The sequence below is a fragment of the Saccharothrix sp. NRRL B-16348 genome, from assembly GCF_001280085.1.
Taxonomy (GTDB): Bacteria; Actinomycetota; Actinomycetes; order Mycobacteriales; family Pseudonocardiaceae; genus Actinosynnema.
Genome location: NZ_LGED01000024.1, coordinates 54,685 through 110,075 on the forward strand (window position 1 = coordinate 54,685; position 55,391 = coordinate 110,075).

A 55,391-nucleotide genomic window follows, 5' to 3' on the forward strand; every position below is an offset into this window, starting at 1 on the left:
CTTGTCCGAGAGGGGTACTCGGAGTGCAGGTCCAGACCTCTTACATGACGAGGAAGCAGGTACGGGAAGGACGGGCGAGGGGGTCGCCATGAACGTTGCGAGGGAGCTGTCCGGCCGGGCGAAGTCGATGCTCCGCGCCGTTGCCGCTGGTCGGGCGGAGCTGTCGGGGGGACGCGAGCCCGACCTGTACGTGGACGGGCTGCCGTGCTGCGACCAGATGGTCACGCACGACCTGGTCCACGCGGGGCTGCTGCGGGCACGGCGGGCAGTGGGTCTGGACGAGCGCACGGGCGCGGAGCTGACGGAGGCGGGCCGAGCCGCCATCGCGTAACCCTCGAACAGGCGTTCGATATGGGTTATGCTGCACACGAGGCCGGCACGCAAGCGAGAGGAAGCGCTTGCGCGCCGGCCTCACCTACGTCAAGGACCAGGTCACCCCCGGTACGGACACCGTGCGACGCCGCAAGCCACCACGCACGGCCGAACCCACCGACCCATGAAGAGGGTCGCCCCCACGATCGGGGACCGATGCCGCGAACCCGACTACGAACGGGGGACGCCCTCGCGAACGTGACACCTACGAACGGGGGTCCGGGGGCAGCGCCCGCCGGGCGGGGTCTGGGGGTTGCACCCCCAGGAGAAATAAAGCGAGGACCCCTGCTTGCGCTTTCTGCAAGCAAGGGTCCTCGACGAGCGTGGCGGGTAGAGGATTCGAACCTCTGTAGCTTTCGCGACGGATTTACAGACCGTTCACCACAACGGCCCTGACCAGCGCATACGCGGCCCTGGACCTAGACGTGGACGTACCCTGAACGTAGAGGACACAAGCGGCTGGACCACTCTCATGCCCAGCGGAGTCGAGCCCGGACGAGCAGTGCAGTACGCCTCCACCTAACTTCGCCCACTGCGGACCATCAGGAGAACGCGTCAGGCGCTCCACGGGCTCCTCAGCGCCCTCTGTGCGACCCTCTGACGCGCCGGGCTCGCTACCCGACCACCCTGAAGGCCGCAGGACAGCGGATCGGTACGGCACGACGTTGCCCGACGCCGCTGGGCATGAGAGTGGTCCAGCCGCTTGTGTCCCTCAAACGGGACTACCGCGCGAGCGGCACGCACACCCTCACAGGGAGACCCCGGGACACGGGGAACAGCACTCTACCTGCACCTTTACTAAAACGTTATAAATCTTTATAGAGAGAGACCCATCCCATAGTTGTTGATCTAGAGGGACAGGCAGGGACAGGTGAGGGACACCCTGTCCCTGCTGTTTCCGCAGGTCAGACGGCCTAGAGGGACAGAGGGACAGGTGGGACAGCACCTGACCTGTCCACCTGTCCCGGCAGTCGACATGAGCACGACCAGTACCCGTCGCGACCTGCCGTTACGCGTCGGACGTCCCCGCCTGCCCACCGCGCAGCAAGGCCAGGATCTGATCAAGCTTCTCTCCGTGCTCCGTCTGCTTCTCCGCGATCTCGGTGAGCCGGTTGCCCTGCCGCTTCTGCGTCGCTTCGATGCTCGCAAGCATTTCGTAGATCGACTGAACGTCGTTGTCGAGCTGCCGCACCTTGCGCTCAATCTCCGCCGGACTCGCCATAGCGGAGCAGCCTAGCCCGCACCGGCACCCGACGCGCCGACCGAAGCCGCGAACACTGGCCAGCCCGGCAATGAGGGACAGGCAGGGACAGGTGAGGGACACCCTGTCCCTGCTGTTTCCGCAGGTCAGATAGCCTAGAGGGACAGAGGGACAGGTGGGACAGCACCTGACCTGTCCCAGCTGTCCAGGGGCCGCAGTGGCGGCTACTCGTACGGGATGAACGTTCGCCAGTCTGCCTGCCCCCTGAGCCTGGCGCTCGTGTCCAGGACGAGGTCGTGGCAGCCCTTACCTGCCTCGTTCAGCACCTCGTCCATGAACGCGTTCGCGCCCGCGATGTCGCCGTCGCGCAGGTAGCTCTCCACCTCGTTGACGCAGCGCGCGAGGTAGGCCCACATCTGGGACACCTGCTCCTCGGTCAGTGTGATCTGAAACCCCACTGAAGTCCTCCCGACTGAGGCAAACGATGCATCAGAGTCTAGCGAGGCTTACGAGTCGATCAGTGACAAGCGCGTCACCTGGGGTGTTTCGAGGCAATTAGTCCGTCAGAGTGACCCTGTGACACCTCGTCCGAAGCTCGTTCCGACGGGCGTCGCGGCTGCCGAGCTGGGCATCGACCGCGTGACGTTGGCGCGCTGGTGGCGTGCCGGCCTGGTCGAACCCGAGTTCGTGACGGCGGGCGGTCATGCCCGCTGGGACATGGAGAAGTTGCGTCGGAGCCTGCGCGAGCGCGCTCAGCGCGAAGAGGACTGACCTGACGTTGAAAGGCTGTCACGCCATACGGCCCACCAGGGCCGTTTGCATTTATCCGAATGACAGATAGACCGCCGTTGCGTCGTCGCTCTTCTTGTATCGCGGCCAGCGTCGCCCTTTCGGGTCACTGTCTTCTACGTCGCGCACGGCAGAAATCAGGCCTCTAGGGCCGGAAGACTCCAGAGTGTCCATGATACTTCTCCAACTCGCCACGTCGAACTCTTGCAGCCTGGCAGCGCCGTCTGATAGCAACGCTGCACGTTTCACCAGCACCTTCGACATGGAGCCGCTCAGCGCTTCTGCCGCAGCCTCCGGATTGGTGCCTGCCACCCAGTAGCCGCCGGGCGTATTACGGACAAGCCGTTGCGCCTCCACGAGGAGGCTAACATTCTTCTCGTGTTCCTCAGTATCCGTGTCCGAACTTATAGCGGCTTCATGCTGCGCTTGGTTCACCTGGGCTACACGATCATCACTGATTGCCTTAATCCCTTCCGTGCAGTCAAGCAGCAAAGTTGAGTCTGCCAAGACCAGCCAATCGAGGGATTCACCCCTTTCGCGCAGCGCGAGAACAGTAGCCGAAGGTGTCCCCGGATTTCCCAAGTCGCATGTAGATACGTGAATCCTTGCTGTCGCGTCGATGGACGCAGCCAAGGCAGAGCGCATATCCAAATCGTCGTCTGCCAGATTGGCCACTAGCGCCGATCCCATCCTCTCTACGAACCAGGGGACACCGTGCATACATCCAGTTCCCAGGCCTCCAGGTGCGGTCAAGCCGTCTAGGACCACGGCAATCCTGTTGGTCGCTGCGGCCCAATCCTCATTTGGCTTTGCCGAGCTTCCCGGGCGACTGTCCAGTTCTGCGCGCATGGAACCGCCGTCCTACTTGTAGATGGGAGCGACACGCTTAGAAGACAACACCCTTCGGGTGGCCGCATCAAACGTGCACTGAACTACCGTGGAGAATCGACCATCTTTTACTTCGCGGTAGAGTTCGGCGATATGGCCGTCAAGGAAGTGCACGACCCCTGCCGCTCCTACAGCATGAATGCCTGCGATATACAGAAAAGTTCCCCTGCCGTCAAGCCTGGGCAATTTGCCGACGTACGCGTAATCGGCGGGCGTGCCGTCATCCATTGGAGAGCGGTAAAATTTTTGCTGCACCCGGTCCAGCAAGTGCCACCCCTTACTGTCGCGGTCAAACCCGATATTGACATCAGATTCGAGAACTTGAGCAATTAGCGGCGATAGTCGAGGTCCACAAATTACTACCAGGTCATCCCGGTTAAGATTAATCATGCCGGGCGGTTGTACGACCTCGTAATCCGTTTCGAAGTCCAGCCCGCTGGCCAAGCTTCGAAACTCGTCGTAAGCTTGAAAGTCTTCCTGCGCTACAACCGGTCCGGGGTTATTGTTCTTGGCCTCAAGCTTCCCGCCTACAGCCACGATCAATTTTGAACCCGTGCCAAAGAATGCGCGTTCAATCTTAGGGCCGGTCTTCAATAGTTGCCCCACTCGCGAACGTGTCATGTCGAGGTGTTTGGCGATCTCGGTCTGCGACATGCCGAGCACGGACATCTCCTCTAGAGCTTCCTTGCGAAGTCTGGAGATCTCGGTTACTGCGGCCTGGAACCTGCCGACCAGGTCGCTCGCCTGTTGTGCGCGGCGTACGGGGTCCTGGATCTCACGTAGCTGCTTGACCTGCTCTTCCACGCCTCCACCTTCCTGTGCAAGGGGGCTTGCACCATCTTCGCAAGAGGGGGTTGACGAACGCAAGCAGGGCTGTCTAACGTGACCTCTGCAACCCCCCCTTGCGGGGCGCAAGGGGGTCTCTACAGCGGAGGCTTTCGATGGACACGACGAGCAACTACCCGGACGGCCTGACCTCTGCGGCCCTGGCGCTCCTGGACGCGCAGGTGTCGGTGGAGATCGCGTTGGGTGAGCCGACGTCGGGGCTATTGGACGGGTCGGCGCGGGAGCGTCGTAACCGGCGCATCCTGGCCCGTGCGCTGGCCGGGATCACCCCGAAGTACGGCAGCGTCAGCGTCGATCAGGCCGCGGCCGAGCTGGAGGACGCGGAGCGGATGGCGTGGCCGGTGGCGATCGCGACGGCGTTGCCGACGCCAGTGTTCGGCAAGAGCAAGGGCAAGGGTCGTAAGGCGCGTCGGAACGCCGCCCGCAACGCCGCGCGTCGTGCCGCTGCGACTGTGACGCGGGTGGCGTGATGGCCGACGTCAGCGTGGTCGAAGAGCGGTTGGATTCGGCGCACACCGATGTGGCGGCGCAGATCGTGCGGGGTGACGCGAAGGCGGGCATGTTGTTGCCGCTGTTCGGTGCCGCGTTGGCGGGGGTGGTGGCGTTGGCGACGCGGCCGGTGCCATTCGCGGCGGAGTTGTTGTTGTGGGTGGCGTCGGTTCCGGCGTTGGCGGCGGTGGTGTTGCTGCTCAACGTGGTGCGTCCGCGGTTCGGTCGTGACGACGACTACGGGTTCGTGTTCCTGTCCGGGTTCGCCGGGAGGCCGTCGGAGCTGTTGGCGGCGTTGGCGGAGCAGCCGGGGGAGATGGCGAAGGCCGTGGACACCGTGCGCCTGGCGCTGATCGCGGATTCTAAGTATCGACGGGTGCGTACCGCGGTGGACTGCCTGACTCTGGCGCTGTTGCTGGTCGCGGCGGCCCTGGTCTCGGTGGCGGTGGCGTGATGGGTCGCCGGTTTCCGTGGGTGTGGGTGGAGTCGGTGCCCTGGACCACGGGGTCGGTGCTCACGCGCGGCACGGTGGACGGATTACCGCTGCTGACCTGGGGTTGTGCCCCCCGCGACACGCTCGCCACCCGCCGGCAGCTGCGGGCGCGGGGGCTGCGCCCTGGTGGTGCTGATCCGGTCGCGGTGCTCTACGTACGCCACCGGGCCAGCGGGTGCCGCAACTTCGCGAGTCTTTACCTGGTCAGTGCCGCCAAGCCGGTGCGGCCGATGACCCCGGCCCGCCGGGCCGCGCTGGACAAGGCCAACCGCGCGCGTCGCTCCTACCGGTATGCCCGGTACCAGGCCGCCGCCTGAAGTCGTTGCGGCGCAACGAGACCAAGGGCCCGGCGTGGACACCGCCCGGCCGTGTAGATCCCGCCCCGGGTGTCAAACGCACAACATCAACTGTCGTTGCCAATCAAGGAGAACCGCATGAACACGAACTCATCCTCAACTACGCGAATCCCGATGGACTGGTGCACGCGATGCGGCCACAAGCTCGCCAAGCCGCAGAGGTCCTGCATGTGCCCGAGCTGCAACTGCGGTCTCACCCGCTGACTTCGCCCGGACCGGCGGCCTGATCCCGCCAAGAACCCGCCGCCGGTCCGGTCCCACATCCCGTGCTTCACCACGAGACAGGAACCCCAAGCATGTCGAACAACACCCACCGGCGCGACCTCGTGGACGTGCCCACCGGTGACCTGACCGCGTCCGGTCGCGTGCTGCGCCCCGCCGGTGGTGCCCGATGAACCGGACGCTTCCCGAGATCACCGCGGACTGCTTCCCCACGCCGCATCTGGCGTTGCGCGGCACCGCCGACGACGCCCAGGTGCGCGCCTTCGCCGCCGAGCAGGCCAGCGCGGCGCGGGCGGTGCTGCCCGCCGTCGCCTCCGCGCTGGCGCTGCCCAGCACCCGCCACGCCATCAAGATGCTCACGCTGGCCTACGACACGGTGGTCAGCTGGCGGCGCGCGGTGGCCGCCACCGCCGATGACGCCCGTTACGACGCTGCGGGTCGTCCGACCGCCTCGCGGTACGCGGTGACGATCGACGAGGGCGGATCGAACTGCGACCGGTTGGGCGAGGTGGGCAGGCTGCGGACCGGAGCCCGCTGGGACACCGCCACCGGCCGGTGGACCGGTGGCACCCACACCCCGGCCAGCCGGGTCCTGGCCGCCTACGGCCACGCCGCACGGCACCGGTTCGAGATGGAGATCCCGCACTCCCACGACGTGCTGATCAACAACGTCTGGCTGCCGGTCACCGGTCGGCGAATCCAGGGCAACATGCTGCTCCGCCGTGAGGCCGCACGGGAGCTTGCCGGGCGGTTGGCCGTACGACTCGCCCAGCGGCGCGGGGTCACCGAGGTGGAGACCACCGGGGACCTGCTCTACGCGGTCACCGCCAGTCCCGAACCGCGTCGGGTGATGTTCCGCGAAGCCATGCACGTGCTCGCCGCCGCGTACCGCGCGGACCGGTCGAAGCGGTGGTCCGCGTGGTGGTCGGCCGCCTACCTGCTCTACCAAGCGCCGACGTTCAAGAAGGGGTCCGACGCCTGCAACCGGGTGTTCCTCGCCGCCGTCGGAGCGGCCCTGCTCGACCAGGCCCCGGTGATTCCGCACGACCTCGACCTGCGGTGCATGGTCCTGGGGCAGAGCGCCGTCACCGTCGCCATGCCGCTGGTGTGCGAGGTGGCCGTATGAGCCTCCCGACGCCCTTACTGCTGTTGCTCATCGCGCTCGCCGTGGTGGCGGTGGTCGTGCTGTGGAAGCTGCTCATGGTCGCCGGGCTGATCGGCCTGGCCCAGTGGGCCGTGACCACCCAGACCGAAGACCCCACGGTCCTGCTGATCGCCTACGGCCTGCCCGCCCTGCTGGTGACCGTTCTGTGCCGCCGACGCGCGGCAGCCCGTACCGGTCACCGCGCCGGACTGTTCCCCCGTTCCGCCCGCCGACTGGAGGTGTCCCGATGAGCACATGGGCCGAGAACCGCCGTGCCGACAAGGCGATGCTGTTCGAGCAGCGCCGCGCCGACGAGGCCGCCCGCGCCGAGCGGGAGCGCGCCGACCGGATCACCGCCGCCAAGCTCGCCCAAGACGCCAAGGACGCCGCCCGCGACCGCCGCGCCAAGCTTGCCAAGACCGCCGCCGCGTGGATTTCCGCGCACACCATCGACCTGTTGTTCGTGCCGGTCATTCTCGTTCCGGCGCTGCTGGCCTGGTCCGCTATCGCCGGGTTCGGCCACGACCTGTACGGCGCACCGGGCTGGACCATGCCGCTCTACAGCGAAGCCGCGATGTGGGCGTTCGCGTTCGCCCTCGGAGCCGCCCGCCGCGCCGGACGGCCCGTGCGTCGACTGCTGATCGGATTGTGGTTCTCCGCCGCCGTGTCCGCCACCCTGGCGTTCCTGCACGGTGCCACCGCCGACGGCGGCAGCGTCACCGACGGCGTCGTCATGGCCATCGTCGCGGTCGGCGGAGTGGTGGTGCACCAACTCGTGGACACCGCCGCCACCGCGCCGCCAGTGAAGCCGCGGCCGACCCGTGAGCAGCGCGCCACGGCCCGGTTGCAGCGCCTGGCCGCGAAGCGGGTGCACGAGGTGCGCCGCGCCGCGCTGCGCCAGGCCGCCGCCGAGCTGGCCGCCGACGGCACCGCCACCCTCGTACACCGGCCCGGCCTGGTCGAGCTGCGCCGCCGCTTCGGCCGTACGCGACTGGTCCCCACGACCGTGGCCGGCCTGCCCGTCACCACCACCGGCGACGGCGTCGACAGCGTCGGCGACGCCCTGGCCGCCGAGATCGGCGAGTACCTGACCGCACTCCCGGCGCTGCCCGCACCAAGCACCGACACCGCCGCGTCGACCCCCGCCGACCGGCCCGACACCACCGCCACGCGCGACGGCGCGCACCGGTCGGGAAATGCGGAAACGCCCGCCGCGCCCGACGCCGCGAAGATCACGCGCTACATCGGCCGCACCCGCGCCGCCATCGACGGCGGCAGGTTGCCGGAACGGCCCTCGCAGACCGAGGTCCGCAAGTTCCTGCGCTGCCGCTCCGAGGACGCCGCCGCCGTGCACCGCGCCCTGTTCCCCACCCGTAACGACGGCCCCGACGACGGCGGCACCCGCCAGGAGGTGACGGCATGACCACCCCCCAGCACGAGCACGAGCGCGACGACGAGGACCGGGAGCGCACCAACGTGGTGCACCTGCCCGTGCGCCACGCCACCGCCACCCCGGACACCGACGAGGTGGAGCCGGACGGGGCAGTGGTCGGGGAGCTGCTGACCGACGAGGAGTCCGCCGAGCTGGACCGCCGCATGGCGGCCCAGAACGCGGCACGCACCGCCGCCGGTGCGGTGGTGGCCGTGGTGCGTCACGAGCGCACCCGCTCGGTTGTCCGTGCGGTGCGGCGCAACGCCGGGTACGCCGTCGCCGGTGCCCGCATCCGCCGCCAGGAGCGCCGCGCCCGCCGCAAGCACCTGGACCTCGAACAGGCCATCACCACCCTGCGCGTCAACGCCAAGTCCGCCGAGGACTTCCACGTCCTGCGGGAGCTTGAGGAGGTGTTGGAGCGGCGCCGGTCGGGTGCAGCCCAGCGCGGCCGGGAACGGCGCATCGAGATCCTGCGGTGGTCGGGCGGCGCGGTGCTGCTGCTGGCGTCGGGGCACGTGGTGTTCCTCGGGTTCTCCGCGGTGCAGACCGTGATCGGCGCGGCGTCGCTGACCGACCGGTGGAACGGCATGGTCGATTTCTGGGCCACGGTGGTGGAGCTGTCCCCGGCCGGTGGTTACTGGTGGGCCTGGGCTATCGCGGGCGCGGGAACCTGGGCCGCGCGCACCATCCCGGTTGGACGGGACCGTGGTGCGCTGCCGGTGTGGGCCGCCGACACGGGCCAGGCGACGCCCGCCGACGGGCGGGACATCGTGGTGGACGAGTCCGCGGTGCTCTCCGCGCTGCGCTACCTCGGTGGGCTGCCGCTGCTCAAGCAGGCGTTCAAGCAGGGCTGGGGAAGCAGCATCACGCCGACCTGGCTGCAACTGCCGCACCGCGACGGCAACGGCGTGCGGATGCAACTCGTGCTACCGCGCGGCGTGCCGGTGGAGGAAATCGTCAAGCGCAAGACCACCTTCGCCCACAACCTCTCCCGCCTGCCGGTGGAGGTGTGGCCCTCGGAGCCGAAGGACCGGGCCGGGGTGCTGGACCTGTGGGTGGCCGACCCCGGCGCGCTCTCCGGACCGGTGGACCCGTGGCCGCTGCTGGCCGAGGAGGGGGCGACGGACTACTTCGCCGCCCTGCCGGTCGGGGTGAACATCCGGGGCGAGGTGGTGCGGGCGCAGTTGTTCGAGAAGAACTACGCCGCCGCCGGGGTGATGGGGTCGGGCAAGTCGAGCATGTTCATCACGTTGGTGGCGGGCGCGGTGCTGGACCCGCTGGTGGACGTGGACGTGTTCGTCCTGGCGGAGAACTTCGACTACGAACCGCTCAAGCCGCGGCTGCGCACCCTGCGCACCGGCGCGGACCCCGGCACCGTCCGGGCCTGCCTGGACACCCTGCGCGCCCTCTACGCCGATCTCGACGTGCGCGGCAAGGCGCTGCGGGAGCACAAGGAACGCAAGGTCAACCGCAAGGTCGCCGAGAAGGACCACCGGCTGCGCCCCCGAGTGGTGGTCATCGACGAGTGCCAGGCGCTGTTCATGGACGACGAGCACGGAGAGGAGGCCATGGACGTGGTCACCAAGCTGATCAGCGCCGCCCGCAAGTACGCCGTCACCCTGATGTTCGCCACCCCCGAAGCCTCCACCGCGTCGCTGCCGCGCAAGGTCATGGCGGTCACCTCGTGCAAGGCGTGCTTCGCCATCGGCGACCAGCAGTCCAACGACGCCATCCTCGGCACCGGCAGCTACAAGGCCGGCATCTCCGCCGTGTCGTTGGAGCCGGCCACCGACGAGTCCCCCGGCGACGTGGGCACCGCCATGGTGCGCGGCATCATGGCCAAGCCCGGCCTGCTGCGCGGCTTCTACCTCACCGCCGAGGAACTCGCTGAGGTCACCGACCGCGCCATGGACCTGCGAGACGGTCACGTCCCCGCGACCACCGGCGACGACGACCAGCCGGAGGAAGTCGACTTCCTCACCGACCTGGCCCGCGTCCTGACCGGCCGCAAGCACCTGCGCACCGCGGAAGTGCTCAGCGCCCTGGCCGCCCTGCGTCCCGACCACTACGGCAAGTGGACCAGCAAGACCCTCGCCGCCGCCCTGGCCGAGGTCGGCGTGCCCATCGTCAAGCGCGACAGCGGACAGAGCGCCGTGGACACCAACGACGTCACCGAAGCAGTCACGATGCGTGACATCGAGAACGGCGCGGACACCGACGACGAGAGCTAGAACCCCACGCGGAAGCGCCAGGGAAGCAGCCGGGGGAGCAGCGAGACCCAGGGGAATTCCCCTGACTGCTCCCCGGCCACCTTCCCCGCTTCCACCAGCCAAGACCACCACCAGGGAAGACCCACACGGCAGGACCACGACCAGCCGAAACCCCGGAAACGCCGGTCCTGCTCCCCTGACGACTTCCTCCCCGCACCGCTCGACACCACCGCGCCGGCACCCCGTCACACCGCCCGCGCGTCGACCCCGCACGCACACACACCGTCACACACAGTCACAGGAGCGACCTCATGGCACAGCAGGTGATGCATCGCGGCAAGCGCAGTTGGTGGAACGGCGACGTCACGACCCTGTGCGGCCTGCTCATCCCCGACGACCGCGCCGCAAGCGTCTGGTTCCCCTCCCTGTCCGGCAACAAGCGCTGCCCGACCTGCGAATCCGTCCACCGGTCCGGCCAACGCCGCTGACCTCGTCAGGGCCGGTCGCACCGGGGACATGACCGACCCATGTCCCCGGCGCGACCGGCTCCCCGTCCTAAGGAGACAGACATGTCCCGTCGTGCCCGTCTGCTGTCCTCCGCGTTGGCGACCGCCGCCCTGGGTTGGCCTGTCTTCCCGCTTGTGCCCGGCGGCAAGACACCCGCCGTGCGCGACTGGGAGCAGCGCGCCACCACCGATCCGGATCGAATCCGCCGCTGCTGGGACAGCGGGCCCTACAACATCGGGTTGGCCACCGGTCGGGCCGGGCTGGTCGTGGTGGACCTGGACACCGCCAAGCCCGACAAGCCCGAACCGGACGGCTTCCGGCACGGCTCGGAAGTGCTCGCCCTCCTCGCCGACGACAGGGGCGAGGAACTGCCCACCGACACCCGCGCCGTGTCCACAGTGTCTGGTGGCCTGCACCTGTACTTCACCGCTCCGACCGATGCGGAGTACCGCAACACGATCCGCAGGGCCGGGCCGCTCATCGACAGCCGGGCGGGCGGCGGCTACGTCGTGGCGGTCGGGTCGGTCGTGAACGGCCGCGGCTACGAGCTGGCGCACGACGTGCCACCGGTGCCCTTGCCGGGGTGGTTGGCCACGCTGCTGCGCCCCGCGCCGCTGCCCGCCACACCGAGCGCGCCCGTGGCGCTGCGTGGCGCGGTCGGTGACCGACGTGGCCGGTACTTGCGTGCCGCCATCGCGGCCGAGGTTGCCCGCGTCGAAGGCGCACCGTCCGGTCAACGCAACTTCGCCCTCTACAGCGCCGCCGTCGCCCTCGGACAGCTCGTAGCCGGTGGTGCGCTGACCGAGGACGAAGTGCGCGACGTGCTCAGCCACGCCGCCGCCGGGCACATCGCGGTCAATGCCTACAGCCACCACACGGCGGAACAGACCATCACCAGCGGCTTGCGCAAGGGCGCGTCCCGGCCCCGGCAGGTGGCCGCATGAAAGCCCGGTTTCTTCTGGGTAGCCACCAACCCGGTTGGCTCTCCACAGCAGGGGTGCCGCTGTTCGTCTCCGACACCCGGCTACGCCGTTACAAGACGCTGCCCCGGGCAGCTGCCCCGTGGGCGCTGGACTCCGGCGGCTTCACCCAGCTTCAGCAGTGCGGACAGTGGACCGTGTCACCACGGGAGTATGTGGCCCGGGTACGGCGCTACCGCGACGAGATCGGACACATGGAGTGGTGCGCGCCGCAGGACTGGATGTGCGAACCGATCGTCATCTCCGGAGGCCGGGCCGGACGAATGTTCTTCGTCGGCACCGGACTGTCGGTGATCGAGCACCAACGGCGCACCGTGGACAACGCGGTGGAGCTGACGATGCTCGCCCCGGAACTGCCCTGGCGCAGGGTGGTGCAGGGCGAGACCGGCGACGACTACGAACGCTGTCACGACCTCTACGACCGCGCCGGAATCGACCTGACCCGTGAACCGCTCGTGGGACTCGGGTCGGTGTGCCGACGACAGGGCACCCGCGAAGCCCACGACATCATCCGACGTTTGCGCGCTCGCGGCATAACCCGCCTGCACGGCTTCGGAGTCAAAACCCTGGGTCTACGCCGTTACGGACACTTGCTCACCTCTGCGGACTCGCTGGCCTGGTCGGAAGACGCCCGCCGCAAGAAGCGCCCGGTGTGCGGCACCGTCCACCCCCGTGGTGGCAAGAACTGCGCCAACTGCCTGCCCTACGCCCTGCAATGGCGCACCCGCCTACTCACCGACACCCAGCCGCGTCCGCAGCTGCGGCTGTTCGACATCGGAGAAGCAGCATGACCACTACGCCGTCGGGCGAGCGCGACCCGTTCGCCGACGCCTGGACCGCAGACAAGCTCATGGCCGCTGACTTCCCCGACCCGAAGTGGGCCGTTCCCGGTGTGCTGTGCGAAGGGGTCACGCTGTTGGCGGGGCCGCCTAAGGTCGGCAAGTCGTGGATGTCGCTCGGGTTGGGGCTGTCCATCGCGTCCGGCAAGCCCGCGTTCGGCACGGTCGACACCGGTCCCGCCGCCCCCGTGCTCTACCTCGCGTTGGAGGACACCGCCCGCCGGCTCAAGACCCGTATGGGCAAGATGCTCGGCGACCAGCCCGCGCCGCACCTGCTGACCCTGGTCACCGAGTGCCCGCCACTCCCGCAAGGGGGAGACACGGCCATCGCCGGATGGCTGCGCGGCAACCCGGCCGCGCGCCTGGTGGTTATCGACGTGTTCGCCAAGGTCCGCGGCTCCGCTCCGGCCGGTGTCCAGCAGTACGACGCGGATTACCTGGCAGTTGGGCGGGCCAAGCGGATCGCGGACCACTTCGGCGTGGCGGTCGTGCTCGTCCACCACGTCCGCAAGGCCACGCACGAAGACTTCCTGGCCACCGTGTCCGGCACCAACGGCATCGCCGGTGCGGCCGATGCCGTGTTGGTGCTCGAACGCGGACGCAACAACGCCGACGGCGTTCTGCACATCACCGGCCGCGACGTGGAAGAGGCCGATCACGCGCTGAGTTTCAACCCGGACAATGGCGCGTGGACCATGCTAGAAGGTCCCGCCGTCGACCACACGGCAAGCGACACCCGGCGAACCATCCTGTTCTACCTGCGCGAAAACAGCGGCAGCACGCCCGCCCAAATCGCCACCGGAACCGGGTTGGACGCCGGAAACACGCGCAAGACCTGCCAGCGGATGCACGAAGCCGGCCAACTCACCCGCGATGGCACCGGCCGGTACTTCGCGCCGCTGCTGTGACTTCGGGTGGGACAGGTGGACAGGTCAGGTGCTGTCCCACCTGTCCCTCTGTCCCTCTACACCGCCTGACCTGCGGTAACAGCAGGGACAGGGTGCCCCTCCGCCTGTCCCTGCCTGTCCCTCTCGACCAGGTGGGACAGGTGGACACGCCAAGTGCTGTCCCACCTGTCCCTCTGTCCCTCCACGTCGTCTGACCTGCAGTAACAGCAGGGACAGGGTGCCCCTCCGCCTGTCCCTGCCTGTCCCTCTGTTCCAATGCGCGAAAGGGCTCCACATGAGCGCACGCACTTGGCTGACCGTCGAGGAATTTTGCGCCGAACTGAACATCGCCCGGTCCACGTTCAACGACTGGCGGGCAAAGGGACGCGCCCCGATCGTCCGCAAGCTCCCTAACGGCAAACTGCGACTGGAACGGGCAGACATCAAATCCTGGTACGACTCACTTGCTGAGGCTGCCTGATGAACACGTCCACACGGGTGCGAGTCTGGCAGATCGGCGCTCCGTATGTAGGTAAGCGCAAAACGACGTACAAGGTGCGGTGGACGGTGGACGGCAACCCGTTCACCGAACCGTGCTCGACCAAAGCGCTCGCTGACGCGTTCAGGTCCAAGCTGGTGTCGGCGACAACCGACGGTGTTCCTTTCGATGTCGAGTCGGGCCTTCCAGTCACGATGGTGCGCAAGGCGGAGGTTGCGCGGCGATCGTGGTTCGACTTCGCGTGCGGTTATGTGGACCGGATGTGGGACGAGTCGTCGCCAGGGCAGCGCAAGACGGTGGCGGACACCCTGACGCCCATCACGTTGGCTTTGGTCTCGCACGAACGCGGTGCGCCGTTGGAAGCAGCCATCAGGGCCGCGCTACGGGTGGCGTTCAACACCCGTCGACGCGGTCAGGGCCAATCGGAGGAAGTAGCGGCGGTGTTCGCGTGGCTTTCCCGGAACACGGTGTCGGTTGGCGACCTGGCGGACCCTGCGGTGTTCCGTGGCCTGTTGGCGAGGATCGAGAAGAAGCGGGACGGTTCGCGTGCCGCAGCGAACACCATCCGGTTGCGGAGAATCACGCTGGGAAGCGCACTGGACTACGCGGTGGAGAAGAAGTTGTTGGATACCAATCCGGCGAAGGAGGTGACCAGCAAGAGGCGTCGGAGCGTGGTTCACCAGGTGGACCGGCGATCGGTGGCCAACCCGGTCCAGTTCCGCACGGTACTGCGTGAGGTGGCGGGAATCGGACGAACGGGCGGCAAGCTGGTCGCGTTCTTCGGTGCGATCTACCACGCCGCTCTGCGCCCGGAGGAGGCGTTGAGCCTGCGTGACACCGATCTGGAACTACCGCCCCGAAGCTGGGATCGGAAGCGGCAACGGTGGACGGTGTCCGAGTGGGGCAGCATCCACCTCACCCGCGCGGCACCGGAGATGAGTGCGGCCTGGACCGACAGTGGCCGCCCGAACGAGGAACGGGGGTTGAAGCACCGCGAGCAAGGACAGGGCCGCACGGTGCCGCTTTCCCCCGAGTTGGCGTTGCTGCTGCACGAGCACTTGACCGCGTTCGGCACCGGGGCGGGCGGACAGCTGTTCGTAGCCGAACGCGGCGGGCGCATCGGCAGCTCCACCTACTGCCGCGTGTGGGAGGCAGCGCGCACCGCGGCTTTCACGGCCGAGGTCGCCAGGTCACCCCTGGCCAAGCGTCCGTATGACCTCCGTCACGCCTGTGTGTCGATGTGGCTCAACGCGGGCGTAGAAGCGCCGCGCGTCGCCGAGTGGGCTGGTCACAGCGTGGCCGTGCTCATGCGGGTTTACGCCAAGTGCATCGACGGTGGGGAGCTGACGGCCCGTGCGCGGGTCCTGGCCGCGCTGGGCGGCTGAAAACTTGGACGTGCCCTGGACGTAACCAGCCGTAGAGAGCCGGTCCCGCCCGGACACAGCCGTATGACACGAGAAAGCCCCCGTGACCTGTTGTTCCTGGTCACGGGGGCTTTCTGCTGGTGTGGCGGGTAGAGGATTCGAACCTCTGTAGCTTTCGCGACGGATTTACAGTCCGCTCCCATTGGCCGCTCGGGCAACCCGCCCCGCGCCCGGTGGTGCCGGGTGCGGTGGAGACAATACATAAGCCCGTGGGGGGATGCGCAACCGGGTTCCCCGGTAGGCTTCCGGGCGGTTCCAGACCCACCTACGCGGAGGTAACGAGCACGTGGCAGACCCGTCGTTCGACGTGGTGAGCAAGGTCGACCGCCAGGAAGTCGACAACGCGCTCAACCAGGCCGCCAAGGAGCTGAGCACCCGCTTCGACTTCCGCGGCACGGAGACCAAGGTGTCCTGGGCGGGTGAGGAGGCGATCACCTTCGAGTCCGAGACCGAGGAGCGGTGCCGGGCCGCGATCGACGTCTTCCAGGAGAAGCTGGTCAAGCGCGGCATCTCGATGAAGGCGTTCGAGATCGGCGACCCGGCACTGTCGGGCAAGGTGTTCAAGGTGACCGGCAACCTGGTCCAGGGCATCTCGAGCGAGAAGGCCAAGGAGATCGCGAAGAAGGTCCGCGACGAGGGCCCCAAGGGCGTGCAGGCGCAGATCCAGGGCGACCAGCTGCGCATCACGGGCAAGAAGAAGGACCACCTGCAGGACGTGATCGCCCTGCTCAAGAGCTCAGACTTCGGCATCGCCCTCCAGTTCACCAACTACCGATGAAGGGGATCGTCCTCGCGGGCGGTAGTGGCACGCGGCTGCACCCCATCACCCAAGCGGTGTCGAAGCAGTTGCTGCCGGTGTACGACAAGCCGATGGTGTACTACCCGCTGTCGGTGCTGATGCTGGCGGGCGTGCGCGAGGTGCTGCTCATCTCCACGCCGGTGGACCTGCCGCTGTTCCGCAGGCTCCTCGGTGACGGCTCGCAGTTCGGATTGAGCATCTCCTACGCGGAGCAGGCTCACCCGAACGGGTTGGCGGAGGCGTTCGTCATCGGCGCGGACTTCATCGGCGACGACGACGTGTCGCTGGTGCTCGGCGACAACATCTTCTACGGCCACGGCTTCTCCAAGGTCCTCCAGGAGAACGTCACCGGCCTGGACGGCTGCGTGCTGTTCGGCTACCCGGTGAAGGACCCGGAGCGGTACGGGGTCGGGGAGGTCGACGCGGACGGCAGGCTGATCAGCATCGAGGAGAAGCCCTCGCTGCCGAAGTCGAACAAGGCCATCACCGGCCTGTACTTCTACGACAACGGTGTCGTGGACATCGCCAAGTCGCTCGAGCCGTCGCCGCGCGGCGAGCTGGAGATCACCGACGTGAACCTCGCCTACCTGCGGGAAGGCCGGGCCAACCTGGTCGACCTCGGCCGGGGTTTCGCGTGGCTGGACACCGGCACGCACGACTCGATGCTGGAGGCGGGCCAGTTCGTGCAGGTGCTGGAGCACCGGCAGGGCGTGCGCATCGCGTGCCTGGAGGAGATCGCGCTCCGGATGGGGTTCATCAGCCCCGCGCAGTGCTACGCGCTCGGCGAGCGGCTGGCGAAGTCCGGCTACGGCCAGTACGTGATGAACGTCGCACTGGAAGCCCGCTAGGACCGGCGGGCCAGCTCCTCCAGCCGGCGCACGCGGTCCTCGATCGGCGGGTGGGTGGAGAACAGCCGGACCCGGTTCTCCCCCGCCCGGAACGGGCTCGCGATCATCAGGTGCGACTGCGCGACCACGGCGGGCTCCGGCGCCAACGGCGCGGCACGCGTGCCGACGTCGATCTTCCGCAACGCCGAGGCGAGCGCCAGCGGGTCGCCGGTCAGCTCAGCGCCGGACGCGTCGGCCTGGTACTCCCGGGACCGGCTGACGGCCAGCTGCACGATGGCCGCCGCGATCGGGCCGAGCACGGCGATGAGCAGCAACGCGAACGGGTTGGGCCGGTCCTCGTCGCCGTCGCCGCCGAAGACGCCCGCGAAGATGGCCAGGTTCGCCAGCGTGCTGACCGCGCCGGCCAGCGCGCCCGCCACGCACGAGATGAGGATGTCGCGGTTGTAGACGTGCGACAGCTCGTGCCCGAGCACGGCGCGCAGCTCGCGTTCGTCGAGCAGGTCGAGGATGCCGGTCGTGCAGCAGACGGCGGCGTTGCGGGGGTTGCGGCCGGTCGCGAAGGCGTTCGGCGCGACGGTGGGGCTGACGTAGAGGCGCGGCATGGGTCGGCGGGCGGCCATGGCCAGCTCGCGGACGATCCGGTACATCGCGGGCTGCTCCACCTCGGACACCGGCCGGGCGCGCATGGCGCGCAGCGCGAGCTTGTCCGAGTTGAAGTAGGCGTAGGCGTTCACGCCCAGCGCCAGCAGCAGGCCGATCAGCAGGGCGGTGCGCCCGAACAGCGAGCTGATCCCCACGATCAACCCGCTCATGGCAGCGAGCAGCAACGCGGTCTTCAACGCGTTGATGTGCTGGTGCACGCTTCGCCTCCGGCTGTTCCTACGTCCCCTCCCTCAACGCGCCCGGTCGGCGCGGGGTTCCGGTACCGGGGCGTGCCGGGCGTGTGGCGGTGGTCTCCAGTGCGGGTTCGGCGCCCTCGTCCAGCGGCGGTGGCGGCGGCACGTGCGTGACCCACGTGGCCAGCACGTCCCGTTCGTGGACGAGTTCGGCGACCGCGCCGTCGCCGTCGAGGCCGCCCGTGCCGGGGTAGGAGAAGTCCGGCGCCCAGTGCAGGGCGTCGAACGGGCACGCCTCGACGCAGATGCCGCAGTACAGGCACTGGCCGTAGTCGATGGCGAACCGGTCGAGCACGTTGCGCGCACGGGGCCGTGCCGAGCCCGGCTGCTGTTCGACCTCCGTGTGCGAGTCGATGTGGATGCACCAGTCGGGGCACTCGCGGGCGCAGATCATGCACACCGTGCAGTTGGCCTCCAGCAGCGCGATGACGCCTCGGGTGCGCGGTGGCAGCTCAGTCACTGGTGTCCTTCCTCAGAACGCTCGGAACGCTCGTAGCGCGGCCCCCACGACGGGTCCGGGACGCCGGGTGGCGCGGCCCGCCTGCGGCTGGGCGCCGACGTGCCGTCCTCGCCCGGTTCGAGCCTGCCCGGCCACGGCCGCACGACGCGGGAGGCCAGCACGAAGTCCTTGCGCAGCGGGTGGCCGCTGAAGCTGTCCGGCAGCAGCAGGTGGGCCGGTTCGCCGTCGGCGAGGGCGATGCCGAACATCTCCGCGGCCTCGCGCTCGTGCCACGCCGCGCCCGCCCACAGCCCGGCCACGCTCGGCAGCACGTCGTCCGGGCCGAGTTCGGCGCGCAGCAGCACGCCGTCCTTGGTGTCGGGGTCGAGCACGTGCAGCAGCACGGCGTGCCGCTGTCCCGCCGCGCCGGGACGGCCCGCGTCCTCGACGCCGAGCCAGTCGAACTGCGCGCAGCCCAGCTCGTCGCGGGCGTGGCGGGCGGCCGCGGACCAGGCGTGCAGCGGCACGTGCGCGGTCGTCTGGCCGAACGCCGTCTTGACCTGGGCGTCGGGGATGCGGGCGGCCAGTGCCTGCGACGCGGCGCTCACGACACCATCCGGTGCAGCGCGGCGAGGCCGTCGAGCAGGGCCTCGGGACGTGGTGGGCAGCCCGGCACGGCGACGTGCACCGGCAGCGCCTGGTCGATGCCCTTGGTGACGCTGTAGGAGTCCCAGTACGGCCCGCCGGTGTTGCTGCAGGCGCCGACGGAGATCACGTAACGCGGTTCCGGCATCTCCTGGTAGGTCGCGATCACCGCGGGCAACATGGCGTCGGTGACCGTGCCGGAGACGACGAGCACGTGCGCCTCGCCCGCCGCGTGCACCGGATCGACCCCCAGGGCGGCGAGGTGCTCCGGGCGGTGGCCTTCGAGCGCCGCCATGACCTCGACGCCGCAGCAGGCCAGGCCGAGGTCGAGCACGGTGACCCGGTACGTCGTGCCCCAGTCCAAGGTGGAAACCGTCACGTGCGTGAGGTTAATACGTGGGGGCCCGCCGGGCTGCTGCCCGGCGGGCCCCCAACCCCCCAATACCCCCCTGATTGCTCCCACGTGAACAAGCACCTGGTTGCGGCAGAAGTCTCTTACGGATCGCGTATACCTGTCCAGGGAAATCCATCAAGATCTTCGGATAATTTCAGCACGAACTGTGGTCAAGTTCAGTACAACTAATCGGTAGAACATCACGCTCCGACCCGAGAGGCCCTGCATGTCGACCTCGGCCCAACTGCTCCTGCCCGCGGGCAACCAGCTCAGCAGGCTCCTGCACACCTCGCCCCTGCTGATGGACACCACGTTGGACCAGCTCAGAACCTTGATCGCGGTGTACGAGACGCGGTCGGCACTGCGCGCGGCCCGGGTGCTCGGCCGTGAGCAGTCCAGTGTGCAGAAGCAGATCGACACGCTCAACCGCAACTTCAAGTCGTTGTGCGGCGAACCGCTGGTCGTCAAGCAGGGCCGGGGAAAAGACGTGCTGATCACACAGACCGGCGAGGCGTTGGTTGAATTGGCACGCACCACGTTGACCGAGTGGCTGGATTCGATTCACGAGTGCCGCCGCAAGCTCGGCACCACCGTCACCGTCGGCACCACGCGGTTCATGCTCGACTCGCTGGCCAAGGCGTGGCACCACGTCGCGGACGACTTCCGCCGGCGGGACGTGGAGCTGAAGGTCGTGCACATCCGCACCAAGGACATCTGGAAGAGCCTGGAGTCCAAGGAGGTCGACATCGTGTGCGGCAGCGTGGTCACGCACGCGGGCCGCAACAGCGGGGTCGAGGACTTCGACGTGATCGAGTGGCGGCGCGGCGGGCTGGCGCTGCTCACGAACCTGCCGGAGAGCAGGCTCGGCGCGAGCGTCGGCACCGGGGAGTTGCCGAAGCTGCCGCTGGTCGTGCCCGCCGAGGGGTTGATCGCGGAGTTCCTGCGCGGCTGGTTCGGATCGGATTACCGGAACGAACTGGACATCGCGGCGGAGATCGACGAGATCCAGTACGGCATGTCGTTGCTGCGGTCGGGGCTGGTCGAGGGCTGCATGATCGTCACGTCGGGCCTCGGCGTGGTCGCCGCGAACAACGAGCTGCGCGAGGGGTCCGGCCTGCGGGTGGTCGAGCTGAAGAACGACCGGAAGCCCGAGCTGGAGCGCTTGGTCGGGGTCTTCGCCCGCAAGGAGGAGCGGGCGAAGTTCCCGGCCGACCACCCGTTGAACCTGCTCTGGGCGGCGTTCCAACGAGAGGTGTCGGACTAGCGGTGGCGACCTAACGCGCCGGGTCCGACGGGCGTTCCTCACGGCGCCGTTGGGCTTGGCGCACCAGCCACTCCAGTCCGGTGAGAGGCTTCGGGACCTCAGGCTTCTGCCGTTCCACGGGCTCCTCCTGCTCCTGTTGCGGTTGGGGCGACGGACGCTGGGCGTCGAGGTCGTTCATGGCGCGCTCCCTACCTTGGTCGACAGCGAGTGCCGTCGATCGGAGCACCGACCGGGGTCGGTCCGCTAGAGCGATCAGCCCTATGGGTGACGACGGACGGTTCAGCGCCGGCCGGTGGCGAAGGCGTCACCGTAGCGCTCGGCGTACCGCGTGGGCGTCTCGCCGAACATGGCGGTGAAGTCCCGGACGAAGTGCGGTTGGTCGGCGTAGCCGAGGTCCGCGGCCAGCGCGGCCCAGTCGATCCGGCCGCCCGCCTCCATGCGCTCGGTCACCTCGCGCAGGCGGTAGCGGCGGATCACCCACTTCGGGCCGACGCCGACGTGCTCGGCGAACAGGCGTTGCAGCTGTCGGACGCTGCCGCCTGCCTCGCGGGCCAGCACGTCGACGCGCGTCAGCAGGGGGTCCCGGACGATCCGGTCGACGATCTCGGCGGCCTGGCGCGCCTTCGGGTCCGGTTCGGGCAGGTGGCGGCGGAGCAGGGCCTCCACGCTGTCCAGGTCGGCGTGGGCGGGCAGGTGGTGGAAGACGGTCTCGGCGGGCGCGGTCCGGTCGGTGAGCGACTGGACCGGCGCGCCCAGGAACGGCCGGAAGGCGCCGGGGCGGAAGGCCACGCCGAAGACCCGGCCCGTGCCGTCCAACTCCTTGAACACGTGGCCGCTGGACACGCCGGCCACCACCGCGAAGCCGTCGTGGAACGTCAGGTGCACGTTCGGGTAGGGCACGATCAGCTGCCGGTACGGCCGGTCGTAGCGCCACCGCACTTCCCAGTACCGGGCCACGTGCGCGGCGAGGTCGGGCGACGGCCGGTGGAACTCGATGCGCTGGTGCCGCCGCCACGCCAACTCGCGCTCGTCCCTCGTCACGCCCGCGAGCGTATGTCGCCTTTGTTCAATACACCCGCGACGGCCGTCCCTACGGTGGGCGGCATGTCCCGTGAGCTGTTGACCGGAAATGCCGTGGCGACCGCGTTGGAGGTCGTCGAGAACATCAAACCCGACCAGTTGGACGCGCCGACGCCGTGCGCCGAGTTCGACGTCCGCACACTCCTCAACCACCTGTTGTTCTGGGGTCCGTCGCTGAACGCCGCCGCGCGCAAGGCGCCCGTGCCGCCGCCCGCCCCCGCGGAGTCGGACGTCGACCTCACCGCGGGCGACTGGGCCGCCGACCTGAGCGCCCAACTGCGCGACCGCGCCGCCGCGTGGGGCGAGCCGTCGGCGTGGACCGGCACGACGACGGTCGGCGGGCCGCACGAGATGCCGGCCGAGACGATCGGCGCGATGGTGCTGGGTGAGACGGTCGTGCACACGTGGGACCTGGCGCGGGCGACCGGTCAGGCTCCTTCATGGGACGCGGAGCTGCTGGAGTTCCTCCACGCCGACCTCGTCCGGACCGCGCCGATCGGACGCGACATGGGCCTGTACGGGCCCGAGGTGCATGTGCCGTCCGACGCGCCGTTGATCGACCGGATCCTCGGGCTCACCGGTCGCACGCCGTAGCCCTTCGAACGCATTTCGTGGCCCTGCCGGGTCGACGATTCGGCAGGGCCGCCGCGGGTGGGCGGCGACAATTCACGCGTGCCATCGGAAATGCCGATACCGGGATTATCCGACCGTTTGCCATTGCCCTGACGTGCGGCAGCATGTGTCGTTCGTCGGGAAAGGCGTCAGCGATCGGCCCGCACCCATCCCACCTTAGGACGGCACGAGTGCTTGTTTCCGAGACCGCCCACTTGGATCCCGAGACACCCAACATCTCCCGCATCTACGACTACTACCTCGGCGGGGCGTTCAACCTGCCCGCCGACCGCGAGCGGGCGACCGTGATCAAGTCGGTCCTGCCCGGCATGGAGATGCTCGCCCGCTTCAACCGCGGGTTCCTGCGCCGTTCGGTGGCGTTCATGGTGGACCAGGGCATCACCCAGTTCCTCGACCTCGGCTCCGGCCTGCCCACGGCGGGCAACACGCACGAGGTCGCGCAGGCACGTGATCCGCACGCCAAGGTCGTCTACGTGGACTACGAGCCGGTCGCCGTCGCGCTCGGCGAGCAGATCCTGCGCGGCAACCCGAACGCGGTGATGGTCGAGGCCGACGCCCGGCGGCCCGACGAGCTGTTCGGCCACCCTGGCGTGCGCGGGATGCTCGACCTGGACCGGCCGCTGGGCGTGATGATGACCGGCGTGATGGTGTTCGTCGGCGACCACGAGGACCCGGTCGGCCTGATGAAGGCCTACCGCGACGTGTGCGCGCCGGGCAGCTACATCGCGCTCTCGCACCTGACCGACGAGCGCGCCGACCCGGAGACCAAGGTGCAGGTCCACGCCATGGTCGAGGCGTACAAGGGCGTGATCGAGCAGCTGTACGTCCGCGACCGGGCGGGGGTCGAGGCGTTGTTCGACGGCATGACGCTGGTCGAGCCGGGCGTGACCCTGATGCCGGAGTGGAACCCCCGCCCGGGGCTCGACATCCCCACCGGCAGCCCCGCCCACCACCTCGGCTACGCCGCCGTGGGCCGGGTGGACTGACGTTCGCGCTGGTCAGCCTGGCCGTGATGCCGGGCTGACCAGCGTGCGGCCGAAGGATCAGTCGCGCAGCTCCATCGTGCAGCACTTCGGGCCGCCGCCGGACTTGCGGAGTTCCGAGATGTCCACGAAGACCGGTTCGAAGCCGCGGTGGGCGAGTTGGTCCGCCAGGGCCGTCGCCTCGACCGGCAGGACGACGTGGCGGCCGTCGGAGACCGCGTTGAGGCCCAGGCAGGCGGCGTCCTCGGCGGTCGCGATGACGGCGTCCGGGAAGAGCCTGCGGAGGACTCGGCGGCTGCCCGGCGAGAAGGCGTCCGGGTAGTAGGCGACCAGGTCGTCCGCCAGGACGAACAGGGCCACGTCGAGGTGGTAGTAGCGGGGGTCCGTCAGCTGCAGGGAGATGACCGGCACACCCAGGGTCTCCTGCGCCTCGGAGTGGGCCAGGGGGTCCGTGCGGAAGCCCGTGCCGGCCAGGAGGTACTTGCCGGTCCAGGTGAAGTCGCCCTCGGCCTCGTTCGTGCGCTCGGGCATGACGACGTCGCGGTAGCCGTTGGCCAGGAACCAGCGGCGGAAGTGGTCGGCTTCCGCGGCGCGTTGCGGCGCCCGGAAGCGGGAGCCGAGGACCTGGCCGTCGATGACCGTGCCGGAGTTGGCCGAGAAGACCATGTCGGGCAGCCCCGGCTGGGGCTCGATGGTCACGACCTCGTGCCCCAGGCGCTCGTAGGTCTCCTTCAGGGCCGTCCACTGCTCCATCGCCAACGACGTGCTGATCGGCTGCGTGGGGTCCATCCACGGGTTGATCGAGTACTCCACCGTGAAGTACGCGGGCGGGCACATGAGGTACCGACGGGTGGTCGGCACGCGCACCTGCGCTACGGGCGTGGTGACGTCGAGCACGATCGGCTCGTCACCGGGGCCCGCGAAGGAAACCGAGGTCATGGATCGAAATGTAGATTGCCGTCCGACCCCCGAACAACGCCGCGATATTGCGTCTTCTAGGGCACTATGTTGCGTGTGGACACGATCGACCAGCGAATCATTTCGCGCCTGATGGCCAACGCCCGCTCCAGCTACGCCGACATCGGCAAGGAAGTCGGCCTGTCCGCGCCCGCGGTGAAGCGGCGGGTGGACAAGTTGCTCGACACGGGCGTCCTGCGCGGCTTCACGGCGGTCGTCGACCCGGAGCAGCTCGGCTGGGGCACGGAGGCGTTCGTCGAGGTGCACTGCCGCGGCAACGTGGCGCCGCACGACATCCTGCAGCGCGTCGAGTCGATGCCCGAGGTGCGCGCCGCCTACACCGTCTCCGGCGCGGCGGACGCCATCGTGCACCTGCGCGCGGCGAACATCCACCACCTGGAGACCGCGCTGGAACGGCTGCGCGCCGTCGAGATCATCGAGCGCACCGTTTCGACTGTTGTGTTGTCCCGACTCTTGGACCGACCGCCGGCACCCTAGAGTCGCGCGCATGGCCGAAGTGCTCCTCCAACGCTCCGACCGCGTGGCGGTCATCACCGTGCACGACCCCGAACGCCGCAACGCGCTCACGCTCGACCTCTCCGAGCAGCTCGTGGCCGCGGTCCGGACCTGCGAGGACGACGCCGACGTGCACGCCGTCGTGATCACGGGCACGCCACCGGCGTTCTGCGCGGGCGCGGACCTCACCGCGCTGGGCGAAGCCCGGGAAGAGGGCCTGCGGCGCATCTACGCCGGGTTCCTCGCGGTGGCCCGCTGCACGCTGCCCACGATCGCCGCGGTCGGCGGCGCGGCGGTCGGCGCGGGCCTCAACCTGGCGCTGGCCTGCGACGTCCGGCTGGTGAACGCCCACGCGAAGTTCGACGCGCGGTTCCTGCAACTCGGCATCCACCCCGGCGGCGGGATGACGTGGATGCTGCACCGGCTCGCCGGTCCCCAGACCGCGACCGCGATGACCCTGTTCGGCCAGGTTTTGGACGCGGACGCGGCGGTATCCCACGGGCTGGCCTGGGCACGGGTCGACGGCGGGCACGACGAACTGGTCGACGCCGCGGTCGGGTTCGCGCGCCCGTCGGCCGAAGCCCCGCGCGAGCTGGTCCGCACGATCAAGGCGTCGATGCGCACCACCGCCGCGCTCGCCGACCACGCCCAGGCCGTGGACACCGAGCTGACGCCCCAGGTGGCCTCGATCGGGACACCGGAGTTCCAGGCGAAGCTCGCGGCGATGAAGGCCAGGATCAGCAGCCGCGAGTGACCTGGACAGCCACCTCGAATACCTGTAACTTTGAGTAACAGTTACCGGCCAGTATTACTCGATTACTGCCCAGTTGACGCCCCGCGCACCTGGTGGGACGAACCGTCCCGCACAGTGGTACGGGAGAAACCGGCACCTGTGCGAGCACGACTACCCTCGCGGAGGGGCACGGGGGCAGGAGCCCTCAGGCGGTTGTGAGGAAAGGGATCGGCGTAGGACATGACTACCGACGTTGGTAACGGCGCCGCGCCAGGTGGCTCGCCTGACCGGACCGGGCCCGGGCAGACCGAGCCCGGCAGGACCGGCACGGTCCGCAAGCTCGACCGCGTGGTGATCCGGTTCGCCGGCGACTCCGGCGACGGCATGCAGCTCACGGGTGACCGGTTCACCTCGGAAGCCGCCGCGTTCGGCAACGACCTCGCCACCCAGCCGAACTTCCCGGCCGAGATCCGGGCGCCTCAGGGCACGCTCCCGGGCGTGTCCAGCTTCCAGCTGCACTTCGCCGACTACGACATCCTCACCCCCGGCGACCGCCCCGACGTGCTCGTGGCGATGAACCCGGCGGCGCTCAAGGCGAACATCGACGACCTGCCCAAGGGCGGGATCCTGATCGTCAACACCGACGAGTTCACCAAGCGCAACCTGGTCAAGGTCGGCTACGCGGCCGACCCCCTCGAGGACAACTCCCTCACCGAGACCTACCAGGTGCACAAGGTCGCGATGGCCACGCTGACCATCGGCGCCCTGGAGGACACCGGCCTGGGCAAGAAGGACGCGGAACGGGCGAAGAACATGTTCGCCCTCGGCCTGCTGTCCTGGATGTACCACCGGCCGACCGAGGGCACGGAACGGTTCCTGCGCGAGAAGTTCGCCAAGAAGCCCGACATCGCCGAGGCCAACGTGCTGGCGTTCCGGGCGGGCTGGAACTACGGCGAGACCACCGAGTCGTTCGCGGTCACCTACGAGGTCGCGCCCGCCAAGCTCAACCAGGGCACGTACCGCCAGATCACCGGCAACACCGCGCTGGCCTACGGCCTCGTTGCCGCGGGTCAGCAGTCCGGGCTGCCCGTGGTGCTCGGCACGTACCCGATCACCCCGGCGTCGGACATCCTGCACGAGCTGTCCAAGCACAAGAACTTCGGCATCACGACGCTGCAGGCCGAGGACGAGATCGCGGGCATCGGCGCGGCGCTGGGCGCGTCCTACGGCGGCGCGCTCGGCGTGACGTCGACGTCCGGCCCGGGCGTGGCCCTGAAGTCGGAGACCATCGGCCTGGCCGTGATGACCGAGCTGCCGCTGATCGTCATCGACGTGCAGCGCGGCGGCCCGTCCACCGGCCTGCCGACCAAGACCGAGCAGGCCGACCTGCTCCAGGCGATGTTCGGCCGCAACGGCGAGTCGCCGGTCGCGATCGTCGCGCCGCAGTCGCCCGCGGACTGCTTCGACGCCGCCATGGAGGCCGCGCGCATCGCGCTGGTCTACCGCACGCCGGTGCTGCTGCTGTCCGACGGCGCGATCGCCAACGGCTCCGAGCCGTGGCTGATCCCGGAGCTGTCCGAGCTGCCCGACCTGGGCGTCGAGTTCGCCACCGAGCCGAACTCGCCGGACGGTGAGACGTTCTGGCCGTACCTGCGCGACCCGGAGACGCTGGCGCGGCCGTGGGCGGTGCCCGGCACGGCCGGTCTGCAGCACCGCATCGGCGGGCTGGAGAAGGCCGACGGCACCGGCAACATCTCCTACGACCCGGCCAACCACGACTACATGGTGCGGCTGCGGCAGCGCAAGATCGACGGCATCGAGGTGCCCGACGTCGAGGTCGACGACCCGTCCGGCGAGGCACGCGTGCTCGTCGTGGGCTGGGGCTCGTCCTACGGCCCGATCGGCGCGGCGGCACGGCGGGTGCGCAAGCTGGGCCTGCCGGTCGCGCACGCCCACCTGCGGCACCTCAACCCGTTCCCCAAGAACCTGGGCGACGTGCTCGCCCGGTACGACCGGGTCGTCGTGCCGGAGATGAACCTCGGCCAGCTGGCGCTGCTGCTGCGCGCCAAGTACCTGGTCGACGCGATCAGCTACACGAAGGTGCAAGGCCTGCCGTTCAAGGCCGAAGAGCTTCAGGACGTGCTCGCCGACGTGATCAAGGGAGTGTCCGAATGACGGCGACGGAACTGGGCCTGCCGACCGTGGGGGGTCTGGTCGGCGTTCCCACGGCGGACGAGCCGCAGAAGGCCAAGGACTACAAGTCGGACCAGGAGGTCCGCTGGTGCCCCGGCTGCGGCGACTACGTGGTGCTCAACGCCGTGCAGTCGTTCCTGCCCACGCTGGGGCTCAAGCGCGAGAACATCGTGTTCGTCTCGGGGATCGGCTGCTCGTCGCGGTTCCCGTACTACATGAACACCTACGGCATGCACTCCATCCACGGGCGCGCGCCGGCCATCGCGACCGGCCTGGCCGTGGCCCGGCCCGACCTGTCGGTGTGGGTCGTCACCGGTGACGGCGACGCGCTGTCCATCGGCGGCAACCACCTGATCCACACGCTGCGCCGCAACGTGAACCTCAAGATCCTGCTGTTCAACAACCGGATCTACGGCCTGACCAAGGGCCAGTACTCGCCGACGTCCGAAGAGGGCAAGGTCACCAAGTCCACGCCGCTCGGGTCGCTGGACCACCCGTTCAACCCGGTGTCGCTGGCGCTGGGCGCGGAGGCCACGTTCGTCGGGCGCGCGGTCGACTCGGACCGGGCGGGGCTGACCGAGGTGCTGCGGCAGGCCGCCGAGCACCGCGGGTCGGCGCTGGTGGAGATCTACCAGAACTGCCCGATCTTCAACGACGGCGCGTTCGACGTGCTCAAGGACGCCGACGAGGCCGCGCGCCGCATCATCAACGTCGTCGACGGGCAGCCGATCACGTTCGGCAACGGCGAGTACTCCGTGGTCCGGGAGGGCTTCGGCCTGGCCGTGGCCAAGTCGGCGGACGTCTCGCCGGCGGACGTCGTGGTGCACGACGCGTCGGACCTGAACCTGTCGTTCGCGCTGTCGCGGCTGTCGACGCAGGACCTGCAGCACACCGTCACCGGCGTGTTCCGCAACGTCGCGCGCACCACGTACGACGACGCGGCGCGGGCGCAGGTGGAGCAGGCCAAGGCCGCGAAGCCCGCGGACCTGCGCGCGCTGCTGCACGGCAAGGACACCTGGACCGTGGCCGGCTGAGTCCCGGCCGCCTCCGGCACGACGAAGACCCCCTGTTCCGCCTCCCGGAACAGGGGGTCTTCGCGCTTTCCCTCCCCAGGGAAGAGCGTGGTTACGGCGCTTGGCGGAAGCCCGCCTTCTCCGCGTCCGTCGTGGTGCGGAACCAGACGTCGGCGCGCGTCTCGCGGAAGTTCGCCGACTCGTTGGTGAAGTAGCGGCGGCCGGTCAGGGTCGCCTTGACCTGGAACTCCGGCGCGGGCGCCAGGCCGTCCGACTTCGGCAGCACGGAACCGGGGCCGAACGGCGAGCGCGGGTTGAAGCCCTCCTGCTGGCCCTGGAAGCGGGTGCTGCCGGGCGCGGCCTGCTGCCTGCCGCCGGTGCTCGGGCTGAACCCGACCGGCCGCGGGCGCACCGGGCGCGGTGGCGGCGGCGTGATCGGCTTCGGCGCGAGCGGTGCGGGCGGCGGCGTGCGCGGCGCCCCCGTTGGGCGGGTGGGCCGTTGCGGGAGGCCGGTCGGGTTCATCGGCAGGGGGTTGCCGGCCAGCAGCTCGGGCGAGAGCGTCGGCACGAACGGCTGGTCGTTGCCGGACGACGCGGACGCGGGGCGGGGCCGATCGGGCTCCGGCTCCTCGTCGTCGTCCTCCAGCGGCTCGAACAGGCTGCGCGGCCGTGCGGGCTCGTCCTTCTTCGGCTCCGGCTTGGGCGCCGCGGCCTGGTCGGAGCGGGCGGGCAGGGGCTGGTCGGCGTGCTGCGGCACGAACGTCGGCTCGAACGCGGGCGGCTCCGCCACCTCGGGCTCGGCGGCCGATTCGGGCACGGCGGGCTGGGCGGGCTCGGGCGCGGCAGGCTGGTGCGCGGCGGGCTCGGGCGGCTGGAACGCGGCCGGCTCGGGCGCGGCGGGCTGGAACGCGGGAGGCTCCGGCACGGCGGCGGGCTCGGGCTCGCGCGGCGGCTCGGCGAACCCGGTCTTCGGCTCCGCCGGCGCGGCATCGGACACGGCGCGGATCACGTCGGTCCGCGGGCCTTCTTCTTCGCGGACCTCGTCGCCCGGACGCGCGTCGCCGCGGTGGGGCTCGACCAGGTGGGGATCGACCGGGCGCACCTCGGTCTGCGCCTCGGTGTCGCGCGTCGGCTGCCGTCGTGCCTCGGGCCGGTGCGCGTCGTCGCGCGACAGCTGGTTGAGGAACGCCTCGTCGCTGGACGTCGGGCTCGTGGCCGGCTCGGACAGCTCACCGCGCGCCGACTCGACGTCCACCGGCGTGAAGTGGCCGGTGAGGTCGTGCTCGGGCCACACCTGCGGCTGGGGCTCCTCGGCCCGGCGCTGCTCGCCGTCCACCTCGGCGATGGCCTGCGCCAGCGCGGTGGCCGGGATGAGCGCCGTCTCCTCGGTGGAGTTCGGCCGGCGTTCCGGCTCGTCCTCCTCCTCGTGGCCAGCAGTGTCCACGTCCTCGTCGTAGACCTCCCGGACGGGCTCCTCGCGCCACACCTCGCGCGGCTGGAAGACCTCCACCTCCGGCGGCGCGGTCGGCTCCTCCACCCGCGGCGCGACCTCGGCGACCGGCGCGGCGGGCACCGCCGGCATCAGGTGCGTGGTCTCCGCAGGCAGCTCCGGCTCGTCGTCCGGCTGGTACGACCGCGGCTTGGGCTCCAGCGTCTCCCGGGAGTCCTGGCCCGGCGTCAGCCGCTCGAACAGGCTGCGCGGCGGCTCGGCGTCGAACTCGGGGAAGTCGTGCTGCTCCTCGAAGTCCGACAACGGCCGGTGCTCGTCGTCCAGCTCCTCCAGCAACGAGTCGCGCTGGTCGAGCTTCATGTTCGTCACGTCGTACCGGACCGGCTCGGGCGGCGCCTCGAACCGGGCCCGCTCGGCGGCGGGCTCGTACCGCGGCGGCTCGGGCGTCAGCACGTCGTCCGCCAGCGACCGGGACGCCTCGACGTGCCAGTTGTCGAACTCGTCACCCGCCTCGGCCCTCGGCGCGACCGAACTGCCCGACGACGAACCGGTGGCGGGACGCGGCGACGTGAGGAGGCGTTCCTCCAGGTCTGCCAGCTCGCGCTTCGCCGGACGCACCAGGACCAGCCAGGTGAGTGCGACGCCTGCCACGAAGGACAGCAGGCTCCACAGCCACACCTGCCCGAAGAGCGAACTCACGGGAGACCCTCCCACTGCTGCTTGTCACACACCCCGACACGCTCCGCTTCCGAGCCTTCACCCGGAAGGGGAAGCGGTGCAAAACTACCCTGACCGCCGGGTCCGGCGCGTGGGGCCGGCCGGACCTGTGGTCAAGGTTCGATAGTAGGCCACCTGGAGCAACTGACCAGCCAAAACGGCCGCGTACAGTAGCCCGTGTGCCGCCGTTGACCTCTGCACCCACTGCCGCGCCGGATGTTCACCGCACGAACCGTGGGATGGCCTTCGGCGTCGGCGCCTACCTCCTCTGGGGCATCGTGCCCGCCTACTGGCCGCTGCTCCAGCCGGCCGGTTCGGTGGAGATCCTGGCACACCGGATCGCGTGGTCCCTGGTCGTGATGGTGGTCATCACCGCCGTGCTCGGCCGTTGGGCGGGCATCCGCCGGTTGTCGGCGCGCGGGTGGGCGATGGTGGCCGCCGCGTCCGTGCTCATCGCGGTCAACTGGGGCGTCTACATCCACGCGGTCAACACCTCGCACGTCGTCGAGGCCGCGCTCGGCTACTTCATCAACCCGCTGGTGAGCGTGCTGCTCGGGGTGTTCGTCCTGCGCGAACGCCTGCGCCTGCCGCAGTACGTCGCGCTGGGCATCGCGGTGACCGCGGTCGTGGTGCTGGCCGTGGACTACGGCAGGCTGCCGTGGATCTCGCTGGTGCTGGCGTGCTCGTTCGGCGTGTACGGGCTGTTGAAGAAGACCGTGCCGCTGGACGCGACGGCGAGCCTGACCGCGGAGAGCGTCGTGCTGGCGCCGATCGCGGTCGGCTACCTGGTCTGGCTCGGGTCGGCGGGGACGTTCCACTCGGGCGGGTGGGGCCACGCGCTGTGGCTGGCGTCGGCCGGCCTGGTCACCGCCGTGCCGCTGATCCTGTTCGGCGCGGGCGCCCGCCTCGTGCCGCTGGTGACCATGGGGATGCTGCAGTACCTGGCGCCCGTGCTCCAGTTCGCGTGGGGCGTGTTCGTGATGCACGAGCCGATGCCGGCGTCACGCTGGTTCGGCTTCGCCCTGGTCTGGGTGGCCCTGGCCATCTTCACCGTGGACACCGTCCGCACCCACCGCCGCCTCCCCCTCCCCAACCTGACCTAACGGCGTGTCCTACGTTCCGAACACGCGTGTCCTACGTTCGGAACACGCGAGTTGAACGCTCAGGACCGGCGGGCCCAGTTCTGAGCGTTCAACTCGGGGTACGGGAATGTAGGACACGCGCGTTCCGAAGGTAGGACACGCCTGTTCTGGAGGTTCGACACGCGCGGGGTTAGTGGGAGCGGGTGACGACGTAGTCGCTCACGGAGGCCAGGGCGTCGCGGGGGGTGCCGGCGGGGAGGACGCTCAGGGTGGCGCGGGCGCGGGCGGCGTAGTCGTCCAGCGTGGCGCGGGCGCGGAGCAGGCCGGAGGAGGCGCGGAGGAGGGTCAGGGCCTCGTCCACCTCGGCGTCGTCCGTGATCGGGCCGGCCAGGAGCTTCGCCAGGCGTGAGTCCGGCTCGTCCTGCAGGGCGTAGAGCATGGGGAGGGTCTTGACGCCCTCGCGCAGGTCCGTCCCCGGTGTCTTGCCCGACTCCTCCGACGGCGAGGCGATGTCGATGACGTCGTCCGAGATCTGGAACGCCGCCCCGATCACGTCGCCGTACGCGCGCAGCGCCTCGACCTGCTCGGGCGTCACGTCGGAGAACATCGCGCCGAACCGCGCCGCCGTGGCGATCAGCGACCCGGTCTTCTCCGAGATCGTGGTCAGGTAGTGCGAGACCGGGTCCTCGCCGGGCCGCGGGCCCATCGTCTCGCGCATCTGGCCGGTCACCAGCTCGGAGAACGTCTCCGCGATGATCCGCGCCGCACCCGTGCCCAGGTCCGCGACCAGCGCCGACGCGTGCGCGAACAGGTAGTCGCCGGTCAGGATCGCGATGCTGTTGTCCCACTTCGCGTTGGCCGACTCCGCGCCGCGGCGCATGGTGGCCTCGTCCATCACGTCGTCGTGGTACAGCGTGGCCAGGTGGGTCAGCTCGACGACCGCCGCCGCCTTGATCACGCTCTCCCGGTCCCACGTGCCGCCGAACTGGGCGGACAGGATGGTGAACAGCGGGCGGATGCGCTTGCCGCCCGCGGACACCAGGTGCAGGGACGTCTCCATCACCGGGTGGAACTCGCTCTGCACGACCTTGTGCAGCAGCTCTTCCACCTCGGCCAGCCCGTCCTGAACCACCTCCGCGAGCACGGGGTCCTCAAACCGGAACCCCGTCCCCGCCCGCTCGCTACTGGTCACGGTCACAGAGCCTACGTACCACTAGAAGATGAACGTGCCGGCACCCGCCCAATCGAGCGCGAAGGACGGGAAGACGCCGAGCACGAGCGTGATCGCGGCACCCAGGGTGATGGCCACCGTGGTGAACGCGCCGGGCACGCTCACGGTCGGGCCGTCGGCCGCGGGCTCGCTGAAGTACATCAGCACGATCACCCGCAGGTAGAAGAACGCCGCCACCGCCGAAGCGACCAGGGCGATCACCACCAGCGGCACCATCTCGGCCTCCACGGCCGCCGCGAACACCACGAACTTGCCGACGAACCCGCTGGTCAGCGGGAGACCGGCCAGCGCGAGCAGCAGGAACGTGAACACGCCCGCCACCACCGGCGACCGCTTGGCCAGCCCCGCCCACTGGGACAGGTGGGTGGCCTCGCCGTCGCCGTTGCGCACCAGGCTGACGATGCCGAACGCGGCGATCGTGGTGAAGCCGTACGCCATCAGGTAGAACATCGTGCCGGACAGGCCCTGGTCGTTCAGCGAGATCGCGCCGATCAGCAGGAAGCCCGCGTGCGCCACCGAGGAGTACGCGATCATCCGCTTCACGTCGGTCTGGGTGAGGCCGAGGACCGCGCCGATCACCATGGACGCGATGGCCACGCCCCACAGCACGCCGTTCCACTCCCAGCTCGACCGCTCGAACGCGCCGTAGAGCACGCGCAGGATGCCGCCGAACGCGGCGACCTTCGTGCACGCCGCCATGAACGCCGTCACCGGCGTGGGCGAGCCCTGGTAGACGTCCGGCGTCCAGGCGTGGAACGGGCCGACGGAGGCCTTGAACAGCAGACCCACGATCAGCAGGCCGAAGCCCGCGTAGAGCAGCGTGTCGGACCGGTCGGTGGCGGTGGTGGCACTGGCGATGTCCGCCAGCTTCACCGAGCCCGCGAAGCCGTACAGCAGGGCCACGCCGTACAGGAAGAACGCCGACGCGAACGCGCCGAGCAGGAAGTACTTCACCGCGGCTTCCTGCGACAGCAGGCGGCGACGGCGGGCCAGGCCCGCCATCAGGTACAGCGGCAGCGACATCACTTCGAGCGCGATGAACATCGTGAGCAGGTCGTTCGCCGCGACGAAGGTCATCATCCCGCCGAGCGCGAACAGCGTCAGCGGGAACACCTCGGTCTGCATCTCCCGGCGGCGCAGCTGCTCGCGCACGCCGACCGCCGCGCCGGGCAGGATCGAGGCGTCCGCGACGAACGCGCCGCCCGGCTCGACCGACCGGTCCGCGATGAGCAGCACGGCGCCGAGGCCGAGCAGGAGCAGCGTGCCCCACAGGAAGATCACCGGGCGGTCGACCGCGACGGTGCCGGCCAGGGTCAGCTTGCCCTGTTCGAGGGTGCTCTCCGCGGACGCGTACAGCGCCAGCCCGGCGCCCGCGGCGGCGAGCGTGAGCAGGGTCAGCACGACCTGCGCCGCCCACCGCTGCCCCTTGGGCAGGAACGCCTCGAAGAGCACGCTGAGGCAGGCCGCGCCGAGGACGATCAGCAACGGTGCGACGGCCCCGTAGTCGATCTCCGGGGCTTGCAGCCGTTCCACGTTCTGCGAGAGGAACGTCGTCACGTCACTTGCCTTCCTGCGCGACCGGGTCGGCCACCCCGACCTCGCTGAGCGTCGCCCCGACGGACGGGGTGATCACGTCCAACACCGGCTTCGGGTAGAAGCCGAGCACCAAGATCAGCGCCACCAGGGGCGCGAGCACGGCCAGTTCGCGCTTGTTCAGGTCGGGCGGCGACGCCTTCTCCGGGTCGACCGCCGCACCCGGACCACCGACGAGGTTGAGCATCGCGGTGCCGCGCACCGGACCCTGGAACACCCGCTGGTACAGCCACAGGACGTACAGCGCGGCCAGGACCATGCCGACGGCGGCCAGGATCGTGTAGACCGGCTCGTTCGGGTAGGAGCCGATGAGCACCAGGAACTCGCTCACGAACGAGTTGGTGCCCGGCAGCGCCAGCGACGACAGGCCGGCCACGAAGAACAGGCCGCCGAGCACCGGGGTCAGCTTGGCCATGCCGCCGTAGTCCTCGATCAGGCGCGACCCGCCGCGGGCCATCACCATGCCGACGACCAGGAACAGCATGCCGGTCGAGATGCCGTGGTTGACCATGTAGAGCACCGCGCCCGTGCCGGCCTGCGAGCTGAACGCGAAGATGCCCAGCGCGATGAAGCCGAAGTGGGCGATCGACGTGTAGGCCACGAACCGCTTCATGTCGGACTGGCCGACGGCGAGCAGCGAGCCGTACAGGATGCCGACCACGGCCAGGATCAGCACGACCGGCGCGAGTTCCTTGCTGGCCGCCGGGAACAGCGGCAGGCAGTAGCGCAGGAACCCGAACGTGCCGATCTTGTCCAGGATGCCGACCAGCAGCACGCCCGCGCCCACCGGCGCTTCCGCACCGGCGTCGGGCAGCCAGGTGTGCAGCGGCACCAGCGGCGCCTTGATCGCGAACGCGACGAAGAAGCCGAGGAACAGCCAGATCTGGGTGGACAGCGGCAGTTCCCGCGTCACCGTGACCAGCGTGGCCCAGTCGAACGTGCCGGCGCCGAGCTTGTCCGCGCTCACCACGTACAGGCCGATCACCGAGGCCAGCATGATCAGGCCGCCGAGCAGCGAGTACAGGAAGAACTTCATCGCCGCGTACTGCCGGTTGGGCCCGCCGAAGCGGCCGATCAGGAAGTACATCGGGACCAGCACGGCCTCGAAGAACACGTAGAACACGAACACGTCGGTGGCCGCGAAGACGCCGACCATGCCGGTCTGCATGACCAGCAGCAGCGCGAAGAACCCGCCGGCGCTGCGGCCCTCGGGCAGCTTGTCCGCCCACGAGCCGCCGATGACGACCGGCACCAGGAACGCGATCAGCGCGATCATCACCAGGGCGATGCCGTCCACGCCGAACGACAGGTGCACGCCGAAGGCGGGGATCCAGTCGGCCGAGCTGGTGAGCTGCAACCGCTCGCCACCCGGGTCGAACGCCGTCCACGCCAGCACCGCCAGGCCCAGCTCCACCAGGGAGAACGCCAGCGCGACCGTCTTGGCCAACCGGTCGTTGCCCCGCAGGAACGCCACCACCAGGCCGCCGACGAGCGGCAGCAGGAGCAGCGCGATCAGCGTCCAGCTCACGAGAACCTCACCATCAGCAGCGCGCCCAGGACGAAGACCGCACCCAGGAGCATGGAGAGCGCGTACGAGCGCACGAACCCGGTCTGCAGCCTGCGCAGCCGGCCCGAGCTACCGCCCAGCAGCGCCGCCGACCCGTTCACCAGGCCGTCGACGCCCTTGTTGTCCACGAACACCAGCGCGCGGGTGAGCCAGGTGCCCGGCCGCGCGAACAGCGCCTCGTTGAGCGCGTTGCCGTACAGGTCGGCACGCGCGGCGCGGACCGGGAACGACACCCGCGCCGGCCGTTCGACCGGCTGCGTGCCGCGGCCGAACAGCAGGAACCCGAGCAGCACGCCCAGCGCCGACAGGCCGAGGACCAGGAGGTTCACCACGCCGTGCGAGAGCACGCCGTGCTGCTCCTGCAACTCGCCGAGCGACGGCGTGAGCCAGCCGGACAGGTTGTGGTTCGACTCGAAGAACCAGCCCGCGCCGACCGAGCCGACCGCCAGCAGGATCATCGGCACCGTCATCGACAGGCCGGACTCGTGCGGGTGGTACTCGCGGCCGTCGGCCGACTTCAGCTCGGTGTAGCGGGGCTTGCCCAGGAACACCAGGCACAGCAGGCGGGTCATGTAGAACGCGGTGATGCCCGCGCCCAGCGCGGCCACGCCGCCGAACACCCATCCGCGCCAACCCGGCTCGCTGAACGCCGCCGCGATGATGGCGTCCTTGGAGAAGTAGCCGGACAGGAACGGGAAGCCGATCAGCGCCAGGTAGCCCAACGTCCAGGTGACGAAGGTGATCGGCATCTTCTTGGCCAGGCCGCCCATCCGCCGGATGTCGCCCTCGTCGTTCATGCCGTGCATGACCGAACCGGCGCCGAGGAACAGGCCCGCCTTGAAGAAGCCGTGCGTGAGCAGGTGCATGATGCCCAGCGCGTAGCCGACCGGACCGAGGCCGACGGCCAGGATCATGTAGCCGATCTGGCTGACCGTCGAGTAGGCCAGCACCTTCTTGAAGTCGTCGTAGGCGCAGCCGATGATGCAGCCGATCAGCAGCGTGACGCCACCGATGATCATCACGACCAGGCGGCCGTCCGCCGACAGGTTGTAGATCGGGTTCGAGCGGGCGATCAGGTACACGCCCGCGGTGACCATCGTGGCCGCGTGGATCAGCGCGGAGACCGGCGTCGGGCCCGCCATCGCGTCCGGCAACCACGCCTGGAGCGGGAACTGGCCCGACTTGCCGCACGCGCCGAGCAGCAGCAGCAACGTGATCGCCAGCACCTCGGCCGAGGAGAACTCGCCGACGCGGGCGAACACGTCGGTGTACTGGGTGGTGCCCAGCGTCTTGAACATGAGGAAGATGGCGATCGCGAGACCCAGGTCGCCGACCCGGTTCATCAGGAACGCCTTCTTCGCGGCCGACGCCGCCTCCGGCTTGTGCTGGTACCAGCCGATGAGCAGGTACGACGCGAGGCCGACGCCCTCCCAGCCGAAGTACAGCGTCACGAAGCCGTTGCCGAGGACCAGCAGCAGCATCGCGGCGACGAAGAGGTTCAGGTAGCCGAAGAACTTCCGCCGCCCGGCCTCGTGCGCCATGTAGCCGATCGAGTAGATGTGGATCAGCGACCCGACACCGGTGATCAGCAGCACGAACGTCAGCGACAGGGGGTCGAGGCGCAGCCCGAACTCCACGTTCAGCGCTTCGACCGGGATCCAGTCGAACAGGTGCACCTCGGCGGTGCGCTGCTCGGGCGACAGCGCGAGCGTGTCGAAGAACAGCGCGACCCCGTACGCGAACGCGGCGATCACGGTGGCGCAGCCCAGCAGGTGACCCCACTTGTCGGTGCGCTTGCCACCCACGAGCAACACGAGCGCGCCGAAGGCCGGCAGGGCTAGCAACAACCAGGCGAGACTGCCGATCCCGCTGGCGGCAACAGGTTCCGTCACCGTGGACCTCTCAGTACTTCAGCAGGTTGGAATCGTCGACCGAGGCCGAGCGACGCGTCTTGAAGATCGCCATGATGATCGTCAGACCGACCACGACCTCGGCCGCGGCGACGACCATCACGAAGAACGCCATCACCTGGCCGTCCAGCCCGCCGTTGATCCGGGCGAACGTGACCAGGCTGAGGTTCACCGCGTTGAGCATCAGCTCCACGCACATGAACACCACGATGGCGTTGCGCCGCACCAGAACGCCGACCGCGCCGAGGCTGAACAGCAGCGCGGACAGCAGCAGGTAGTACGTAGGGGTCACGACGACTCTCCCTTGAGCGCGTGCGCGTCGGGCTCGTGCCCGCTGCCGGACACCTCCGCGACGTCGTCCTCGAGAGTTTCCTTGGCGGTCGTCTCGATCAGCTCGGACAGGGACTCGGCGGCGACCGAGCCGTCCGGCAGCAGGGCGGGCGTGGCCACCGAGTTGGCGGTGGCGAACACGCCGGGGCCGGGCAGCGAGCCGGGGCGGTCGCCGCGGAAGCGCTCCTCGACCAGCTGGCGCTGGGTCTTCTTGGCGTCCTTGCCGGTGCGCGAGGTGAACGCGAGCACCATGGCGCCGACCGCCGCGGTGATCAGCAGCGCCGACGTCAGCTCGAACGGGAACAGGTAGTCGGTGAACAGCGCCTCGCCGATGTTGACGACGTTGCCGCCGTTCTGCGTGTTCTGCGCGGCGAGGCCGACCGGCTCGACGTCGGTCAGGGCGCGGGCGACCGAGGCGACCACGATGCCGGCGAAGCCGACGCCGATGACCGCCGCGGCGAGCCGCTGGCCGCGAAGCACCTCGACCACCGAGTCGGAGCTGTCCCGGCCGACCAGCATCAGCACGAACAGGAACAGCATCATGATCGCGCCGGTGTAGACGATGATCTGCACGAAGCCGAGGAACGGCGCCTGCTGGACCATGTAGAGCACGCCGAGGCTGAGCATGGTGAGCACCAGCCACAGCGCGGAGTGCACGGCGTTGCGCGCGAAGAGCATGCCCAGCGCGCCGGCGAGGGCCAGCGGCCCCAGGACCCAGAACGCGACCGCCTCGCCGGTGGTGACGGTGTCGACCACGCGCTGGACCTCGTCGGGCTGCTGGAGCAGGAACGAGAGGCTCACTTGCCCGCCTCCTCGGGCCCGGTCTCCACGATCGCGCCGGCGGGGACACCGGCCTCGCGGGCCAGCCGCGGGCCGTTCACGTAGTAGTCCTGCTCGTTCTCGCCGAGCCGCATCGGGTGCGGCGGCTGCTCCATGCCGGCGAGGAGGGGCGCGAGCAGGTCTTCCTTGGTGAAGATCAGCTTCTGGCGGTCGTCGTCGGCCAGCTCGTACTCGTTGGTCATGGTGAGCGAGCGGGTCGGGCACGCCTCGATGCACAGGCCGCAGCCGATGCACCGCAGGTAGTTGATCTGGTAGTCCTTGCCGTAGCGCTCACCGGGCGAGTAGCGCTCGTCCTCGGTGTTGTCGCCGCCCTCGACGAAGATCGCGTCCGCCGGGCACGCCCACGCGCACAGCTCGCAGCCGACGCACTTCTCCAGCCCGTCCGGGTGCCGGTTGAGCTGGTGGCGGCCGTGGAACCGCGGCGCGGTGACCTTCTTGACCTCGGGGTACTCCTCGGTGACGACCTTCTTGAACATCGTGCCGAAGGTGACGCCGAAGCCCTTGACGGGATCAAACACGCCCATCGCTGGCCTCCTTGTGTGAAGCTGCGGGTACCGCGGCCGGTTCCTGCGTCTGGTTCTCGGCGCCGGGCAGCTCGGCCACCCGCACCTGCCGGCGCGGCGGCGCCTTGGGCACCTTCAGGTCGAGCGGTGGCACCGGGTAGCCGCCGCCGGTGACCGGCACGGCGTCGGGGTCGTGCGGTTCCCGCTTGTCCGGCAGCAGGAACGCGATCAGCAGCACGACCGCGAGGAACGCGCCGATCACGATCAGCGCCGTGCTGGTGTCCAGCCCGCTGGAGGACTCCCACTCCTGGCGCAGGTAGCGCGCGAACGCCACCGCGACGAACCAGACCAGCGCGATCGGGACCAGGAACTTCCAGCCGAGCCGCATGAACTGGTCGTAGCGCAGGCGGGGCAGCGTGCCGCGCAGCCAGATGAACAGGAACAGGAAGCCGAGCGTCTTGACCACGAACCACAGCAGGCCGAACCAGCCGCTGTTGAGGAGGTGGTCGTCGCCGACGAACGGGAACCGCCAGCCGCCCAGGAACAGCGTGGTGGCCAACGCCGAGACGGTCACCATGTTGACGTACTCGGCGAGGAAGAACAGCGCGAACTTCAGCGAGCTGTACTCGGTGTGGAAGCCGCCGACCAGCTCCGACTCGGCCTCGGGGAGGTCGAACGGCGCGCGGTTGGTCTCGCCGACCATCGAGCAGACGTAGATGAGGAAGCTGACCGGCAGCAGGTAGAAGTACCAGCCGCTGCTCTGCGCGTCGACGATGTCGGACGTGGACAGCGAGTGCGAGTGCATGACGACCGCGACGATCGACAGACCCATCGCGATCTCGTAGGAGATCACCTGCGCGGCCGAGCGCAGCGCGCCCAGCAGCGGGTACGGCGAGCCGGACGCCCAGCCCGACAGCACGATGCCGTACACGCCGAGCGAGGAGCAGGCCAGCACGACCAGCACGCCGACCGGCAGGTCGACCAGCTGCAGCGCGGTGCGCTCGCCGAAGATGGAGACCTCACCGCCGATCGGGATCACCGAGAAGGCGACGAACGCGGGGATGCACGAGATCACCGGCGCCAGGAAGAACACCCACTTGTCGGCCAGGACCGGGCGGATGTCCTCCTTGAACGCGAGCTTCAGGCCGTCGGCGAGCGACTGGAGCCAGCCGTTCGGTCCGACCCGGTTGGGTCCGGGACGCTGCTGCATCCTGGCCACGACCTTGCGCTCCCAGTTGATCATGAACAGGGTCATGACCACGAGGAACGCGAAGATGCCGACGACCTTGACGATGATCAGCCAGAGCGGATCGTCGGCGAGGAGTTCTGCGGTGCTCATGCAATGCCTCCGCTAGAGACGGCCACCACTGAGCCGTGGCCGGCGACGAGGTTGCGCCGCACGGTGACCGCACCCGAGTTGCCGGGCAGCCACACGACGCCGTCGGGCAGGTCGGCCGCCTCGACCGGCAGCACCACCTCGCCCCGATCGGTGGAGACGGTGATCTCGCCACCGAGGTCCACCCCCAGGTGCGCGGCGGTGGCGGCGGACAGCTTGGCCACCACCGGGCGCGCGGTGCCCGCCAGGTTCGGCTCGTCGTCCTGCAACGAGCCGTTGTCCAGGAGCCTGCGCCAGGTCGCGAGCACGGCCTGGCCCGCCTTGGGCTGCGAGAGGAGCGGCGCGGGCACGGTCGGCGCGGACGCCGTCACGGTCGCGGCGCCCAGCCTCGCCAGGTCGGCCGCGGCGGCGGCCGGGGTCTGGGTGAACAGGTCCGCGTCCATCTCCACGGCCAGCGTGTCGAGCACCCGGCCGTCCGGCAGCGCGCCGGTGCCGTCGATCGTGGTGCCGAAGGGGCGCGGGCGGCCTTCCCAGTTCAGGTAGGTGCCCGCCTTCTCCACGGCCGGCGCGATCGGGAGCACCACGTCGGCGTGCGCGGTGACCGCGCTGTGCCGCAGCTCCAGGCTGACCACGAAACCGGCGAACTCCAGCGCGCGCTGGGCCAGCCCCGGGTCCGGCAGGTCGAACGGGTCGACACCGCCGACGACCAGTGCGTCCAGCCCACCGCTCGCGGCGGCGACCAGGATGCCGTTGGTGTCGCGGCCCGCCTTCGCGGGCAGCGCGCCCGGCTCCAGGCCCCACGCCTGCTCGACCTCGGCCCGGGCCGCGTCGTCGCCGACCAGGCGACCGCCCGGCAGCAGCGTCGGCAGCAGACCGGCTTCCAGCGCGCCCCGCTCACCGGCGCGGCGCGGGATCCAGGCGACCTTCGCGCCGGTCCGCTCGGCCAGCGCGGCGACCGCGGAGAACAGGCCGGGCACCTCGGCGGCGCGTTCGCCGACCAGGATCACCGAACCCGGCTTCGCCAGCTCGTCGACCACGTCGGCGGCGTGCTCGGGCAGCGCGTTCACCGCGGCGGGCTCGCCACCGGGCACGCACGCGAGCAGCACGCCGTTCGTCTTCTCCACCGCGGGCGTCGTGTACTGGCCCAGGTGGTAGACCTTCGTCCGCTTCGTGCGGGCCGCCTTGCGCAGCCGCAGGAACACGATCGGCGACTCCTCCTCCGGCTCGAACGCGACCAGCAGCGCGGCCGGCGCGGACTCGATGCCCGCGTAGGTGACGCCGCCGTTGTCGGGGTTCGTGCCGAGGACCGCGCTGGTCAGGAACTCCAGCTCCTCCGCCGAGTGGGCGCGGGCGCGGAAGTCGACGTCGTTGGTGCGCAACGCGATCCGGGCGAACTTCGAGTACGCGTAGGCGTCCTCGACGGTGAGGCGACCGCCGGCCAGCACGCCGACGCCCCTGCCGTCACGCGCCTTCGCCAGGCCCTCGGCGGCGTGCTGCAGCGCCTCGGTCCAGGACGACTCGCGCAGCTCGCCGCTGGCCTGGTCGCGCACCAGCGGGCGGCGGATCCGGTCGCCCGCGGTGGCGTAGGTGAAGGCGAAGCGGCCCTTGTCGCAGGTCCACTCCTCGTTGACCTCGGGCGCGTCGCCCGCCAGCCGGCGCTGCACCTTGCCGCGCCGCCAGTCGGTGCGCGTCGAGCAGCCGGACGAGCAGTGCTCGCACACGCCGGGCGTCGACATCAGGTCGAACGGCCGGGCGCGGAACCGGTACGCGGCGCTGGTCAGCGCGCCCACCGGGCAGATCTGGATGGTGTTGCCGGAGAAGTAGCTCTGGAACGGCTTCTCCTCCGCGACACCGATCTGCTGCTGCGAGCCGCGCTCCAGCAGCTCGATGAACGGGTCGCCGGCGATCTGCGCGGAGAACCGCGTGCAGCGCTGGCACAGCACGCACCGCTCGCGGTCCAGCAGGACCTGCGTCGAGATCGGGATCGGCTTCGGGAACGTCCGCTTGTGCTCGTGGAACCGCGAGTCCGCGCGGCCGTGCGCCAGCGCCTGGTTCTGCAGCGGGCACTCGCCGCCCTTGTCGCAGATCGGGCAGTCCAGCGGGTGGTTGATGAGCAGCAGCTCCATCACGCCCTGCTGCGCCTTGTCCGCCACCGGCGAGGTCAGCTGGGTCTTGACGACCATCCCGTCGGCGACCGTCATGGTGCAGCTGGCCTGCGGCTTCGGCATCGGCCGGCCGCCCATCTCCACCTCGACCAGGCACTGCCGGCAGGCGCCCGCGGGCTCCAGCAGCGGGTGGTCGCAGAAGCGCGGGATGACGGTGCCGAGCCGTTCCGCGGTGCGGATCAGCAGCTCGCCCTTGGGCGCGACGACCTCCACGCCGTCGATGACGAGCTTGACGTGGCCCTCCGGGACCACCAGCTCGGCTTTCTGTTCAGGGGCGATCGTCATGCGTTAGCACCTGCCAACACCTGGGAGTTCTGGTCGCACAAGGCCAGGAACTCGTGCTTGAAGTACTTGATGCCGCTGGTGATCGGGCTGACCGCGCCGTCGCCGAGGGCGCAGAACGAGCGGCCCAGGATGTTGTCGCAGACGTCCAGCAGCGTGTCGATGTCACTGGCCGTGCCGTTGCCCGCCACCATCCGCTGCAGGATCTGCACCAACCAGTAGGTGCCCTCGCGGCACGGCGTGCACTTGCCGCACGACTCGTGCTTGTAGAACTCGGTCCACTTCATGACCGCCCACGGCACGGACACCGTCTCGTTGAAGATCTGCAACGCGGTGGTGCCCAGCATGGAGCCCGCCTCGGCCGCGCCCTCGAAGTCCAGCGGCACGTCCAGGTGCTCGGCGGTGAACAGCGGGGTCGACGAGCCGCCCGGCGTCCAGAACTTCAGCGGGATGCCGTCCTTCATGCCGCCCGCCATGTCCAGCAGCGTGCGCAGCGTGGTGCCCATCGGCGCCTCGTACTGGCCGGGGCGCTCCACGTGGCCGGACAGCGAGAAGATCTTCGGGCCCGGCGAGCGCTCCCGGCCCATGGTGCGGAACCAGTCAGCGCCGCCGTTGACGATGTAGGGCACGCTGGCGATCGTCTCGACGTTGTTCACCACGGTCGGCGAGGCGTACAGGCCCGCGGTCGCCGGGAACGGCGGCTTGAGCCGGGGCTGGCCGCGCTTGCCCTCCAGCGAGTCGAGCAGCGCCGTCTCCTCGCCGCAGATGTAGGCGCCCGCGCCCGCGTGCACGACCACGTCGAGGTCGAAGCCCGAGCCGAGGATGTCCTTGCCCAGGTAGCCCGCCTCGTACGCCTCGCGCACGGCCGCGTGCAGCCGGCGGATCACGTGCAGCACCTCGCCGCGCACGTAGATCGCGGCGAAGTTCGCCCGGATCGCGTACGAGGTGATGATGATGCCCTCGATCAGCGAGTGCGGGTCCGCCATCATCAGCGGGATGTCCTTGCAGGTGCCCGGCTCGCCCTCGTCGGCGTTGATGACGAGGTAGTGCGGCTTGCCGTCGCCCTGCGGGATGAAGCCCCACTTCATGCCCGTGGGGAAGCCCGCGCCGCCGCGACCGCGCAGGCCGGAGTCCTTGCACTGCTGGATCAGCTGGTCCGGGTGGGCCTTGAGCGCCTTGCGCAGCGCCGTGTACCCCTCCAGCTGCTCGTAGGTCTTCAGCGTCCACGAGCGCGGCGACAGCCAGCGCTTCGTCAGGACGGGAGTCAGGTTGTCGACCACGTCAGCTCCCCCTACCTACTTCTTCTCCGGCAGCGGCGGGAACTCCGCGTTGTCCGGCATGGCCGGCGCGGTCCAGCCGCGTTCCGCGGCGATCTTGGCCCCGCGCACCGTCTCCGGCGCGGCCGACGGGCCGTCCAGGTCCGCGTCCCGGCCCTCGAAGAACCCGGCCAGCTGCAGCTCGGCCTGGCGGAAGTCGGTCAGCGGCGCGCCCCGCGTCGGGTGGGGTTTCTCCCCCGCCTGCAAGGACTTCACCAGCTCCAGCGCGCCGTCCGGCGTCTGGTTGTCGAAGTACTCGTAGTTGACCTGCAGCACCGGGCCGAGGTCGCAGGCCGCCAGGCACTCGGCGTGCTCCAGCGTGATCGAGCCCGGCGCGCCCGGCTCGCCCGCGGTCTCCTCGTGGCCGACGTCCAGGTGGTCCTTGAGCGTGGCGTAGATCGCGTCACCGCCGAGCGCGGCGCACAGCGTGTTCGTGCAGACGCTCACCAGGTGCTCGCCGCACGGGCGGCGCTTGTACATGGTGTAGAACGTCGCGACCGCGCTGACCTCGGCGTTGGCCAGGTCGAGCTGGTCGGCGCAGAACGTGATGCCGGCCTGGCTGACGTACCCCTCGACCGACTGCACGAGGTGCAGCATCGGCAGCAGGGCCGACCGCGGCTGCGGGTAGCGCGCGATGATCGCCTGCGCCTTGTCCACGATGGACTGGTCGAAGAGGTCGGTCGGTTCTTGCGTCTGCGTCATCGGTCACAACCACCCATCACCGGGTCGATAGAGGCCACCGACGCGATGACGTCGGCGACCATGCCGCCCTCGCACATCGCGGGCATCGACTGGAGGTTCACGAAGCTGGGTTCGCGCACGTGCACGCGCATCGGCCGGGTGCCGCCGTCGGAGACCACGTGGTAGCCCAGCTCACCGCGCGGCGACTCGATCGGCACGTACACCTGGCCGGCCGGCACCGCGAAGCCCTCGGTCACCAGCTTGAAGTGGTGGATCAGGGACTCCATGGACTGGCTCATGATCTTGCGGACGTGCTCCAGCGAGTTGCCCATGCCGTCCGCGCCGATGGTCAGCTGCGCGGGCCACGCGATCTTGGCGTCCTCCACCATGACCGGGCCGGGCGTCAGGTTGTCCACGGCCTGCCGGACGATCCGCAGCGACTGGTGGATCTCCTCCACCCGCAGCAGGTAGCGGGCGTACGCGTCGGCGGCGTTCGAGGTGGGCACGTCGAACTCGTAGTTCTCGTAACCGCTGTAGGGCTCGACCTTGCGCAGGTCCCACGGCAGGCCGGCGGAGCGCAGGATCGGGCCGGTGATGCCGAGCGCCAGGCACGCGTCCACCGGCAGGTAGCCGATGCCCGCGAGGCGGTTGCGCCAGATCGGCTGGCCCGTCAGCAGCTTGTCGTAGTCCGGCAGCCGGGAGTCCATCACCTTGATGAAGTCCTTGATCTTCTGCTCGGCGCCGTCCGGCAGATCCTGCGCCAGGCCGCCGGGCCGGATGAACGCGTGGTTCATCCGCAGACCGGTGAGGAACTCCAGCAGGTGCAGGACCTCTTCGCGCTCGCGGAAGCCCGCGGTCATGCCGGTCAGCGCGCCCAGCTCCATGCCGCCGGTGGCCAGCGCCACCAGGTGCGAGCTGATCCGGTTGAGCTCCATGAGCAGCACCCGGATCGTCTGCGCCCGCTGCGGGACGGTGACGCCGAGCAGCTTCTCGACCGACATGCAGTACGCGGCCTCGTTGTGCAGCGGGGCCAGGTAGTCCATGCGCGTCACGAACGTGACGCCCTGGGTCCAGTTGCGGTACTCGACGTTCTTCTCGATGCCGGTGTGCAGGTAGCCGATGACGCTGCGGGCCTGGGTGACGGTCTCGCCCTCCAGCTCCAGCACCAGGCGCAGCACGCCGTGCGTGGACGGGTGCTGCGGGCCCAGGTTCATGACGATGCGCTCGTCACCCGCGGCCTCGGCCAGCACCTCGTCCCAGTCGCCGCCGGTCACCGTGTAGACGGTGCCCTCGGTCGTCTCGCGCGAGCTCGCGTCGTACGGGTCGCTCTCGCGGCCGGTGGCACTCGTGTCGGTGCCGGTGGTCACGTCGGAAAGTCGCTCGGTCATGAGTAGGACCGCCTCTGGTCTGGCGGGGGGATCTCCGCGCCCTTGTACTCCACCGGGATGCCGCCGAGCGGGTAGTCCTTGCGCTGCGGGTGGCCGTCCCAGTCGTCCGGCATGAGGATCCGGGTCAACCCCGGGTGGCCGTCGTAGACGATGCCGAACATGTCCCAGGTCTCGCGCTCCTGCCAGTCCGCGGTCGGGTAGACCGAGACCACGCTGGGCATGTGCGCGTCGTCCACGTCGACCGCGACCTCCAGCCGGATGCGCCGGCGGTAGGTCATCGACGTCAGGTGGTAGACGGAGTGCAGCCGCTGCGGCGCGTCGGCGCCGTAGTCCACACCGGACACCGAGCTGCACAGCTCGAACCGCAGCGCCGGGTCGTCGCGCAGGATGCGCGCCACGTCGACCAGGTTGTCGCGGCGCAGGAAGAAGGTGATCTCGCCGCGGTCGACGGTGATCTGCTGGACGGTGTCGGCGGGCAGGCCCTGCTCGCGGATCGCGGCCAGCAGCTCGTCGGCGACCTCGTCGAACCAGCCGCCGTAGGGCCGCTCGGACGGCGCGGCGACGTGGGCGGGCAGCCGCAGGCCGCCGAAGCCGGAGGTGTCGCCGGTGCCGGAGATGCCGAACATCCCCTTGCGGGCCTTGCCCGCCACGATCGGCGCCTTCTCCTCCGCGCCGGCGGGCTCGACGCCCTCCACGGCGCGCTCGGCGCTGGAACCAATGTCCCCTGGCTCGGTCATCGGGTGCTCACTTCTTCGCAAAGCGCTCGGAGGACGGGATCAGGGCCGTCCGGTGGCCGGAGTCGGCCAGCAGCGCGGCCCGGTTCGCCCCGAGCGGCTCGTCCATGATCTTCGCGTGGATCTTGAGGATCGCGTCGATCAGCATCTCCGGCCGCGGCGGGCAGCCGGGCAGGTACATGTCGACCGGCACGACGTGGTCCACGCCCTGCACGACCGCGTAGTTGTTGAACATGCCGCCGCTGGAGGCGCACACACCCATGGCCAGCACCCAGCGCGGCTCGGGCATCTGGTCGTAGATCTGCCGCAGCACCGGCGCCATCTTGTTGGTCACCCGGCCCGCGACGATCATCAGGTCCGCCTGGCGCGGCGAGGCGCGGAAGACCTCCATGCCGAACCGCGCGAGGTCGTAGCGCGGACCGCCGGTGGTCATCATCTCGATCGCGCAGCAGGCCAGGCCGAAGGTGGCCGGCCACAGCGAGGACTTGCGGGTCCAGTTGACCAGCTTCTCCACGCTGGCGAGCAGGATGCCGTTCGGGAGCTTCTCTTCGAGACCCACTGGTCTTCCCCCTCAGTTCCAGTCGAGGCCGCCGCGACGCCACACGTAGGCGTACGCGAAGCCGACCGTCGCGACGAACAGTGCGATCTCCACCAGGCCGAACAGGCCGAGCCGGTCCGCGGAGACCGCGAAGGGGTAGAGGAACACCATTTCGATGTCGAACAGGATGAACAGCATCGCCGTGAGGTAGTAGGCGACCGGCATGCGGCCACCGCCCACCACGGGTTGCGGCGACGGCTCGATGCCGCACTCGTAGGCGTCGAGCTTCGCGCGGTTGTAGCGGCGGGGACCGATGTACGGCGCGGCCGTCACCGAGAACAGCGCGAAGGCCCCGGCGAGGACGAACATCAATACGAGGGGGAGGTAAGGGTCCAGCACTCTCCGTCGTCCTTTCCTCGCGTCGCGGTGGTGGTGCACCGCCGACCGTTGCGCACCCTAAAGGGTGTTCTTGCGGCCTCCGGAGGTTAGGCGTGCCTAACAATCCGCAGGTCGCTTGTGAAACACTTCACAAGGCATCTCAGCCGGTTGTGAACTGATTCACAAGACCTGAGGGTCAGTGTAGAACGTCACACAGAGGCGTGACGGGCACCCCCAGCATATGCGCTGACCTGCACTTTCTCGGTGCAGATCAACAGTTGGAAGACCCGTCCGTGAACGGGAGCACACCGAAAACGAAACAGCGCCGACTCCCAAGTCGGCGCTGCGTCGGTTAGCGGAGGCCCGTTAGGCCGTTGGGGCGAGTTTCGTCGCGGCGGTGATGATGCGGTCGAACGAGTCGCCGTCCTTCGGGTCGTAAAGGCCCGCGAGCAGCTTCAGGACCAGCTTCATCAGGGTCTTGCGGGGCAGCCCGTACTTGGTCGCGGTGCGCATGACCGCGGGGTTGCCGATGAGCTTGCTGAAGACGTTGCCGAGCCGGTAGTAGCTGCCCAGGGCCTGTTCGATGCGCACCGGGTAGCCGTGCAGCGCGCGTTCACGGCTCGCGCCCTGGCGGGCCAGCGCCTGCACCGCGGACTCGGCCGCGATCCGGGCCGACTCCATGGCGTAACCGATGCCCTCGCCGTTGAACGGGTTCACCATGCCGCCCGCGTCGCCGACGAGCAGCAGGCCGTCGCGGTAGTGGGGCTTGCGATTCAGGCCCATCGGCAGGGCCGCGCCGCCGATCTTGCTCGTGGCGTTCTCCTCGCGGAAACCCCACTCCTCGGGCGTGCCGTCGAGCCAGCTCTTGAGCAGCGCTCGGTAGTCCGTGGTGCCGTAGGCCTTCGAGGTGCTGAGGATGCCGAGGCCCACGTTCACGGTGCCGTCGCCCATGCCGAAGATCCAGCCGTAGCCGGGCAGCAGGACGTCGTTGGCGCGGTCCCACAGCTCCAGGTGCGACTCCAGGTAGTCGTCCTTGGTGCGGGGGCTCGCGTAGTAGCGGCGGACCGCGACGCCCATCGGCTTGGCGTCGTCCTTCTGGATGCCGACGCTCAGGGCCAGGCGGGCGCTGACGCCGTCGCAGGCCAGGACGAGCGGCGCGCGGAAGGTGACCGGGGTCTTGTCCGGGCCCTGCTTGGCCGTGACGCCGACGACCCGGCCGCGCTCGACGACCGCGCCGGTGACCGTGGTCTGCTCGTGCAGCCGGGCGCCCGCCTGCACGGCGGTCTTGGCCAGCATCTCGTCGAAGTCCTGGCGGGGGCGGACCACGCCGTAGGGCGGGAACGTGGCCAGCTCGGGCCAGTCCAGCTCCAGCGTGACGCCGCCGCCGACCACGCGCAGGCCTCGGTTGTGCAGCCAGCCGGCTTCCTCGCGGGTGTCGATGCCCAGGTCGATCAGCTGCTTGACCCCGCGCGGGGTCAGGCCGTCGCCGCACACCTTCTCGCGCGGGAAGGTGCTCTTCTCCAGCAGCACCACGTCCAGGCCCGCGCGTGCCAGGTAGGTGGCCGCGGTGGAGCCCGCGGGCCCCGCCCCGACCACGATCACCTCGGCGTCCTCGCCTGCCTTGCGGCGGCTGGGAGTCGTCATCCCCGCTCCTTGTGCCCGTGTTCACAAAGTCCGAGGCGAAGTCTACTTGCGGGTCGCTGAGGGCTTTGCCGGCTCGAGGACTACGCGGCCGTGCGGCTAGGCGGTGGGGTCCGGTGCGGCTTCGGGCGCGGCTTGGGGCGGTGCGGGCTTCGTGCCGCGGTGGAGGGCGACCATGCCGCCGGTGAGGTTCATCCAGGCGACGTCCTCCCAGCCGGCGCGGGCCACGATCTCGCCGAGCGCGCGCTGGTCGGGCCACGTGCGCATGGACTCGGCGAGGTACTTGTAGGCGTCCGGGTTGGAGGACACGAACCGGGCGATGAGCGGCAGGAGCCGCAGCAGGTAGCGCATGTAGACGAAGCGGAACGGCCGGAACGTCGGCGTGGAGACCTCGCACACCACGAGCCGTCCGCCGGGCTTGACCACGCGGGCCATCTCGCGGAGGGCGGCCTCGGTGTCGTTGAAGTTGCGCAGGCCGAAGGACACCGTGACGGCGTCGAACGAGTTGTCGGCGAACGGCAGGCGCAGGGCGTCGGCGGCGACCTTGGGCACCGGCCGGTGCGCGCCGCCCAGCAGCATGCCGAGCGAGAAGTCGGCCGCCACGCACCACGCGCCGGAGGCGGCGTACTCGACCGTGGACACGGCCGTGCCGGCGGCCAGGTCGAGCACCTTCTCGCCGGACCTGGCGTCCAGCACCCGCCTGCTCCACTCCCGCCAGCGCCGGTCGAACCCGAGGGTCATGACGGAGTTCGTCCGGTCGTAGCCCTTGGCCACGCCGTCGAACATCTCGGCGACCTCGCGGGGGTTCTTGTCCAGACCTGCACGCGCCATGCCGGAAGCCTAAGTGACGCCCCCAACCACGCGACCCGAACCCTGAGGACCGCGTGTCCCACACTCCGGTCGCACGTGTCGAACACTCAGGACCCGCGTGTCGAACGCTCAGGTGCCGCGTGTCGAACGCTCAGGACCGCCGAGTTCAACGCTCAGGGCCACGGGCTGGCACTCGAACGTTGAATTCAGGGGTCCTCAACGTTCGACACGCGGCACCTGGAGGTTCGACACGCGCGACCTGAAGGTTCGACACGCCGGTCAGGTGGCGCGGAGGGCGGTGAGCATGCCGGTGACGGCGGCCTGCCAGGGGTACTCCTCGGCGCGGGCACGGGCGGCGGAGCGGCGGGTCGGTTCGGGGTGGTCCAGGAGGGTCGTGACGGCGCCGGCGAAGGCGGGGGCGTGGTCCGGCACGGCGGCGCCGCAGCCCGGCCGGACGATCTCCCGCAGGGCCGACGAAGCCGAGACGACGACCGGGGTGCCGGAGGCCAGGGCCTCCAGGGCGGCCAGGCCGAACGTCTCGTGCGGGCCCGGCGCCAGCGACACGTCCGCCGTGGCCAGCAGGTCGGCGACGTCGGTGCGCTGGTCGACGAAGCCCAGGAACGTGACCGGCAGACCGGCGGCACGGCGTTCCAACGCCTCACGGCGCGGGCCGTCGCCGGCGACGACCAGCCGCACGTTGTGCCCGGCCGCGTGCAGCTCGGCCGCGGTGTCGACGCTGCGCTCCACGTGCTTCTCCGCCGACAACCGCCCGCAGTGCACGAGCAGCGCGTCCGCGCCCCGCGCCAGGTCCGCCTTCAACGACCGGTCGTGCCGGGTCGGCGTGAACGTGCGCAGGTCGACGCCGAGCGGCACGCGGGCCACGTTGCGCGCACCGATCCGGTCGAACTCCTCCCGCGCGAACTCCGTCGTGCACACGACCGTGTCGTAGGACGCGGCCATCCGCGCGTTCGCCCAGTCCGCGCCCCGCCGCGCCAACGGCGTGGGCAGCAGGAACTGCTCCAGCAGCCGGTCCAGCCGCTCGTGCGAGATCACCACGCTCGGCACCCCCCGCTCCGCCGCCCACCGACCCATCCCGCGCAACGTGAGCCGGTCCGACACCTCCAGCCGGTCGGGCGCCAGGTGGTCGAGCAGCGTCCGCACGCGCCACGGGTCCACCGCCCGGTACCCGCCGGTGCCGGGGATGCGCGGCGCGGGCAACGTCACGCGCCGGACGCCGGGCGACAGCTCCTCGTCGGCGTGCGCGGGACCCGGGACGACCAACGTGACCCGGTGCCCGTTCGCCGCGTAACCGCCGCCGAGGTGGTGCAGCGCCGTGCGCAGGCCACCGGAACGCGGACCGTAGAAGTTGGCCAGCTGGACGATCTTCATGCGTGCCCGATCCTCAAGCGTGCCCGATCCTCATGCCGCACGACGTTCCGGCAGGTCCAGCACGGCCGCGTAGTGGCCGAGCAGCTCGTCGCACACGGCCGACCACGTGCGCCCGCGCACCCACCGCCGGGCCGCCTGCCCGAACTGGCGGCGGCGCAGCGGGTCGCCCAGCTCCACCACCGCCCGCCGGAGCTGCGCGTCGTCGGCGAACAGGTAGCCGGTGTTGGGTTGCACCAGGTCACGCGGCCCGCCCGCGTCCGGCGCGACCACCGGCACACCGCTGGCCAACGCCTCCTGCACGGCCTGGCAGAACGTCTCGTGCGGGCCCGTGTGCACGAACACGTCCAAGCTCGCGTACGCGGCGGCCAAGTCCGTGCCGCTCTTGAACCCGAGGAACGCCGCGCCCGGCAGCTCCTGCCGCAACTGCGCCTCGCCCGGCCCCTCGCCGACCACCACCAGCCGCACACCGGGCAGGTCGGCGAGCGCGGCGAGCCGGTCGACCCGCTTCTCCGGCGACAGCCTGCCCACGTACCCGACCAGCAGTTCGCCGTCCGGCGCCAGCGAGGCGCGCAACGCGTCGTCCCGCCGGGAGGGGTGGAACAGCTCGACGTCCACACCGCGCCCCCACCGGTGCACGCGCGGCACGCCGTGCTCCTGGAGCGCTGCCACGGCCCACGTCGACGGCGCGAGCGTGCGGTCGGCCTGCGCGTGCAGCCGACGCGTCCAGCGCCAGGCGGCACGGGCGGTGAGGCCGAGGCCGTAGTGACCGGCGAACCCGGCGATGTCGGTCTGGTAGACCGCGACCGTCGGGATGCCCAGCCTGCGTGCCGCGGACAGGCCGCGCGCGCCCATCACGAACGGGCTCGCCAGGTGCACGACGTCCGGCCGGAAGTCGGCCAACGCGGTCAGCACCTTGCGCGTGGGCACCCCGACGGGCAGCGAGCTGAACCTCGGCAGGTCCACCGCCGGCACCCGCACGACCGGTGTGCCGAGGTGGTGGTCCGCACCCGCGCCGGGCGCCACGACCAACGCCTGGTGACCGTGCGCTCGGAGGTGTTCCAGGACTCGCAGGACCGAGTTGGTGACCCCGTTGACCTGGGGAAGGAAGCTCTCGGTAACGATCGCTACGCGCACGCCGATCACCATGCGGTGCCAAGGACACGGCGGCGTGACACCTCAGCGAACGCCCGCCGAACTCCTCGCGTCGCCGTTGACGTTGGCCCCGGGTTCACCTGGAGTACGCGGCGCGGTCACTCCGTGCGGTGACACTAGGTCGGCATGACCGTCTTGTCGTCCCGACCCGCGCAGCCCGTCGATCCCGGCCTGGTGTCGATCGCGCTGGAGATAGCGGGCCGACTCGCCAACGACGCGTCCGACGTGATCATGGCGACCGCGGGGCGCGGTGCGCGACCCGACGACGAGACCTCGCCGTTCGACTGGGTGACCGACACCGATCGGACGTTGGAGCGGCACACGCGGCGGGTGCTGACGGCCGAGTTCCCGGACATCCCGGTGTTCTGCGAGGACACCGACAGCGACGTGGTGAGCGACGCGGAGTTCCGCTGGGTGGTCGACCCGGTCGACGGGACCGCGAACTACGTCGCCGGTGTGCCGTGGTGCGCGTACAGCCTGGCGTTGATCGACCGGTGGGGTCCGGTCGTGGGCGTGGTCGCGGACCCGTACCGGGCCCAGATCTACGCCGCCGCGCGGGGGCGCGGCATGCGGGCGAACGGCACGCCGGTGCGGCTCGGCGACCAGGCGGTGAGCTCGATCGTGTGCACGGAGATGACGCGGACGGGGCCGTGGCCGGGCATGGGCGAGTTCATCTCGCGGGCGGCGGTGGCGGGCACGGGCGTGCGGGTGCTGGGCTCGAAGGCCCTGGCCGTCGCCCAAGTGGCCCTGGGCCACGCCGCGGCCGCCGTCCTGGACAGCTACCACGAGTGGGACGTGGCCGGCGCGGTCGCCCTGGCCGTCGAATCGGGCGCCGCGGTCCTGGACCGAAGAGGCGAGGACGCGCCCCTGCCGGTGGACGGCCTGCTCGTGGCCATGCCGGAGGTGGCGGAGGAAGTCCTGGCCTGGTGGCAGGCGGCTTCCACGTCCCGCTAGGCCGTTCGGCGGATGGACCGTTGATCGACTAGGCTGACCGTCGTCGAGGCCACTAGGCCTCGGAAGTGGACCCGGTTCACCCGCCGGACGACGGGTTGCCGGGTTTCGCGCTGTCCAGGGGACTTCCAGCTCGGTGCACACCCTCGAGCAGATCCGTCACCCGACGCCTGCACTCGCCGTCGGTCTAACCGTTGCCCAGGTGTGGCAGTTGTTGTTCCAGGACTTCGAGATGGGTGCGGACCGCGTCCAGGGATGCCTGGTTAAGCAGTTGGAGGGCCACGCGGCCCACCTCGTCCTCGAACGACGTGAAGTCGTGGACGGCGGCGGCCAGGCGGTCGGTGACCGGGTGGGATTGGTCGGCGCCCAGGGCTCGGCCCAGGTCGGCGATGCGCCGCACGTCCGGCAGTTCGGCGGCGAACTGGGCGGCGATCCG

57 protein-coding genes and 2 tRNA genes (1 of these 59 running past the window's edge) are annotated in these 55,391 nt (G+C 69.9%); 26 read left to right on the forward strand and 33 right to left on the reverse strand.

The window, feature by feature from the left end; all coding sequences use genetic code 11:
- Positions 1-88: 88 nt before the first annotated feature.
- Positions 89-331 carry a hypothetical protein gene (locus tag ADK67_RS05415; RefSeq protein ID WP_053715271.1) on the forward strand — a complete coding sequence of 81 codons (243 nt, stop codon included), beginning with the start codon at positions 89-91 and terminating at the stop codon, positions 329-331.
- 365 nt (positions 332-696) lie between these two features.
- Here the strand turns inward: ADK67_RS05415 and ADK67_RS50465 are convergent.
- From ADK67_RS50465 to ADK67_RS05425, 3 genes are all read right to left on the reverse strand, one after another.
- Positions 697-765 (reverse strand) — tRNA-OTHER (locus ADK67_RS50465).
- Positions 766-1,381: 616 nt separating this feature from the next.
- On the reverse strand, positions 1,382-1,594 hold the full coding sequence (locus ADK67_RS05420) for a hypothetical protein (RefSeq protein ID WP_053715272.1): 213 nt from the start codon (positions 1,592-1,594) through the stop codon (positions 1,382-1,384).
- Positions 1,595-1,797: 203 nt separating this feature from the next.
- Positions 1,798-2,031, reverse strand: a complete 234-nt coding sequence (locus tag ADK67_RS05425) for a hypothetical protein (protein WP_053715273.1) — start codon at positions 2,029-2,031, stop codon at positions 1,798-1,800.
- Between the two features lie 118 nt (positions 2,032-2,149).
- On the opposite strand from ADK67_RS05425, the gene ADK67_RS05430 reads away from it, so the two are divergent.
- Entirely contained in the window at positions 2,150-2,344 is a 195-nt protein-coding gene (locus ADK67_RS05430) for a hypothetical protein (protein WP_053715274.1), read from the forward strand.
- Positions 2,345-2,395: 51 nt separating this feature from the next.
- Here the strand turns inward: ADK67_RS05430 and ADK67_RS48640 are convergent, their stop codons facing one another.
- Both ADK67_RS48640 and ADK67_RS48645 read right to left on the reverse strand, forming a co-directional pair.
- Positions 2,396-3,037, reverse strand: coding sequence for a hypothetical protein (locus ADK67_RS48640; RefSeq protein ID WP_197289298.1), 642 nt, complete (start codon positions 3,035-3,037; stop codon positions 2,396-2,398).
- 186 nt (positions 3,038-3,223) lie between these two features.
- Positions 3,224-4,054 (reverse strand): sigma-70 family RNA polymerase sigma factor, encoded by an 831-nt coding sequence (locus ADK67_RS48645; protein ID WP_082403235.1) that lies wholly within the window; start codon positions 4,052-4,054, stop codon positions 3,224-3,226.
- Positions 4,055-4,191: 137 nt separating this feature from the next.
- Between ADK67_RS48645 and ADK67_RS05435 the strand changes: the two genes are divergently transcribed.
- From ADK67_RS05435 to ADK67_RS05490, 13 genes are all read left to right on the forward strand, one after another.
- Complete coding sequence (locus ADK67_RS05435) at positions 4,192-4,566, forward strand: hypothetical protein (protein WP_053715275.1); 375 nt, start codon at positions 4,192-4,194, stop codon at positions 4,564-4,566.
- Positions 4,566-5,039 carry a Pycsar system effector family protein gene (locus ADK67_RS54550; protein WP_053715276.1) on the forward strand — a complete coding sequence of 158 codons (474 nt, stop codon included), beginning with the start codon at positions 4,566-4,568 and terminating at the stop codon, positions 5,037-5,039. The genes ADK67_RS05435 and ADK67_RS54550 overlap by 1 nt, the downstream gene beginning before the upstream one ends.
- Positions 5,039-5,395 (forward strand): RRQRL motif-containing zinc-binding protein, encoded by a 357-nt coding sequence (locus ADK67_RS05445; RefSeq protein ID WP_053715277.1) that lies wholly within the window; start codon positions 5,039-5,041, stop codon positions 5,393-5,395. Before ADK67_RS54550 ends, ADK67_RS05445 begins: the two co-directional genes overlap by 1 nt.
- A gap of 430 nt (positions 5,396-5,825) precedes the next feature.
- The gene (locus ADK67_RS05455; RefSeq protein WP_053715279.1) at positions 5,826-6,782 is read left to right on the forward strand and encodes a hypothetical protein; all 957 of its coding nucleotides are present in this window, start codon (positions 5,826-5,828) and stop codon (positions 6,780-6,782) included.
- Complete coding sequence (locus ADK67_RS05460; RefSeq protein ID WP_053715280.1) at positions 6,779-7,051, forward strand: hypothetical protein; 273 nt, start codon at positions 6,779-6,781, stop codon at positions 7,049-7,051. Before ADK67_RS05455 ends, ADK67_RS05460 begins: the two co-directional genes overlap by 4 nt.
- Positions 7,048-8,223: a hypothetical protein gene (locus tag ADK67_RS05465; RefSeq protein WP_053715281.1), complete on the forward strand. Its 1,176-nt coding sequence runs from the start codon at positions 7,048-7,050 to the stop codon at positions 8,221-8,223. Before ADK67_RS05460 ends, ADK67_RS05465 begins: the two co-directional genes overlap by 4 nt.
- Positions 8,220-10,463, forward strand: a complete 2,244-nt coding sequence (locus tag ADK67_RS05470) for a hypothetical protein (RefSeq protein ID WP_053715282.1) — start codon at positions 8,220-8,222, stop codon at positions 10,461-10,463. The genes ADK67_RS05465 and ADK67_RS05470 overlap by 4 nt, the downstream gene beginning before the upstream one ends.
- A 290-nt stretch (positions 10,464-10,753) precedes the next feature.
- Positions 10,754-10,930: a hypothetical protein gene (locus tag ADK67_RS52185; protein WP_197289299.1), complete on the forward strand. Its 177-nt coding sequence runs from the start codon at positions 10,754-10,756 to the stop codon at positions 10,928-10,930.
- Between the two features lie 81 nt (positions 10,931-11,011).
- Entirely contained in the window at positions 11,012-11,893 is an 882-nt protein-coding gene (locus ADK67_RS05475; RefSeq protein ID WP_053715283.1) for a bifunctional DNA primase/polymerase, read from the forward strand.
- Entirely contained in the window at positions 11,890-12,720 is an 831-nt protein-coding gene (locus tag ADK67_RS05480; RefSeq protein WP_053715284.1) for a deazapurine DNA modification protein DpdA family protein, read from the forward strand. The genes ADK67_RS05475 and ADK67_RS05480 overlap by 4 nt, the downstream gene beginning before the upstream one ends.
- A complete protein-coding gene (locus ADK67_RS05485) occupies positions 12,717-13,676 on the forward strand; it encodes an AAA family ATPase (RefSeq protein WP_053715285.1) in 960 nt (319 codons plus the stop codon). The genes ADK67_RS05480 and ADK67_RS05485 overlap by 4 nt, the downstream gene beginning before the upstream one ends.
- Positions 13,677-13,950: 274 nt before the next feature.
- The gene (locus ADK67_RS48650) at positions 13,951-14,136 is read left to right on the forward strand and encodes a helix-turn-helix transcriptional regulator (protein WP_082403245.1); all 186 of its coding nucleotides are present in this window, start codon (positions 13,951-13,953) and stop codon (positions 14,134-14,136) included.
- Between the two features lie 86 nt (positions 14,137-14,222).
- The gene (locus ADK67_RS05490) at positions 14,223-15,539 is read left to right on the forward strand and encodes a tyrosine-type recombinase/integrase (protein WP_231648023.1); all 1,317 of its coding nucleotides are present in this window, start codon (positions 14,223-14,225) and stop codon (positions 15,537-15,539) included.
- Positions 15,540-15,661: 122 nt separating this feature from the next.
- Here ADK67_RS05490 and ADK67_RS05495 read toward each other — a convergent pair.
- Positions 15,662-15,742: transfer RNA gene (locus ADK67_RS05495), tRNA-Tyr, on the reverse strand.
- A gap of 122 nt (positions 15,743-15,864) precedes the next feature.
- On the opposite strand from ADK67_RS05495, the gene ADK67_RS05500 reads away from it, so the two are divergent.
- Positions 15,865-16,356: a YajQ family cyclic di-GMP-binding protein gene (locus tag ADK67_RS05500; protein ID WP_053715287.1), complete on the forward strand. Its 492-nt coding sequence runs from the start codon at positions 15,865-15,867 to the stop codon at positions 16,354-16,356.
- Positions 16,353-17,225 carry a glucose-1-phosphate thymidylyltransferase RfbA gene (gene rfbA, locus ADK67_RS05505; RefSeq protein ID WP_053715288.1) on the forward strand — a complete coding sequence of 291 codons (873 nt, stop codon included), beginning with the start codon at positions 16,353-16,355 and terminating at the stop codon, positions 17,223-17,225. Before ADK67_RS05500 ends, rfbA begins: the two co-directional genes overlap by 4 nt.
- Here rfbA and htpX read toward each other — a convergent pair.
- From htpX to ADK67_RS05525, 4 genes are read right to left on the reverse strand one after another with little or no spacing between them, the layout of a single operon-like run.
- Positions 17,222-18,085 (reverse strand): zinc metalloprotease HtpX, encoded by an 864-nt coding sequence (gene htpX / locus ADK67_RS05510; RefSeq protein WP_053715289.1) that lies wholly within the window; start codon positions 18,083-18,085, stop codon positions 17,222-17,224. The genes rfbA and htpX overlap by 4 nt on opposite strands.
- A gap of 19 nt (positions 18,086-18,104) precedes the next feature.
- A complete protein-coding gene (locus tag ADK67_RS05515; RefSeq protein WP_053715290.1) occupies positions 18,105-18,581 on the reverse strand; it encodes a 4Fe-4S binding protein in 477 nt (158 codons plus the stop codon).
- The gene (locus ADK67_RS05520; protein WP_053715291.1) at positions 18,578-19,168 is read right to left on the reverse strand and encodes an NADH-quinone oxidoreductase subunit C; all 591 of its coding nucleotides are present in this window, start codon (positions 19,166-19,168) and stop codon (positions 18,578-18,580) included. The genes ADK67_RS05515 and ADK67_RS05520 overlap by 4 nt, the downstream gene beginning before the upstream one ends.
- The gene (locus ADK67_RS05525; RefSeq protein WP_053715292.1) at positions 19,165-19,584 is read right to left on the reverse strand and encodes an NADH-quinone oxidoreductase subunit B; all 420 of its coding nucleotides are present in this window, start codon (positions 19,582-19,584) and stop codon (positions 19,165-19,167) included. Before ADK67_RS05525 ends, ADK67_RS05520 begins: the two co-directional genes overlap by 4 nt.
- 241 nt (positions 19,585-19,825) lie before the next feature.
- Between ADK67_RS05525 and ADK67_RS05530 the strand changes: the two genes are divergently transcribed.
- The gene (locus ADK67_RS05530) at positions 19,826-20,863 is read left to right on the forward strand and encodes a LysR family transcriptional regulator (RefSeq protein WP_053715293.1); all 1,038 of its coding nucleotides are present in this window, start codon (positions 19,826-19,828) and stop codon (positions 20,861-20,863) included.
- Positions 20,864-21,142: 279 nt separating this feature from the next.
- Here ADK67_RS05530 and ADK67_RS05535 read toward each other — a convergent pair whose 3' ends face one another.
- Positions 21,143-21,904: a helix-turn-helix domain-containing protein gene (locus tag ADK67_RS05535; RefSeq protein ID WP_231648024.1), complete on the reverse strand. Its 762-nt coding sequence runs from the start codon at positions 21,902-21,904 to the stop codon at positions 21,143-21,145.
- A 63-nt stretch (positions 21,905-21,967) separates the two neighbouring features.
- Between ADK67_RS05535 and ADK67_RS05540 the strand changes: the two genes are divergently transcribed.
- Positions 21,968-22,537 carry a TIGR03086 family metal-binding protein gene (locus ADK67_RS05540; RefSeq protein ID WP_082403236.1) on the forward strand — a complete coding sequence of 190 codons (570 nt, stop codon included), beginning with the start codon at positions 21,968-21,970 and terminating at the stop codon, positions 22,535-22,537.
- A 209-nt stretch (positions 22,538-22,746) separates the two neighbouring features.
- Positions 22,747-23,562 (forward strand): SAM-dependent methyltransferase, encoded by an 816-nt coding sequence (locus tag ADK67_RS05545; protein WP_063797510.1) that lies wholly within the window; start codon positions 22,747-22,749, stop codon positions 23,560-23,562.
- 57 nt (positions 23,563-23,619) lie between these two features.
- Here ADK67_RS05545 and ddaH read toward each other — a convergent pair whose 3' ends face one another.
- Entirely contained in the window at positions 23,620-24,498 is an 879-nt protein-coding gene (gene ddaH / locus ADK67_RS05550) for a dimethylargininase (RefSeq protein ID WP_082403238.1), read from the reverse strand.
- A gap of 75 nt (positions 24,499-24,573) precedes the next feature.
- On the opposite strand from ddaH, the gene ADK67_RS05555 reads away from it, so the two are divergent.
- From ADK67_RS05555 to ADK67_RS05570, 4 genes are all read left to right on the forward strand, one after another.
- Positions 24,574-25,014 (forward strand): Lrp/AsnC family transcriptional regulator, encoded by a 441-nt coding sequence (locus ADK67_RS05555; RefSeq protein WP_053715295.1) that lies wholly within the window; start codon positions 24,574-24,576, stop codon positions 25,012-25,014.
- Between the two features lie 10 nt (positions 25,015-25,024).
- A complete protein-coding gene (locus ADK67_RS05560) occupies positions 25,025-25,786 on the forward strand; it encodes an enoyl-CoA hydratase (protein WP_053715296.1) in 762 nt (253 codons plus the stop codon).
- A 219-nt stretch (positions 25,787-26,005) separates the two neighbouring features.
- On the forward strand, positions 26,006-27,940 hold the full coding sequence (locus ADK67_RS05565) for a 2-oxoacid:acceptor oxidoreductase subunit alpha (protein ID WP_053715297.1): 1,935 nt from the start codon (positions 26,006-26,008) through the stop codon (positions 27,938-27,940).
- Entirely contained in the window at positions 27,937-28,992 is a 1,056-nt protein-coding gene (locus ADK67_RS05570) for a 2-oxoacid:ferredoxin oxidoreductase subunit beta (RefSeq protein WP_053715298.1), read from the forward strand. Before ADK67_RS05565 ends, ADK67_RS05570 begins: the two co-directional genes overlap by 4 nt.
- A gap of 91 nt (positions 28,993-29,083) precedes the next feature.
- Here ADK67_RS05570 and ADK67_RS05575 read toward each other — a convergent pair whose 3' ends face one another.
- Positions 29,084-31,120: a sunset domain-containing protein gene (locus ADK67_RS05575; RefSeq protein WP_053715299.1), complete on the reverse strand. Its 2,037-nt coding sequence runs from the start codon at positions 31,118-31,120 to the stop codon at positions 29,084-29,086.
- A gap of 257 nt (positions 31,121-31,377) precedes the next feature.
- On the opposite strand from ADK67_RS05575, the gene rarD reads away from it, so the two are divergent.
- The gene (gene rarD / locus ADK67_RS05580) at positions 31,378-32,241 is read left to right on the forward strand and encodes an EamA family transporter RarD (protein WP_053715300.1); all 864 of its coding nucleotides are present in this window, start codon (positions 31,378-31,380) and stop codon (positions 32,239-32,241) included.
- A gap of 169 nt (positions 32,242-32,410) precedes the next feature.
- Here the strand turns inward: rarD and ADK67_RS05585 are convergent, their stop codons facing one another.
- The 19 genes from ADK67_RS05585 to ADK67_RS05675 all read right to left on the reverse strand — a co-directional run bounded on the left by ADK67_RS05585 (position 32,411) and on the right by ADK67_RS05675 (position 53,986).
- Positions 32,411-33,412: a polyprenyl synthetase family protein gene (locus tag ADK67_RS05585; RefSeq protein WP_053715363.1), complete on the reverse strand. Its 1,002-nt coding sequence runs from the start codon at positions 33,410-33,412 to the stop codon at positions 32,411-32,413.
- Between the two features lie 21 nt (positions 33,413-33,433).
- Positions 33,434-35,008, reverse strand: a complete 1,575-nt coding sequence (nuoN, locus tag ADK67_RS05590; RefSeq protein ID WP_053715301.1) for an NADH-quinone oxidoreductase subunit NuoN — start codon at positions 35,006-35,008, stop codon at positions 33,434-33,436.
- Between the two features lies 1 nt (position 35,009).
- Entirely contained in the window at positions 35,010-36,572 is a 1,563-nt protein-coding gene (locus ADK67_RS05595) for an NADH-quinone oxidoreductase subunit M (protein WP_053715302.1), read from the reverse strand.
- Complete coding sequence (gene nuoL, locus ADK67_RS05600) at positions 36,569-38,503, reverse strand: NADH-quinone oxidoreductase subunit L (protein WP_442974108.1); 1,935 nt, start codon at positions 38,501-38,503, stop codon at positions 36,569-36,571. The genes ADK67_RS05595 and nuoL overlap by 4 nt, the downstream gene beginning before the upstream one ends.
- A gap of 10 nt (positions 38,504-38,513) precedes the next feature.
- Complete coding sequence (nuoK, locus tag ADK67_RS05605; protein ID WP_053715303.1) at positions 38,514-38,813, reverse strand: NADH-quinone oxidoreductase subunit NuoK; 300 nt, start codon at positions 38,811-38,813, stop codon at positions 38,514-38,516.
- Positions 38,810-39,652 (reverse strand): NADH-quinone oxidoreductase subunit J, encoded by an 843-nt coding sequence (locus tag ADK67_RS05610; protein WP_231648025.1) that lies wholly within the window; start codon positions 39,650-39,652, stop codon positions 38,810-38,812. The genes nuoK and ADK67_RS05610 overlap by 4 nt, the downstream gene beginning before the upstream one ends.
- Positions 39,649-40,215 (reverse strand): NADH-quinone oxidoreductase subunit NuoI, encoded by a 567-nt coding sequence (gene nuoI, locus ADK67_RS05615; RefSeq protein ID WP_053715304.1) that lies wholly within the window; start codon positions 40,213-40,215, stop codon positions 39,649-39,651. The genes ADK67_RS05610 and nuoI overlap by 4 nt, the downstream gene beginning before the upstream one ends.
- Entirely contained in the window at positions 40,202-41,533 is a 1,332-nt protein-coding gene (gene nuoH / locus ADK67_RS05620) for an NADH-quinone oxidoreductase subunit NuoH (RefSeq protein WP_053715305.1), read from the reverse strand. The genes nuoI and nuoH overlap by 14 nt, the downstream gene beginning before the upstream one ends.
- Positions 41,530-43,980: an NADH-quinone oxidoreductase subunit G gene (locus tag ADK67_RS05625; protein WP_053715306.1), complete on the reverse strand. Its 2,451-nt coding sequence runs from the start codon at positions 43,978-43,980 to the stop codon at positions 41,530-41,532. The genes nuoH and ADK67_RS05625 overlap by 4 nt, the downstream gene beginning before the upstream one ends.
- Positions 43,977-45,257, reverse strand: coding sequence for an NADH-quinone oxidoreductase subunit NuoF (gene nuoF / locus ADK67_RS05630; protein ID WP_053715307.1), 1,281 nt, complete (start codon positions 45,255-45,257; stop codon positions 43,977-43,979). Before nuoF ends, ADK67_RS05625 begins: the two co-directional genes overlap by 4 nt.
- A gap of 15 nt (positions 45,258-45,272) precedes the next feature.
- A complete protein-coding gene (gene nuoE / locus ADK67_RS05635) occupies positions 45,273-45,995 on the reverse strand; it encodes an NADH-quinone oxidoreductase subunit NuoE (RefSeq protein WP_053715308.1) in 723 nt (240 codons plus the stop codon).
- Positions 45,992-47,362: an NADH-quinone oxidoreductase subunit D gene (locus tag ADK67_RS05640; RefSeq protein ID WP_053715309.1), complete on the reverse strand. Its 1,371-nt coding sequence runs from the start codon at positions 47,360-47,362 to the stop codon at positions 45,992-45,994. Before ADK67_RS05640 ends, nuoE begins: the two co-directional genes overlap by 4 nt.
- On the reverse strand, positions 47,359-48,099 hold the full coding sequence (locus ADK67_RS05645) for an NADH-quinone oxidoreductase subunit C (RefSeq protein ID WP_053715310.1): 741 nt from the start codon (positions 48,097-48,099) through the stop codon (positions 47,359-47,361). Before ADK67_RS05645 ends, ADK67_RS05640 begins: the two co-directional genes overlap by 4 nt.
- Positions 48,100-48,106: 7 nt before the next feature.
- Positions 48,107-48,655: a NuoB/complex I 20 kDa subunit family protein gene (locus tag ADK67_RS05650; protein WP_053715311.1), complete on the reverse strand. Its 549-nt coding sequence runs from the start codon at positions 48,653-48,655 to the stop codon at positions 48,107-48,109.
- A gap of 12 nt (positions 48,656-48,667) precedes the next feature.
- Positions 48,668-49,033, reverse strand: a complete 366-nt coding sequence (locus tag ADK67_RS05655) for an NADH-quinone oxidoreductase subunit A (protein WP_053715312.1) — start codon at positions 49,031-49,033, stop codon at positions 48,668-48,670.
- Positions 49,034-49,378: 345 nt separating this feature from the next.
- The gene (locus ADK67_RS05660; RefSeq protein WP_053715313.1) at positions 49,379-50,656 is read right to left on the reverse strand and encodes a geranylgeranyl reductase family protein; all 1,278 of its coding nucleotides are present in this window, start codon (positions 50,654-50,656) and stop codon (positions 49,379-49,381) included.
- A gap of 96 nt (positions 50,657-50,752) precedes the next feature.
- The gene (locus ADK67_RS05665) at positions 50,753-51,484 is read right to left on the reverse strand and encodes a demethylmenaquinone methyltransferase (RefSeq protein ID WP_053715314.1); all 732 of its coding nucleotides are present in this window, start codon (positions 51,482-51,484) and stop codon (positions 50,753-50,755) included.
- Positions 51,485-51,742: 258 nt separating this feature from the next.
- Positions 51,743-52,852 carry a glycosyltransferase gene (locus ADK67_RS05670; RefSeq protein ID WP_053715315.1) on the reverse strand — a complete coding sequence of 370 codons (1,110 nt, stop codon included), beginning with the start codon at positions 52,850-52,852 and terminating at the stop codon, positions 51,743-51,745.
- A 30-nt stretch (positions 52,853-52,882) separates the two neighbouring features.
- The gene (locus ADK67_RS05675; RefSeq protein WP_197289300.1) at positions 52,883-53,986 is read right to left on the reverse strand and encodes a glycosyltransferase family 4 protein; all 1,104 of its coding nucleotides are present in this window, start codon (positions 53,984-53,986) and stop codon (positions 52,883-52,885) included.
- 144 nt (positions 53,987-54,130) lie between these two features.
- Here ADK67_RS05675 and ADK67_RS05680 point away from each other — a divergent pair, with 144 nt between their 5' ends.
- On the forward strand, positions 54,131-54,958 hold the full coding sequence (locus ADK67_RS05680) for an inositol monophosphatase family protein (protein WP_053715316.1): 828 nt from the start codon (positions 54,131-54,133) through the stop codon (positions 54,956-54,958).
- Between the two features lie 184 nt (positions 54,959-55,142).
- Here ADK67_RS05680 and ADK67_RS05685 read toward each other — a convergent pair whose 3' ends face one another.
- Positions 55,143-55,391, reverse strand: the 3' end of a protein-coding gene (locus tag ADK67_RS05685) for a hypothetical protein (protein ID WP_053715317.1). 393 nt of this gene lie beyond the right edge of the window; the window shows 249 of its 642 coding nt (coding positions 394-642); its start codon lies off the right edge, out of view; the stop codon is at positions 55,143-55,145.

Bases quoted from the DNA above. Each gene is read 5' to 3' on its own strand.
- ADK67_RS05415 (WP_053715271.1), top strand. From the start codon at position 89: ATGAACGTTGCGAGGGAGCTGTCCGGCCGGGCGAAGTCGATGCTCCGC.
- ADK67_RS05420 (WP_053715272.1), bottom strand. From the start codon at position 1,594: ATGGCGAGTCCGGCGGAGATTGAGCGCAAGGTGCGGCAGCTCGACAAC.
- ADK67_RS05435 (WP_053715275.1), top strand. From the start codon at position 4,192: ATGGACACGACGAGCAACTACCCGGACGGCCTGACCTCTGCGGCCCTG.
- ADK67_RS54550 (WP_053715276.1), top strand. From the start codon at position 4,566: ATGGCCGACGTCAGCGTGGTCGAAGAGCGGTTGGATTCGGCGCACACC.
- ADK67_RS05445 (WP_053715277.1), top strand. From the start codon at position 5,039: ATGGGTCGCCGGTTTCCGTGGGTGTGGGTGGAGTCGGTGCCCTGGACC.
- ADK67_RS05455 (WP_053715279.1), top strand. From the start codon at position 5,826: ATGAACCGGACGCTTCCCGAGATCACCGCGGACTGCTTCCCCACGCCG.
- ADK67_RS05460 (WP_053715280.1), top strand. From the start codon at position 6,779: ATGAGCCTCCCGACGCCCTTACTGCTGTTGCTCATCGCGCTCGCCGTG.
- ADK67_RS05465 (WP_053715281.1), top strand. From the start codon at position 7,048: ATGAGCACATGGGCCGAGAACCGCCGTGCCGACAAGGCGATGCTGTTC.
- ADK67_RS05470 (WP_053715282.1), top strand. From the start codon at position 8,220: ATGACCACCCCCCAGCACGAGCACGAGCGCGACGACGAGGACCGGGAG.
- ADK67_RS52185 (WP_197289299.1), top strand. From the start codon at position 10,754: ATGGCACAGCAGGTGATGCATCGCGGCAAGCGCAGTTGGTGGAACGGC.
- ADK67_RS05475 (WP_053715283.1), top strand. From the start codon at position 11,012: ATGTCCCGTCGTGCCCGTCTGCTGTCCTCCGCGTTGGCGACCGCCGCC.
- ADK67_RS05480 (WP_053715284.1), top strand. From the start codon at position 11,890: ATGAAAGCCCGGTTTCTTCTGGGTAGCCACCAACCCGGTTGGCTCTCC.
- ADK67_RS05485 (WP_053715285.1), top strand. From the start codon at position 12,717: ATGACCACTACGCCGTCGGGCGAGCGCGACCCGTTCGCCGACGCCTGG.
- ADK67_RS48650 (WP_082403245.1), top strand. From the start codon at position 13,951: ATGAGCGCACGCACTTGGCTGACCGTCGAGGAATTTTGCGCCGAACTG.
- rfbA (WP_053715288.1), top strand. From the start codon at position 16,353: ATGAAGGGGATCGTCCTCGCGGGCGGTAGTGGCACGCGGCTGCACCCC.
- ADK67_RS05530 (WP_053715293.1), top strand. From the start codon at position 19,826: ATGTCGACCTCGGCCCAACTGCTCCTGCCCGCGGGCAACCAGCTCAGC.
- ADK67_RS05540 (WP_082403236.1), top strand. From the start codon at position 21,968: ATGTCCCGTGAGCTGTTGACCGGAAATGCCGTGGCGACCGCGTTGGAG.
- ddaH (WP_082403238.1), bottom strand. From the start codon at position 24,498: ATGACCTCGGTTTCCTTCGCGGGCCCCGGTGACGAGCCGATCGTGCTC.
- ADK67_RS05560 (WP_053715296.1), top strand. From the start codon at position 25,025: ATGGCCGAAGTGCTCCTCCAACGCTCCGACCGCGTGGCGGTCATCACC.
- ADK67_RS05565 (WP_053715297.1), top strand. From the start codon at position 26,006: ATGACTACCGACGTTGGTAACGGCGCCGCGCCAGGTGGCTCGCCTGAC.
- ADK67_RS05570 (WP_053715298.1), top strand. From the start codon at position 27,937: ATGACGGCGACGGAACTGGGCCTGCCGACCGTGGGGGGTCTGGTCGGC.
- rarD (WP_053715300.1), top strand. From the start codon at position 31,378: ATGGCCTTCGGCGTCGGCGCCTACCTCCTCTGGGGCATCGTGCCCGCC.
- nuoI (WP_053715304.1), bottom strand. From the start codon at position 40,215: ATGGGCGTGTTTGATCCCGTCAAGGGCTTCGGCGTCACCTTCGGCACG.
- nuoH (WP_053715305.1), bottom strand. From the start codon at position 41,533: ATGAGCACCGCAGAACTCCTCGCCGACGATCCGCTCTGGCTGATCATC.
- ADK67_RS05625 (WP_053715306.1), bottom strand. From the start codon at position 43,980: ATGACGATCGCCCCTGAACAGAAAGCCGAGCTGGTGGTCCCGGAGGGC.
- nuoE (WP_053715308.1), bottom strand. From the start codon at position 45,995: ATGACGCAGACGCAAGAACCGACCGACCTCTTCGACCAGTCCATCGTG.
- ADK67_RS05640 (WP_053715309.1), bottom strand. From the start codon at position 47,362: ATGACCGAGCGACTTTCCGACGTGACCACCGGCACCGACACGAGTGCC.
- ADK67_RS05645 (WP_053715310.1), bottom strand. From the start codon at position 48,099: ATGACCGAGCCAGGGGACATTGGTTCCAGCGCCGAGCGCGCCGTGGAG.
- ADK67_RS05660 (WP_053715313.1), bottom strand. From the start codon at position 50,656: ATGACGACTCCCAGCCGCCGCAAGGCAGGCGAGGACGCCGAGGTGATC.
- ADK67_RS05665 (WP_053715314.1), bottom strand. From the start codon at position 51,484: ATGGCGCGTGCAGGTCTGGACAAGAACCCCCGCGAGGTCGCCGAGATG.
- ADK67_RS05670 (WP_053715315.1), bottom strand. From the start codon at position 52,852: ATGAAGATCGTCCAGCTGGCCAACTTCTACGGTCCGCGTTCCGGTGGC.
- ADK67_RS05680 (WP_053715316.1), top strand. From the start codon at position 54,131: ATGACCGTCTTGTCGTCCCGACCCGCGCAGCCCGTCGATCCCGGCCTG.